A 57,671-nucleotide genomic window follows, 5' to 3' on the forward strand; every position below is an offset into this window, starting at 1 on the left:
TCTCCAGCAATTATTCCCATAAGAGCACTAGCTTTAATTCCTTTTAGGCTGCCCGTATTTGGAACTACAACTGACTTTGCATTCTTTATGATATTTCCGCTACATTTTACAATTAATTTATCAGGAAAATTACCTAAAACTTCACGAGCTTTAGCAGCAGCATATGCTATAGCTATAGGCTCAGTACAGCCAAGGGCTGGTACAAGTTCTTCTTGAAGGATTTTCATATATGCAGAGTATTTATCTTTACTAAAATTCATTAGAATTCCTCCTATCCAATTTGTATCTATAATTTAATCAATTGCTCCCATTGCCTCTTTATACTCATCTACCTTTGTAACAATGACCTCAATTGCATATTCTAAAGCTTTAGCCACCATTGTTACCGGCATACTTGGTGAATTACTTGCAAGGCCGACTACTTGTTCAGGTGAAAAAGGAACATGAATAAATCCACCTTTAATTTCTGGATATTTCTTATTAATCAAATAAAGTAAATCATACATTACATTGTTACATACAAATGTACCTGCAGTATAGGAGATATTCGCAGGTATTCCGTGTTTCCTAATGTTATTTACCATTGCCTTAACCGGAAGCGTTGTAAAATACGCATTCTCTCCATCTGCTTTTAATTGCTGATCATTTGGCTGATTTCCTTCATTATCTTTTATTATTGCTTCAGCTAGGTTAATAGCAACCTTCTCTACAGAAATTACAGATCTTCCTCCTGCTTGTCCGACACAAAGAACAACATCTGGCTTGTACTGTTTTATAGCATTTTCAACAGCCTCACTACCTTTAAAGTATACCGTAGGAATTTCGATTGCAACCAATTCTGCTCCAGCAATAGTATTTGGCAAAAGCTTTACTGCTTCAAATGACGGATTAACTTTTTCTCCTCCAAACGGATCAAAGCCAGTAACCAATATTTTCAAAGTATTCTCACCTTCCTAGAATATAGTTTTTCAGGTAATACAATGAGCTTTTTATATTAACGATAAGTTTCTTCCAATCGTTATATTCTATAATTAAGAAATATTTATTTAAAACCTTTCTCTCTTTATATTAGATATCTAACATTACATTAATAAAATATATATTAATATATTTTATTAATGTCTATATATGTTACAGCACTTAAAGCTGCAATCAAGCCTTCTCCAGCTGCCTTCATATATTGATAGGGCTTCCCTACACAATCACCAGCTGCAAAACAACCTTTAATATTAGTTTTCATACTTCTATCCACTTTTATATGTCCTTCCTCCATTAAAAGTCCTGGCACAAGTTGAGCAGGAGATATGCTGTCTTTAAGTACAAATACTCCATCTGTATAAATTTCCTTTGATTTTAATTTAAGTTTTCCGACTTTATTATCTCCTAATATTTCAAGTGGTTTGTCCTTTATAACCACTATATCTTTTCTTAAGTTATAATTTTCCTCATACATTGGTATATAGTACAATTTGCTTGCCAGTTCGCTTACATAATTTGCTTCTTCCTCAGCTTCCTTGTTATAGCCAATTACAGTAACTGTTTTATCTCTATACAAGGGAGCATCACATGTTGCACAGTATCCTACACCTCTTCCGAGAAACTCATCTTCTCCCTTTATAGGCTTTGTGTATTCTATTCCAGTTGCAATTATAATAGATCTGGCTTCATAGCATTTTTCATTTACCATAAGAGAAAAATAATCTCCCATAGAATAGATTTCATTTATTCTTTCGTTAATAATATTTATATTTAATTTTTCTATATGTTTTTGAAAATTATTTTTCAACTGTTCCCCAGTAATATCATAAAAGCCTAAATAATTATTTATCTTTGAGGCCTTTACTAATTTATTACTTAAATCCTTATAACCAAACAATATTATGTTTTTGTTTCTTATTCTAGCATTAATCGCTGCAGATAAACCTGCTGGCCCACTTCCTATAATCGCTATATCATATCTATTTTCCATTTTTGTCTCCTTATCTTAACAGCTTATTACATTAAAGAACTAGGCTTTAAGTTTGCAGGAACTCACAGCCTAGTCTTACAATTTAAATAATAAATGTATATATACTATACCATTATCCCTATCTTACATAACTTTATTATTTTAAATCCTTAAATATTTTTACAATTTTATCTTTGTCAGGATGCTTGCCATAGTCCATAATTACTAGGTTATTATTTATTATAGCATCCACTTCCACAGGACCACTCTGTAAATCTAACTTCATCTTCTCAGATTCCTTTGCCATTTTTATATTGTTTACTGCTACTGGCTGTTTGCTTTTTAAGTCCATAGTATATACTCCAATATCTGTACCATTTATCTTATATGCGAATCCATCTTTTTCTCCTATACAACCAGCCATAGCTTCTCCTTTTTCAACTTTAAGGCCCTCTTTTTTTAAAGCATCTACAAATGTATCAAAAGTAAAATTTTTAGCTTCAGATGAATCACCTGTCTTAGTAGTATCTGTTGCCTTAGTGGCATCTGTCTTCTTAGTATCTGTACTAGTTTTATTTGTACATCCCACCATAGAAATAATTAATACAGAAATAATAATCCCACTTAATATTTTTTTCATAAAAAACCCTCCAAATATTTTTATCAAATATAATAATTTAAGGTCTCCTGCACGGCCTTATCTTTTTCTTACGAAAAGAGATATTTAACAGTGTCAAATACATTCTTTTCAGATTCTATTTTTTCTTCATTTCCCATTGTACATATGTTTCTTTGTTTTAAAACAGCCTCCATAAGAGAAGACAGTGATATCAGCTCCTCTTTTGTAGTTCCAAGCACTTCGTCTCTTTCCTTTTGGATATCTTTTTCAATAATTCCCGACATATAACAGCTAAAAGAATGAGCACCCTTTAAATAAGGGGTCATGGGCATATCGAGCTCCTTAACTGCGCCTATTATATAACGTACAATATCTTTTTCATCAATATCTAGATTCCTTAAAAATTCAGGTATATGCTCATATACTTCATATGTCTTAGAGAGATTTGAATCTCTGTAGGAAACAATATAAGCATTTCCACTTTCCATAAAGTTGATAAAACAGCCATATGCACCGCCTTTTTCTCTAATGTTCAGCCACAAATAATCGTAGCTTAAAAGAACCTTTAGAACCTTTAGAGCGCCAGTATATAAAAATTCATTTTTATAATTTCCAGACTGAGCTACATATTGTACAGAGGATGCCATTTTAAATCCTTCATTAAGCCTTGCAGGTACAAATTTAAAAGTCTCTTCCTGTATTTCATCAGTGTAAAGTTTTGTTTTAAAGCTAATTACCTGCTCTTCCAAGTCCTTACAACCTTCTGCTTCAGAGGTATAGCTTATAGTCATATTCTCTTGTCTAAATATATATTTCATGAGCTCTTTCAGATTTTTAGCAATAATCTCCTTTTTATCTTCAAAGTTCTTTTCAATATCTTCTATAAAGTGATAGAAGTAAATTCCGCTTACCCTCTCCTCATAATAAGAACTAGCAGAATTATATGAAAGGCTTCTCAGTACAGCTGCCATATGACTGGAGTTTTGAAGCCAAGATTGAAACTGAGACTTTATATCAGAAATAATCTCATAAAGCCTTTTGCTATTGTCCATTTTGGAAGTACCAATTATCTCCGATATTATTTCAAAGGCAAAACCAAGCTTTTCATACAAAACTTTAGCATTTATTTCAAATGCAGCTTTAAAGCCATCCTTCTCTTTGGAATTGGAATAAAACTTAAGATATGCACTGATTCCACCAGTATTCATATTTATAATATTTGAAAGCTGTAAATAGTTATGTTTTTCAGTATCAACAGCACCCAAAACCTGTCTTAGTATTCCCATATAAGGGATAAGCACTGAAGGAATATTTTTAATATCAAAGGACAATTTTAGATATCCTATTCCATTTGTAAAAATATTATGATGTACTATAGTCGTTCCTTCTAATTTACGAATGTTTTGGTGCAGAGGCTGTGCCTTAGGGTTTATATCCTCTACAGAAAGCATAGGTATGGCTTCAATGTCTTCTTTTTTTGAAGATAAATTCTGATATTCTTTTAGCTTCTTGGTGTTATCTATAAGCTGTTCTATTTCTTTTTCTGAAAGGCTTTTTTTGTATAAATCAAGCTTTTCTTTCAGTTCTTTTTCTTTTTTTGCCATAAGTCCCTTTTGCGGAATAATCTGAACAAGGGAACTGTGAGGATTGTTTAGGATATACTTTTCAATCAAGCTCTCAAAATAACCTTCATTAACTCTCTTCTTAAGATTTATAAATACTTTATTGAATTTGAGATTCTCAAAAGGATGTTTGTCATCATACAACCAGCTATTATATACTTGATAGGCATATACAAGTCCTTTAGGCGTTCTTCCGAAATCTGCCTCTTTATATTGGAATTCAAACATATTTATAGCAGCATTAAGAGTGTCTTTATCAATCCCATTTTTCACAATTTTCTTAAGAGTCTCTCTTATTGTACTTAAAAAGCATACCTTACTTTCTTGGTTACTGTTTTTAGCTATAATGCTAAATATAGGCTGTTGTATGGAAGAACCATAATCTCCCTCAACCGACTTAGCGATTCCTTTATCCAATATAGCTTGTTTAAGTTCCGCACCGTTAGCACCTAAAATAGAGTAATTCAATATATCAAAAGCGATGGCAAGTTCATTATCCTTTGCCTCTCCTATTACTACATTGTAGGATAGATACGTATTATCTTTTTCTAACTCATCATCTCCAATAGGATAATAACTAATATCTTCAGCCATAGCATTAAAAGGAGCCTGCTTAGGTATTTCTGAGTCTATGCTTGCCTTTTCATATTTGCTCAAGTAGTTATCATCAAGCCATTTGAGTCTTTCTTCAATATCCATATCTCCATATAGATAAATATAGCTATTTGAAGGGTGGTAATATCTACTATGAAAATCTAAAAGCTCTTCATAGCTTAAATCGGTAATAAAGTCCGGGTCTCCACCTGAAACATGAGCATACGGTGTATTTGGAAGTAAAGACTTCAACTTTTCTCGATAAAGTGCTGAATCTGGAGATGAAAAAACACCTTTCATCTCATTGTATACTACTCCGTTATACATTAAATCAGCATCGCAGGAATTTAACTCATAGTTCCATCCCTCTTGAAGAAATATTTCTTTGCTTTCATAAATATTTGTTCTAAACACAGCATCTGTATATACACTCATCAAGTTTATAAAATCACTGTCATTGCAGCTTGCAATAGGATAAATTGTCTTATCCGGAAATGTCATTGCATTTAAAAAGGTATTCATAGAGCCTTTATTCAGTTCAACAAAATTACTTTTAGCAGGATATTTCTTAGAGCCGCACAGCACCGAGTGCTCCAAAATATGTGGAATACCCTTGCTGTTTTCTGGTGGAGTTCTAAATCCTATTGAAAATACTTTATTTTCATCATCACAGGAAATAACAACTATTCTGGCTCCTGTTTTTATATGTTCAATTAAATAGGCTTCCGCCTTCAACTCTTCAATTGTCTGTTTCTCATGTATTTTATAAGCTTCTAACTTATGTAATTCTTTCATAAAACACCTCTTTTTGAACTATTAATAATAATCAGCAATAATCTGTATTTAAAACGACAATCTATTATATAAATCAACTAATAATAGATTGTCCAAATATCACAAACCAAACCTATAAATACAGCCTATTTCCTTCTTTTATTAATATAAAAATTCTCCTATTTTGCTCTTTACTTCTTTCTCCGACAAAACCCCTGTATGCCTTTCAAGCATTTCTCCATTATTCATAAAAAACACTGTAGGTACACCAAATATTTTATTTTTCTTTGCTAATTCAGGATATTTTGTAGTATTCACCTTCACAATACTTACAAAAGGAAGATCATATTCTATTTCAACTAAAATCTCTGCAAACGCCTTGCAAGGCACACAAGTTTCGGAAAAAAAATCTACAATAACAAAACCTTCTTTGATAAGCTCTTCATAATTTTCAGCAGTTGCTAATTGAGTTGCCATAATTATACCTCCTGATATCTTTCCCTATAGTATTCTCTTATTATATTTCTGTAATGACCTGTAAAATTACCTGTTTCATAATACTCAAAAGGCATTGCCCTATAAGCATCTTCTAGTTTCAAATGATACATTTTACTAAAGTCCTCTGTGTCTTTATCATACTTCTCCTGTGATACTTTATAACCATCCTTTTCTGCATTTTTAAGTCCAAGAAGAAGCACAGGAAGTTGTTCTTTTGATAAACCATTTACCATCTTTAAGAACTCATCATAGCTTCTGACAGGTATCTTTCCATTAAAATCCTCAGCTGTCATTTTTTCAAGGGTCAAGCCTTCAAGCTCACAAAACACTCTTGCCTTATTAATTTCAAGTTCACTTAAATATTGTATGTCCTCTTCATTAATATCAAACTTACTCTTAGCAACAACCTGTTTTATAACATTTTCTATTAGAGGATAAGATTTTTCATCAATGGCTTTATTTTTTTCATCTTTATAACGTTGTTCAAGATATTCCATTAAAGATTTCACGTTAGTTACATTATCTATTCCCTCTTTCTGAGCCATCTCATCCGTAAGCTCAGGCATCACACTTCTTTTCGCATTTATTACATCAATACTGACACTTTCATTATCTGTATCAATAGTTTTGCTTTCACCCTTTTTCATTCCTATAAGCGCCATCTCTATTTCCCTTTTAAAAAGTCCTAGACCTGCACTTATACTTACATTTTCCTTGTTAAATTTAGGATTTATACTTTTTAAAGAACATACTACAATATCTCCTTTTTTTACTTCCTCCACCTCATGAATCACTTTGTTCTTTTTCCTTATACGAAGGATTTCCTTTTCAATAAACTCTTTGTCAATTTCGTAAGTAAAATCCTCTCCTGATACATCTGCTTCTCTAAAATCAAATTCTTTTATTAGTCTTGACTTTAAGTCTTTCATATAAATATCTCCTTATATATTAATTTTTGCCTTTATTACAATGTGCTAAAGAACAAGATGGTAATTTGAAATTCCATGCAGCTATTTTTCTCAATATAAAATAACTGCACAGATTTTCATTTATTTTATTTGTTGAAGGGCTATAAATTTTTGGAAGCTTGGACTTACTGCAAGAGCCTCCTCGTAGCTTCCTTCGGCTTCAACGGATCCATCTTTTACAACTACAATATGATCAGCATCCTTCACTAAAGCCATATCATGACTTATCATTATGGTAGTTCGTCCCTCCATAAGGTTTCTTAAGGCCTTGATTACATCTTGGCGGCATATTATGTCAAGACTGCTTGTAGTTTCATCCAATAACAAGTAATCTGGATCTTTCATTATTACTCTTGCAATGGCAATTCTTTGCTTCTCTCCCCCTGACATTTTACAATTAACTTGGCTGACATAGGTATCAAAACCGTCCTCAAGCTCCATTATAAAATCATAAGCGTTGGCAAGCTTTGCTGCCCTTATTATTTCTTTCTCAGAGTAGTCATGGTTTGTCCCATATGCTATATTATCCCTTATAGTTCCTGATATAAGATGACTGTTTTGTGATACATAGCCTATAGCAGCTCTCCATTCATCAAGCTTTATGTTGAAAATATTATCATTACCAAAGCTTACTTCTCCTTGCTGAGGATTATAAAATCTTTCAATAAGCTTGAATATGGTAGTCTTACCGCTTCCATTTGAGCCTAACACCACAGTCTTCTTACTCTTTGGTATAGTAAAATCAATGCCATGAAGAATAGCATTTTCGTTATCATAGGAAAATACAACTTCTTTAAAATTTATATCCTCATCGGGCCTATTCATAGAGATTTTTCCATCTGTAACTTCATTTTGAATCTCCATAAGAGCAGCTATTTTAGCCGTAGCGCCATGTGAACCCTTAATATTTTGCCACTGTGTAACTATTTCAAAAAAGGAAGGCATAAGTATTCCTGAGTAAGAATAGAAGTCTACTAGGCCACTTATGTCCATCTGTCCTCTTCTTACATAAAGGGCTCCTCCCGCAAAAACAATTATCATAATGGCATATTGAGCTATATAGCCAATAGGAACCTGCAGTGAACCAAGCACAGCACTTACTAAATCTGCCTTGTATTTTTCCTGACTAGCCTTAATTCCAGTTTCATACTCTTCATTTTCCATACTCGTTGATTTAATATAGTAAACATTGGATAATCTCTCTCCAAAATAACTTGTTATTAATGATATAGCATTTTGAACGATTAAATTAATCTTATAGGAGAATTTTCCTATTATAGCAATGACGATTAAGGCTACAGGAGCTACAAACAAAATCAATTTTGCTAAATCAGAATATATTTCATTCATCTTTGTATATGCAATAATGAGTCCATAACATGATGCAAAGAATGATATAACACTTGCAGGAGCTGATACGGCCTTTTCTGCATCAGAGGTTATACGGGAAACAAAACTCTGTGGATCTTCCTTATCATATTCAGCCACTGGCATTCTCAAAAGTTTTGCCCATACTTTTTTTCTAATATTTCTATTGGTAATCATGCTGCAAAAGCCCCAAACAAGATTGTACGTCAAGCTAACCAAGGCAGCTGCTACAGTCCAAAATAGGAAGCCCTTAAGGAAACCTGCCTTTGCTATAGCACCTTTATTTATAGCAGCTGTGTAGGGCACAATCATGAGGTTAACCTTTGTTATTCCGAAACCCATAATCGCTGTGGCTATAAAAAGATGCCATGGCATATTTACTTTTGTATAGAACTTCAAAAAAGCTTTCCATGAAGTTTTAGCCCTTTTAGTATTCTTATTTGCATTTTCTGTTTTTCTCATGCTGATATTTCGCCTCCCATCATGCTCCTATAAAAGCTATTGGTTGCAAGCAATTCCATATGTGTACCAGAAGAAATACTTCCATCCAAGTTAAATACTATAATGTGATCCGCATCAAGGATAGCCTGCTCATCATGAGCAACCACTATGGCTGTACGATTTATTTTAAGATTGTTTATGCCTTTCATAACCTCAGCTGTTGCCTCAGCATCAAGGTTTGATGTAGGTTCATCAAGTATAAGAATAGATGGCTTTGATAATAAAGCCCTTGCAATGGTGATCCTCTGCCTCTGACCTCCAGAAAGTCTTGAACCAAACTGTCCAACCTGAGTATCATAACCCTCAGGCTGCTTCATTATAAATTCATGCGCATTGGCAACCTCTGCAGCTTGTTTCAATTCTTCATCTGTTACCTCTCTTTTAACACCATAAAGTATATTTTCCTTAATAGTACCTGACATCATAGGGATATCCTGAGTAACATAAGAAACCTGGCTTCGCCAGTTCTTCAAATTAAATTCTTGAATATCAACTTCACCTTTTGTAATTCTGCCTTTAGAGGGTGCATAAAACCTCTCAATAAGCTTAAGTGCAGTAGTTTTTCCTACACCGCTTGGACCTACTATTGCCGTAGTCTTATTATAAGGTATTCTAAAGGATACATTCTCCAATATAGAATTATCTTCATAAGCAAATGTCACATTTTCAAATACAATATCCCCTGTTTCAACTATCTCTTCCTTATATGGCAGAAAGCCCTCTTCAGGCTCTTCAAGCACCTTAGCTACTCTGAATAAAGACCCTTGAGTGGCCTTAATTTGCTCCCATACTCCCTGCTTTGCGTTTACATCGTTAAGAATTCTTGTTGCAAACTGATAAAAAGCATACCAAGTTGCAGCATTAAGTATTCCTTTATTAATAAATTGTATACCAACAAGTATTAAAGTTACTTGCTTTCCGATTTCCACTATAGTGCCAATAGGATTTTTAGCAAGGTTTAAGTATAATTGCAATTTATTTGCCTTGTATAGCCCTTCTATAGCATCATTTCCTCTTTGACTCTCATAGTTCTCTTTGTTAAATGATTTTATAACAGGAACAGACATAATAAGTTCGCTTAAAAAACGCGTTAAATTGGATATTTCATCACGGACTCTAATCTGTATCTTTAAGGTAATACGCCCAAGAACTATAGCTAGTATAACCACCACTGGTATAAGTCCAAGCAAAATATATACAAGTGCTTTATTATATAAAGATATCTGCTTAAGGGTAATATACATTGTGTACAGTCCGACAAATTCCGATATTACTACTTTCATAATAAAGGTTCTGAGATTTTCAGTATCTGATGTTATACGGCTTATCATACTGTTAGCTGGAATCTTATCAAAAAAACTCATGGGAAGCTGTAATGTCTTTTTCCATAAAACGTTTCTAAAATTACGGTCTATTTTGGCATTAACTACCTGTTCTACAAAACCGGTTATTTGTCCAAGAGTACTGGTGAGAATACTATACAAAATAATCATAGTCACCAGTTGAGCACTTACATTACCTGCAAAAAGCTCTCCTGTTTTACTTGGAACAAGTAAGTATATCTTTGAGGAAACCATACTGATTGTACAAAATACAACAATTCCAAGTACCGGAAGATTTGCTTTTAAGCAAAGATTCAAGAATGTTTTCCAGATCCCTCTATTCACATTTTTTTTAGGAATTTTTTTTGTTGTTTTATTAATACCTATTTCAGTTTCCAAATTTTCACCCTCCTTGATTTGTATCAAAACCAAAATGCTATTTCCCTAACATTAATCATGAAATATTGTCTTTTTCATGGCTTGTTCAACTTTCGCCTAACTTTACTAATTATTAAATTAATATTCTAATTTATAACTTTGGATTGTTTAAATTGTATCATTTCCTAATAAAAATACTGCCCTATTTTCTCTTTTACTTGCTCCAAACTCATAAATCCAAGATGTCTTTCCAATACCTCTCCATCTTTCATAAACAGTATAGTTGGTACTGCTGAAACATTATTTTTTGCTGCAATATCCCGATTTTGTGTTGTATTTACCTTTACAACGTTTACAAAGTCAAGTTCATAATTTAGTTCATCTATTACTTTAGAAAACATTTTGCATGGATTGCAGTTTTCTCCATACAAATCTACAATTACAAATCCCTCCTTTACCATATTGTCATAATTATCTACGTTAGCTTCTTTTATTGACATGTCTACTTCTCCTTTAAAATTAATTTACTAATACATAGTTGATTTTTGTTTTCAAACATTAATCTGTTATCTAATATAAATTTATAATTTTGTGATAATTTTTACAATATATTTTGCTTATTCCGGCAGTTATTGTGTCTATTCTGTACATTTTCAAGATAGTACTACTAAGACAATAGCGGAAGTTGATTATTTTTATTTATATAGTTTCTTAATCATTATTTAAATAGCAAATTATGCCCAAATTGACATCACAAATGCCTGAATAGTACAAAAATATTGAAAACTTAAAAAGAATTTAATATCGTTAAAGAAATTATCTATCATAAAAACAAATGTTAAGCATTGTTTAATCTAATTGTGATAGAGTGAAAGGAGTATATTAAAATGGCAGAATTAAACACGAAACCTACTAAAAAAAGAGAGATTTTTTCTACGGGTCTCGCAGTATTTTTTGCAACTTTAGGGTCAGCAGTAGGATTAGGCAATATATGGAAATTCCCATATGTTGTAGGTTCAAATGGCGGGGGGGCCTTTCTTCTTATTTATTTTATCTGCGTGATTTTTGTAGGTATTCCCGTAATGGTATGCGAATTATATATAGGCAGAAAAACAAGAAATAACGCGGTAGGCACATTTAAAAAATTAAAACCTGGGTCAGCCTGGAAAGGTATAGGAGGAATGGGTGTTGTAACAGCTTTTCTTATAATGTTTTTTTATAGTGATGTTTCAGGCTGGGTATATTCTTATGTTTTCAAGTCCATCACTGGTCAACTAAATGGAGTTACTCCAGATATAGCTAAAGCTGTTTTTGAAAAAACATCCTCAGGACTTACACTTCCTATTTTATGGCAAGGTATTGTATTTATAGTTGTTGCTGCTATTTTAATTGCAGGAGTTAAAAATGGAATCGAACGAATTACAAAAACTTTACTTCCAATTTTATTCATTCTTATTATTATTTGTAACATTCGTGCATTTACGCTTTCAGGTGCTGGAGATGGTTTAAAGTTCTTATATAGTGTTGATTTTACAAAAGTAAATGGTGGAGTAATATTAGCTGCTCTTGGTCTCGCATTTTTTAAATTATCATTAGGAATGGGTACAATGATTACTTATGGAAGTTATTTTACAGAAGACAATAATCTTCTTCATACCCCACTAAAAGTAGCGTTATCAGATATTGCAGTTTCACTTTTGGCAGGTATGGCAATTTTTCCTGTAGTCTTCACTTTCAAGATGGAGCCTAGCTCTGGCCCTGGGCTTTTATTCACAACAATACCTCTAGTATTTTCAAAACTTCCCTTAGGGAATCTACTTCTTGTTTTCTTTTTTATTCTTACTGCAATTGCGGCTACCACTGCAATGATTTCTTTGGTTGAAGTACCAGTCGCTTACTTTTCTGAAGAAAAGGGCATGAAAAGAACGAATGCAGTAATTTTTACAGTTATAATTATGTTTGTAATTGGCACTTTGGCCACACTTTCTGTTAATCCATCAAGTTTTGTTGGAAATATACAAATACTTGGATATGGATTCTTTGATTTATTTGATAAAGTGTCATCTAACATTTTAATGCCAATTGGAGGACTTTTAACTGCTATATTTATAGGATACTTTATAAGAAAAGATGATTTGAAAAATGAACTTATGAACAATGGTACTTTAAGCAATACAGTTAAATTTGATTTGTTTTATTTTATTATGAGATATATCTCACCTATTCTTCTTATAATTGTATTTCTAAGTGGACTGGGTATTATAAAACTTTAGAACTCATAGTTAATAATTAAAAAAACCACTAAGCTTATCTAAGTATTAGATAATGCGCTAGTGGTTTTTGCTCATATTTATTCTAATAAAACTTCATTCCTTTTTCCAACAACAATTCCTTCACTTCATTATATTTGTCCCTACTTAAGGGTAATTTTTCCTTTACATTATCTAATTTTAAAGTATAAGACCTTTTAAATTCATCTACTTGTATACTCTTTATTTTTTCAATGGGAACCAAAAATGACTGATGAGAACGATAAAAGCCATAATTCCCAAAAATATCTTCTAGCTTTTGAAGTGAATCTCTAGAATTATATTTTTCTCCATTTTCGCATACAATATATACTTTTCTGCCACTCTTTTCGATATAACATATATCATTTACATTAATAATTTCAAAGCCACCTTCTATATGGATTCCTATTTTGGTTTCCTTCTTTTCTTTTATATTATACTTAAGATTTTTCGCCCTTGTTAGTGCTTGTTCAAGTCTTAATATGTTCACAGGTTTTATCAAAAAATCTACTGGCTGATATTCGTAGCCTGTTAATGCAAAGCTTGTATGACCAGTCAAAAATATAATCATCGTATTAGGATATATAGAATTAATATGCTTTGCCAATTCAAACCCGTTAATATCATTCATCTCAATATCCAAAAATACAAGATCTATTTCATGTTTCTGCAAAATATTTATTGCCTCTTCAGCACTACTAGCCTCTCCTATAATGCTAACATTGCTAAACTTGCTCAAAGATGCTTTTGTTGAATTTAAGCATGATGATTCATCATCTACCAGTAAAATATTTATTTCCAAATTCATCTCCCCCATCACCCTAACTATATTCAATAGTTAACAACAAATTATTTACAAAATCAATATCTATTAGGTATTTGAGCAATAAAATGTATCATATCTCCTTCGATTTCAGGATATACAATTCCATTATACTTCGATGCGATTTTTTGTACAGTATTAAGTCCTATACCTTCATGAGAAAATTTTGTAGAATATCCGGAAACAAATACTTTCTTTAAGCTATCAATATTGTTATTAACCCTATTACTTACTTTGATAACACTATTTCCACTTCGTTTTAATATAGTAACTTGTATACATGAACAATCATTTAAATTTTGTTCCACTTCATCAATTGCATTTTGAATTAAATTTCCTATAATTTTATTTATCTCATAAACAGTACATGGGATTTTCTCCATATTATAATATATAATAACTTGAAATTGAATTTTTTTTCGTGCTGTTATTTCTCTAAATGTATTTAATAACGCACTTACTTCTGGATGGTATAATGGTAACACTTCATTCATTTTGGTTGTATCCCCTACCATTTGCGTTATATATTTTTTACATTCCAAATAATTCTCATTATCTATCATTCCAGAAATAGCCTGAAGATGAAAGTTAAAATCATGTCGCTGAGCTCTAATTATTTCCATAAAATTAACCAGCTCTTTCTGATATTGCTTATCAATAATTACCTCTATTCTTTCTATTGCATAAGATATAAGTATTTTTATAAAATAAATAAATAAAATTAAAAATGCTATAGTAAATGAGATAATAAAATATTGCTGTCCACTTGAGTATAAATTTATACTATTTGTAATATAAGCGCTCCAAAAGGACATTAATACTAGTACAAAAAGCATCAGTATTAAATAGTAATTGAACTTTTTTCTTTGATTTTCATCTACAATGCAATATTTTCCCCAGTCTTTTGGAAATATATTTATGCCTTTATAATATATTACAAGTCCAAGTATGACATATACTAAAATTTCTATTAAGCTTATGTATATATTATTAAAACTTGATACAGCCTTTCTTAGCATAAGTTGTATAATGAGTTCAAAATTTAAGGACATTAAAACAGCTACACTAATAGATTGATATGTTAGCTTTAAAACTAACTTTAATATTGGAATTAATATTACGAAAAGCAAACAATCAAATATAGCATTAACAGTAAAACTATGGAAGGCATAAAAAATAATGCCCATAAACAATGCAATATAGCTTAATTTTTTAATAATTTTATGAGAGTTTTCACCTACTAATGAAAAACCTAATAAAAGCATTGTACCTATTGAAAATCCTAATTTTATAGAATTAAAAGCCTCAAAATAAAGGTACTCCATATTCATCCACCTTCAAGTTAAAGAGTTGATTTTCTGTTATTAATATTTATAATTCAAATCTATTAATAAATCTTTGTAATTATTATACTATTTATGAATATTGCTTACAAGAAAACTTCAAACAATCGTTTTTTCCCTTTCCTATCTTTTTACAAATTTCCTATGATAACTTATACAAAAAATATATACTTTTAATAATCCAGAAAAGTGTCATGTTAGAATAAAATAGTAAGAATTCGTGAAGGCAAATTTACTGCAAACTAGCATAATTACAGTAAATATTTATATATTTATATATTTATATATTTATATATTTATATACTTAAATATTTTTATAGGTTTATATTTAAATATGTGAATAATGGGAAGATCATTACTTTGTTTTAATAAAGATCTGTTCAAGTAGAGGTATGATACAAACATATTTTTTGCATTTTAGAAAACATTAGCGCTGATATTAATAAAACTTTGAAGAACATCAACAGGTTTCTTTAACAAAGACTTAAATAAAAGACTTATTAAACCTAGTAAAGTTCATAAAATAGCAAGTGATTTTTTATGATATTTTTCGCAATATCTTTTTTCTAAATCTCTTCTCTTGTGTTCCCACACTTCATAACCACGCAAAGCACACTTATCATAATGACAAGCATACTTGACATAATTTTAGATCATTGGTATAATTTACTAAAGGGAGGTGTTACTTTGGATGATAAAATTAGGCTAAAAAATCGCTTAAAGGTTGCTAGAGCTGAATTAAATATTTCTCAAGAGCAACTTGCTAATTTAGCAGGCGTTTCTCGTCAAACAATAGGTTCAATTGAAACAGGTCAATATTGTCCCACTGCCAAGTTAGCTTTAATACTTTCAAAGTGTCTACACAAAACTTGTGAAGAATTATTTTATCTTGAGGAGGAAGATAATGATGTTTAAAAAAGCAAATTCTAAAAACGAAGAGGTTTCCATCTATGGTATTGTCGATGAACGAACTAAAGCTGTTGTTTATCAAGGAGATGCCTATACTGGACGATTTATGCTGTTCGCAGTTCTTATTGATGTTGTCCTTCGTGGATTTAAATTCAATATTTCCTTTATAGATTCAAATTGGGACTTAATGTTGATTGTTATAATCGGAGGCTTTATTTCTACAGCATATCAGATAAAAAATAAAGTTATTTTTAATCGTCCACTTTCAAAAAGTTTCTATTTTGTCATTTTACTTATGGGCTTCAGTGCACTAGCTGCGTTTATTCTTGCTTATCTTTTCTCAAGACAGTAGATAGGAACAGCTGTGTTGTTTACTAAAGCTTCACAGCCTTTTTCCCTGTAAGCTCCTCTCATCCTTTAACTTCCAAATTACAGTAGATATCGGCTAGCTCAATTTCCAAACAGCATCTTTCTGTCTGCGTATAGACAATAATAGTTATACCACTACCGTTAAAGTGCTTCAGCACAATGTCAATCTGTTGAAATCCTCTACTGTATCATGGTTATTGGCATCTAGCTTTTGCACAAAAGGTCTAGTCCGCCTACCTAACAGTCGCTATTTATGTGTATTTATGTACCCCTGGGCCGTAAAGACATATAACTCTTAGTACATGGAAACATAAAACATACATTAAAAAAAGGCTAGATTTCTCTAACCCTTTGATATCAGCCTATTTCCTCGCTATCCTAACAATTGTCTCCACATGCCTTGTACAGTCAAAAAAGATGCCACTTGAACCTGGTAGGGCCTTGGCGGCAGAATTTATAGTTAAAATTATAAACACAATATCAACTTTCTCGACGAGAATATTGAAATAAGTCTTCTTCATCTGTATAAAAAGACTTCCTTTCAGATTGAATTTTTCATTCTTTTCTAAAAGAAAGCCCTTTAATTGGTTTTTACATTATAAAGTCGCTTTATTCGGGATGATAATTAAAACAACAGAACCATCTCTTCAAAAAAGCTTTCGATAAATTAAATTGCATTATACATCTGACTTACCCTTATTTACTCTGCGGTGCATCAGGGTGAAGAACAGAATCTTTCAAAGGCACAGTTCTGTCATGTCCAAGGTACATCTGATAATACGGCGGAATGCCATTGATCTTGTTCACAATTTTTTTCTTGAATTGTGCCATCATCGCTAAATCGATATTTGGCAGGTCTTCTTCCTTAACAGGGCCCTTTATTCCACTAAACTTCTTCATACGCTCAATCATGTAACGGGCATCGAAACGGGAAGGATTAACTTCAATGATATCCTTCTCCAAACCAAGAAGTTTATAAACTCCTTCGAGTCCGGTACGGACGGAGGTCTCAACTGTGAATACAACATCATCATCAACCTCGACAAACTGGCCCAGAAAAGCTAAATTGGTACATCCATCCGGAACGTTTTTCGGACGGTCTTCCACTTTACGTGGCATAAACTGGCTTGTGCAGTAAGGCATCATAGCGGTAGACATATAAGTATGAGCCAATACTTCGTCCTTAATATCAAGCATTCCCAGATGATAGAGAAGCTCGGTCAGTATCTCGTCACCGGTGCAATCCCACATAGGCTTTTTAATATAATTGCCGACGTTCTCGCCATACAGGCCATAACCCCAGCCAACCTCTTCGTCGTCAGCCTGCAACGGGAAGAAAGGCTTGTGATGTAACTCAAAGGATATATCCCAATTGGAATCTTTGAATGTCATCATGCCGCCGGTGCCCGCTTTGCTTCCAGTCATCTTTTCTATTCTTTCAAAAAACTCAGGAAATCCCTTGACGGTCGGGAAAAAAGAAATCCATTTTGTCTTATCAATGTCACTGAGGAATTTTTCCGGATGACCGAATTTTTCATCCTTTTTAGCGAGATTCTGCCATATGGTAAATGTGCCCATATCTTTTGTGTCGCGATTTGTGTGAGCAACCGTCTTATTATCACCAAAGCAGCTGTTTTCGCTTATTGAACCGTTCGTTACAAACACTAAATCTCCGTTGCCGACACGAACGGTCTTGTCTTCGCCATTCTGGTACATATGGATACCATGAACTGTATTGTAATGGTCATCCATCTCTAAATCATATACTGAGCTGTCAAAAACAAAGTTTACACCTTTATCAATAAGCCATCTTTCAATCGGGAGGATTATAGCATCATACTCATTGTATTTCGTATGGACAAAGCCATCCAGATATTCATGGCGGTTAGCGAATGTAAACCTCTGCCAATAGCGTCTGCACTCAATAGCACTGTGATAGTGCTTAAAAGCCAGTTGGCTGTGGAAGCAAGTCCAGAAACTGGATTCAAAGAAAGATTCGCCAAAGAAATCCTCGATCGCAAGATCAGCGAGTTCTTCTTCCGTTGAAGCCAAAATCTTGTTCATAGCTGCAAAATCCTTGGGATCAAGCTTATAATCATGTACGTGGCTGTATATCTCGCCTTGATTTACCCACAAACGTGCCTCGGAATGGATTGGTTCATCCCTGTTGAAGTCTACGACATCATCAAGCACGGTACGTCCTTCATTTTCAAGAGAAGGTATTTTGCTGCACAGATACCAGAGGCATTCCATGTATGGCTCGAGTTCGCGCTCACCACGGCAAAGATAGCCGGATTCGTTTTTGATTCCATCCATGGAACCACCCATGACCTGTTTCTTTTCATAAATAGTGATGTTCTGTCCTGGCATCTTAGCGTCGTCAATCAAAAACACTGCTGTGGCAAGTCCGGCAATTCCTCCCCCGACAATATAGGCTTTTCGTCCGTCAATTCCTGCTGGTTTGTGAGGATGGTACATGGTTTTGTAAATATTCATAATAATCTATCCTTTCTGATTTGTTTGTAAGACATTGTCTTGCATATAATATAAATCATTAGGATAGCCAAAACAATTTACAATCAAATTGAAGTGTAAAAAGTATTTACATTTCCCCTTATCTGTAAATTATGATTAGTTTGCGTATTTTTTCAGTGCTTTTTCAAAATCACCTTTTATTAATACAGCAGTTTGCTCTACTATATCTTCTGGTTTTTCTTTCATCCCATTCTTTATCCACTCACAAATGAGTGCTATGAAAGCTAGACTGTAAAAATGTGCAATAAAATTTTTGTGTTTCTGGTCAACAGACATTTCAATGGCTTGCCGTTCCACTACTGCAAGAACCTGATCATAGATTACCGTATACATATATCTTTCTAAGGAATCCCGGTTGGTAGACCGATAGGTATTTTGAACCAGGACTTTACTGTTGCTAATGGAAATCAACAGCTGGTAAAAGCCCTGCTGCCAAGTATCATAATCCTTATTTTCTGCAAGTGATTTTTCAGTAGCCTGTAAATAAATCCATTCAACAAGTTCATATATATCATAAAAATAATTATAGAAAGTCTGTCGTGTCAGTCCACATTCCTCGACAATATCCTTAACGGTTATTTTATCAATGGGTCTTTTTTGTAGTATATCTATTAAAGCATTCGCAAGTACTTCTTTTGTCTCATTATGCAAAGAAAAAACCTCCCTTAAATGTCAATCTATATAAGTTATTATACCATTAGCCGATATACAGTTTACAGTTCTATAAAATTAACCTTAGAGTATTAAATAAATAAGAAACCTGCCTTTGTTTTGCGAAGATTTATTCAAAAAAATTGGATGAAATCGAAAAGAGCTCTATTAATCTTGCAGAAAGTACAGGATTCATCCGGCAATCTCCCGATGTCCACCCGAAATGTAATTACTGCGAGTGGGAAAATCTCTGCTAGGGCGGTTGGAGGAGGAATAGGGAGCCGATAATCAACTTTATTTCAGCTTCTCAATCTTCACACAGGTCTCTGTATACCTTGAATAGACAAAAATGATGTAGTGAAGACTCACTGTTTCCTTAGTGGAAGGTTTTTTTCAGGTGGTATTATGAACAGATTATCTAGTACCACTTTATTTAAATTCTTTTTTCTATTTTGGCTAATATTAATACCATTAATTGCATCCCATATATATTCTTCCAATCTGGGTTCTTCACTACTTAATGTTTTCTTTGGATCTTCAGTTTTATAGGTAAATGGATTTGGTACTATAAAATTTCCAAGTCCACCAGTACTGAGGGTATATTCAATATTCGTTTTACAAAACGTAATAATTTTGTTATTAAAAATATTCTTCAAGAATATCTATAGATAATAGATTTGCCATTTTACTTACGGTTATTTTAGGATTACCAATTTGTAAAAATAATCCATCATAACTTATAACACTCTCTATTAATTTTCTTGGATCAAGTCTATAATCATTTTGCATGAAATCATAGGTATCAATATGAATTAAAGTCTTATTATCCAACTTGAAATTACTCCTTCAAAACATAAATATAATTCAAATTTGATCTGTCTTCTAATAACTATATTTTGCCAGTATTTATTTTTCTACCTCCGCACTAAGTTCACCTATTTACATGGATAACTTTCTTTTGCTCTACTCATACCAACGTAAATTATTCGGTGCTCTTCATTTTTTTCCAAATGCGGAGTAATCAGAAATGTCTTTAAACTCTTATTTTCAACAAGCATTACGTTGTCGAATATTGTATATCAATTGTACCTCTATGAGAAGTTTTTCACAATAAGATCCGATAAATATTTGGTAATTATCCCATTTGTAACATCCTAAATTCAGGCTACCTCACTTCTTCTTCAGTAAATATATAAAATATAGTTATGTATTTACCAAGTTTCCTATATCTAAGCACATTTGATTAACACAGGTTCTCTGCTTCTCCTTTCGAAACAAATTGTATCAAATTCATTATCAGAATCAGCACAAGTTTAATAACTTGAATGTTATCTGTAACAAATCGTCTTTATATAAAAATATAAAAGACATTAACGCATCTTTACCTTATGGTATAAATCACGCTAATGTCCCTTATATTTTCTTTTATATTTTTATTTTTTGTTTACTTATCTGCTTTTATATGCCGCTTCAACATCCCTTGCCTAATCTTCCCGTCTCAGACTTTCTGCAACAAGGTTATTACCTCCACATGGTAGGTATGAGGGAACATATCCACCGGCTGTATTTCTTCTACCTTATAACCATTTTTCACCAAATACTGCAAATCCCTTTCTTGAGTTGTTGGATTGCAGGATATATATATAACTTGTTTAGTCTTTAGCTTTACAAGTGAAGATAAAAATTTTTCATCACTTCCACTGCGAGGTGGATCCATAAATACAGTATCTATAGTCTGTTTTTCCTTAGAAAGCTCAACCATAAAGTCTCCGGCATCGGCATTATAAAACTTAGCATTACTTATCTTGTTTCTCTTACTATTTTTTATAGCATCACTCACTGCGTCCTTATTTAACTCTACTCCTATAACCTCTTTAGCTTTCCTGCTGGCAATAAGTGCAATGGTACCTATTCCACAATAAGCATCAAGCACCGTCTCCTTGCCTGTTAATTTTGCCATGTCTATAGCTTTACCATATAAAATTTCTGTTTGAATAGGATTTATTTGATAAAAAGACTTAGGAGAAATTTGAAATATACAGCCACATAAAATATCCTCAATATAGCCTTTTCCATAAAGTACTTTTTCTGTCTCTCCCAAAACTAAGCTAGTTTTACGATTATTTATATTCATAATAATAGTAGTTATTTCAGGATGTTTTTTAAGTAAAGCTTTTATAAAATCATTTTTGCCGGGAAATACTTGTGAAGCTGTTATAAGCACCACCATAACCTCGTTGCTTACAAAGCCGGTTTTAACTAAAACGTGGCGAAGAAATCCCTGCCCCCTATCTTCATCATAGGCCCTCAGTTTGAAAGATTTCATTAGTTCCTTTACACTTGCTATTATCATATCGGCTCTTTTATCTTGAATCATACACTTTTCAATAGGAATAACACGATGGGTGTTTTCTTCATAAATTCCAGATACTATTTTCCCCTTTTGATCTTGTGAAAGAGTGGAATGAATCTTATTTCTATAATAAAAAGGCTCTGCCATAGTTAAAATCTTATTTATCTTGCCAAAAGGCTTCATAAGCTTTTCTATTTTTTGCTGCTTGAATTCAGCTTGACTTTCATAAGACATGTGCTGAAGCTGACAGCCACCGCAATTATTAAAATAAGGACACTTTGGTGTTATCCTGCTCTTTGCTTTCTCATCAATTTTAATAACTTTTGCCTTTACAAAATCTTTTTTTTGTATTATCTCCACTATAGCTGTTTCACCCTCAAGCAAGTTAGGCACATGAACAATTTTGTTTTTTATCTTTACAATTCCTTTTCCTTCTTCATCCATTCCAATACATTTTACTTTTATTTGTTCCATACTATTTTTCACCTTTTCGTAATTATTTGCTCTTTATAGATAATGCGCGCTGAAATTTAACTTACTACAGTAAAAATAGTTAAAGTAATTGTCTTCTTCACTGTTTATAAGCTTATATTTGATGCTGTTTATCTATAATATCATCTGTACATTACTTAATTATGTATCAATTATATATAATTGTGTATGCTTTCTCAAGTTATCATTAGCTAAATATAATGCAATAAAGTTCTTACATTAATGATGTCACAAAATATCCAATCTTCAAGGATTTTTGGGACATCATTAATGTGTTAGAACTTTTGCATTGTATATATAAAAAAATTTCAGAACATATGTTTGCAATTCGAAAATTTGGAAATACTTTAAGAAAAAGGAGATGAATATAATGAATAATGTATTATTAACCGGTAATTTAACAAAAGATGCTGAGCTATTGGAATTTAATGATAGCAAAAGAAAAGCAATAAAATTTATCTTAGCAGTAAGCAAAAATCGTAAAAATTCTGATGGTTCAAAAGATGTAGATTTTATTCCTGTGATTTACTTTACAAATTATTCTGAAAAACTCATTACCTATTTAACTAAAGGTAGAACTATATCTGTTTCGGGAAAACTAAGCATTAGATCAGCTGTAGGAACTGATGGTACAAAAAGATATTTTACAAATGTAGTAGCAAATAATATTGATTTTCTAGGCAGTAATAAGACAAAAGCACAATAGAAAAGCAGAGGTTTATGCCTCTGCTTAAATTTCTAACTTTATAATTTTTTACTTAATTTAACTACAGTTTCGATGTGAGGGGTATGAGGAAATAAATCCATTAAAACTACTTTTTCAACTACATATCCTTCAGAAGTTAAAGTAGTTAAATCATTAACCAAACTCTTTGGGTTGCAGGATACATAAATTATATCCTTAGCATTAAAATCTATTACATACTTTAATGCGGTCGGATGAACTCCTGGTCTTGGAGGATCAAGAATTATAATATCCGGCTTATCTTTAACCTGTGTAATTACCTTAGCTACATCACCTGCAATAAAGGTGCAGTTGTTAAGTCCATTCAATTTTGCATTTTCATTTGCTGCTTCAACTGCTTCCTCAATAAGTTCAATCCCAATAACCTTTTTTGCATTAGGGGCAACAATCTGGCCTATTGTTCCTGTACCGCAGTATAAGTCGAAAACCACTTTTGAATCGGAGTCCTCCATAAAGTCTCTTACTAAACTATAAAGCTTTTCTGCTCCCTTTGAATTTGTCTGAAAGAAGGAAAATGGAGTTATTATAAACTTCAAACCTAAAAGCTTCTCAATAATATAGTCTCTGCCGAAAAGTATATTTACTTTGTCTGCAGCAACTACATCAGATAATGAATCATTTACTGAATGGATTATTCCTGTAAGCAGCCCTTCATAAGGCATACTTCTTAAAATTTCTGTTATTTCGCTAAAATCAAAATCTATTTGCGAGGTTGTAACTATATTTATTAATATTTCGCCTGTATTTTTAGCTTTTCTAATAACTAAATTTCTTAAAAATCCTTCATGTTTCATAACTTTATACTGAGGCAGATTTTTTTCTCTAAAGTACTTTAATACAGAAGATAATATCTTTCTATAGTCCTCATCAATAATTTGACAGCTATCAACTGTAACAATTCCAAAACTCTTTCCTTTTATGTGCATACCAAGTGACAATTCTCCGCCTTTTTCATAATCACCAAAGGTAAACTCCATTTTATTTCTATATTCAAACTCTTCAGGGCTTTTTTCAATACCTAGAAATTCAAAACCTTTTATATCTCCTTGTTCTAATAACTCAAGCACTTGCTGCTTTTTAAATTCAAGCTGTTTTTCATAAGATATAAATTGGTGAGTACAGCCTCCACATTCATTAAAATGAGGACATTTGTTTTCAATCTTATAGTTTACATCTTCCAATACTTCAAGAGTCTTAGCCTCAGCATAGCTATCTTTTTTCTTTGATATTCTTCCTAAAATCTTTTGTCCTGGAAGAGCATTCTTTACATATACCTTCTTATCTTCAACATTTCCAACCCCAAAGCCTGGAAACTCAGTTTTTTCTATTAGAATTTCATATTCTTTTCCTTTTCTCATATATTTCCTCCTGTTGTGCGGCATAATCCTTTATTTAATTTACCTACATTTGCGCAACATAATCTATTATGCTATAGCATTTATATTATGTAAATATATATTAATGAATGAATTGTGTAATTTAAAAATAAAATGCACATTCTATATTTAGATAAATATAAAAATTTCCAAAAATGACTTAATACTTTTTAATAAATTCGTTACAATTTATTCATTATTCTGTTGATGTTTAGACATAAAACAAGCTTATACTTGAGTAATTGAAATTTTTCCTGGGGGTTTTTATAAAAATGAAAAAATTTAATTCTTTTATATTACATAATGTTGACATATATTTATTCTTTATTTCATTAGTTATAAAAATACTTATATTCAGCAGACAAATACAATCCAATTATTTTTCTTATAAATCTATATTAAGTCCTATAATTGCTTCAACTTTGATTTTATGCAGTTTTTTATTTTTAATTAACAAAAGAAAAAGAATAAGATTTATAATGTTCTTAGATTTATTTTTAAGCTTTATAATTATCTGTGATATAAATTATTATAGGTATTTTAAAGATATTCCTTCAATTTCCGTTGTTCGAAACGGGCTATTGCTTGGTGATGTTAAGTCCAGTGTTGGCAGCCTGTTTAAGTTTAGTGATTTACTGTTTTTAGCAGACTTAGCCATATTTTTTATAATTAAAGAATTTTATAATCACATATCTTCTAAAAATCAATTTCTAAGCATGAAATTTGCATCATTTGCCTTGGTACTATCTTTAGGATGTGTACTAAATGGCTACTATATAAATAAACTTTCTATTGAACAGCCAAGACTCTTAAGCACAATGTTTAATAGAGTATATATTGCAAACGAGCTTGGTATCGTAAATGCTCATGGTGTTGATATCTATAATGAAATAAAAAATGATATTTCAAAGCATACCCTACTTTCAAAAGAAAAAGAAGCTGATATAAAAACCTTCTTAGAAACAAACACAGAACAAGAAAGTACAGAGCTTAAAGGAGAAGGAAAAGGAAAAAACCTCATAATGATACAAGTAGAAGCTCTTCAGCAGTTTGCAATAAATAAAACAGTTAACGGTCAGGAGATTACTCCTAATTTGAATAGATGGATAAAAAAGAGTGCTTATTTTAATAACTTTTTTTATCAAGTATCAGGAGGGGGCACCTCAGATGCTGAATTTATGACTAACAACTCTATATACCCTGCCCCTTCTGGTGCTGCCTATTATTTATATTCTGACAATGAATATAATTCTCTAGGAACTGCACTTAAGAAAGAAGGCTATAATACCGCTGCTTTTCATGGTTATAAAAGCACATTTTGGAATAGAGATGTTATGTATAAAAATGAGGGAATTGATAATTTTTACAACGAAAGAGATTTTAATATTGATTCACAGGTTGGTTTGGGGCTTAGTGATAAATCCTTTTTGGATCAATCACTTGAAAAAATAAAAACTATGCAAAAGCCATATTACTCTTTCCTTATCACCTTAAGCAGCCATTTTCCTTACGATGATCAAAAGGGCTATGGAAACTTTTATAATGGTGAATTAAGCGGAACATTAGTTGGAGATTATATTAATGCTATACATTATACTGACGAAGCTTTAGGAAGCTTTTTAGATAATCTTGATAAAGAAGGTATCTTAAAAGACTCGATTGTAGTTTTATACGGTGACCACAACGCTATACCAGATGATAAAAAAGAGGTTTTAGCAAAATTTGAGGGAGTGTCATCTATTAATGATTTGCAGTGGGCAATGCTTCAAAAAGTTCCTATGTTTATCCATTTTCCAGATGACAAGCACAGCGGTATATATGATACCTTTGGAGGAGAGATGGACATTTATCCCACTCTGGCTAATATCTTTTCTATAGAATCTAAAAATATGCTTGGTAAGGATTTATTTAATGCCACAAAAGGAAATGTATTGTTTAGAAATGGATCTTTTACTGACGGCAATATATATTACCACGCCCCAAGCAATACTTATTATAACATCGCCAGTGGAGAAAAACTTGCTGAAGACGAAAGCTTAAAAAGCAAAAAGGAAGATACTTTAACTCAGCTTGAGTATTCAGATGATATTTTAAAGCATAATCTTTTAAAGAAATATATAGATGACTCTAATTAATTTATAAAGGTGTCAGAACTATATGCTGTCACCTTTATATTATCCTCATACTATTTTTATTGGACTTGTTATACAGATTTATGATAAACTTTATATTGTTTGATAATATTTAATAAGCTTAGGACGGTGTTAATATGCCTCTCAATTCAAATTTAAGTCATGATTTTTTAATGAAGCTTCTTATACTTTGCCCGGCAGGTTTTTTAGCTGCATTAGTTGATTCTATAGCTGGAGGAGGCGGGCTCATAAGCGTACCTGCCTATCTATTAGCTGGCATCCCACCTCATGTTACCTTAGGAACAAATAAATTTTCCTCAACTGCTGCTTCTTTTACAAGTTCTCTTAAGTTTGCTCGGTCAGGCAAAATTAACTTCAATATTATGAAATATTTAGCACCACTCACCCTTGTAGGTGCAGTCCTAGGTGTAACTTCTGTACTAAAAGTTGATCAAAGCTTTTTATATAGTTTAGTACTTATATTAATTCTTTGCGTTGGAGTTTATAGCTTTTTTTCAAAATCTATAGGCATGGAGGATAAGTTTAAAGGCACTTCAAGAAAAACAATTTTACTTGGAATGATACTTGCGCTTGCCTTAGGTTTTTACGATGGATTTTTCGGACCTGGTACAGGCTCCTTTTTAATCTTTGGGCTCATAAGTATTTATGGTTTTGACTTTGTTAAGGCAAGTGGAAATGCAAAGTTTTTGAACTTTATCAGCAATATAACTTCTTTATTACTTTTTGCTGCACATGGACAAATAAACTATATTCTTGGAATACCTGTAGCTATATTTATGATATTTGGAGCTCGCTTAGGTACCGTAATGGCAATTAATAAAGGTTCAAAGCTTATAAAACCAATTTTTATTACTATGTCTTTAGGTGTCGCTGTAAAAATGTTATATCAAATGATTTTCTAAAAAGCAAATTTAAAAGCCTAGGTTTAATTAATTTTTTTAAACCTAGGCTTTTATTATAATATCTTTCTCAACTTTTCCCCATTATATTCTCTAATAAATTTACTGTTACTCTCATCCCTTATCAAAAGTCTTGCTGTATTATCTTTTATTTTTAATACTTTACCCTTTAATTTTGTACCTATAACATTAACGGGAGCTCCTACTGCCAGCTCATCAATATAGCTGCTGCTGCAGTAACTGCAGCTTTCTCCATTACTTATTACCCTTTTACATTCGTTACAATAGTAAAGCTTATCCATGTGTTCCCATCCTCCTAAAAATTAGTTGTTAAGTTTAAAACCTCTCATAAATTCTAAACTTCTTAACTCTATAATTATATTCTATATTTTCTAAATATTTCCTTCCATATTTTAGAAATTTTTGATAATATTTAATTAAAAAAGAAAACTTCAGGTTTAAATTTACCTGAAGTTTTCTTCACTAACTATATTAAGAATATCTTTTATATTGTCTATAGAATAATCTGGTGAATAAGCCATAATCTTATCTAAAGGAAGCACCGTATATTTTACTACACAAGATTTCGCTCCTGCATTCTTTCCACAAAGTATATCAAAATGGCTGTCTCCAACCATTAGAGATTCATATGGCTTAACACCTAATATACTGCAGGCCTTTTCAATAGGCTCCGCTTCTGGCTTATGTTTTACTGTATCCTCAGGAGTAATAACAACATCCATAATGTCTAGCATATTAAAAAGCTTTAGCCCTCTTTCAGCTATACCTCTTCTCTTCGATGTTACTATACCAACCTTTATACCTAAAGCTTTAAGCTCCTCTATTGTCTCTTTAGCTCCAACAATTTCTTTTGTTAATTCATCATGTATTGCCTCATTATGTGCCCTATAGGTTTGAATTAGAATATGTGCATTTTCCTTATCATATCTTGCTAGAGTATCTATAAGTGGTTCCCCAAAATATAAAACTATTTCACTTTCCGAAACCTCTTTATTAAGATGCTTTTTAAATGTATGCTTAAAAGATTGTATAATGAGATTGTTTGTATCAATTAATGTACCGTCTAAATCAAATAAAACTGCTTTTATCAAATTACGTTCTCCTTATGCAATTAATTTTATTAGTATCTATTATATAATTAAAATATTATTTGTGCAAATAAAGAAGGTACAGAATAATCTGTACCAAAGCTTTAGTGAGGAAGAAGTATAAATCTTAGAATAAACAAAGCTGCCAATATATATATAATAGGGTGTACTTCCTTACGTTTTCCTGTCGCTAATTTTACTATTGGATAGAATATTATACCTGATGCTATTCCATTTGCTATACTGTAGCTAAAAGGCATAATTGCTATTGTAAAGAAAACTGGCAGTGCTTCAGTAAAATCGCTAAAGTCTATTTCTTTAATTGCTCCAAGCATTAATGCTCCAACAATAACTAATGCTGGTGCTGTTGCCTCTGGTGGAACAATCCCTACAATTCCACTGAAGAATAAGGAAAGAACAAATAAAATTCCAACAGTAAAGGAAGTCAGTCCAGTTCTTCCTCCTTCAGTAATACCTGCTGTAGATTCAACACAAGTTACTAAGGTGCTGGTTCCGAGCAATGAACCAAAAGTAGTTGCAACTGCATCGGAAAGCATTGCTTTGTGCATGTTTTTAACCTTACCATCAGGTTCTAGCATATTTGCCTTTTGTGCTGTTCCAACTAGTGCCCCTATAGTGTCAAATAAATCTACCAAGCTAAAAGTTATAATAACCATTAGGACACTGCTCAGCGCCCCCACAACTCCAACACCTCCATGACCTAACAATCCTTTGAAATCTAAGTGAAATAAGGTTGGAGCTATAGATGGTGGAGCACTTAAAATCTTTACGCCTGAGAGATTTGTGATTCCCATAGGTATTCCTATTATCGTAGTTAACAGTATTCCTAAAAGCATAGCTCCTTTAATTCCTCTAGCCATTAAAATTGCTGTTATTGTTATTCCTATTATAGTTAAAAGAACTCTTACATTAGTAAAGTTACCAAAAGACACAAGTGTATCTGGATTTGCAACAATAATACCACCGCTTTTAAGCCCTATAAGAGCTATAAATAATCCTATTCCTCCTGAAATTGCAAGCTTCAAATTATGCGGCAGTGCATTTACTATTTTCTCTCTTATTGATGTTACTGTTATTATAATAAATAGAATTCCAGATATAAATACCGCCGCAAGTGCCTGCTGCCAGCTGTACTTTAATGTTATACAAACACTAAAAGTAAAGAAAGCATTAAGTCCCATTCCTGGTGCTAGTACAAAAGGAAGATTTGCATATAAAGCCATTATAAAAGTACCAATTGCTGCTGATATGCATGTAGCTGTAAACACAGAAGCAACTATTGGATCATTAAGGGCATTAAAGGCTGCTGCAGCATCTCCTTTAACTCCATTAAGATTCATACCCGCAAATCTTAATATATTGGGGTTAACAAAAATAATATAAGCTACAGTTATGAAAGTAGTTATACCAGCTAATATTTCAGTTTTTAAATTAGTATTATTCTCTGAGAGTTTAAAAATTCTCTCAAATAATGACTTTTTTGTATCCTTAGTGTTATCACGATTCATTGGTTGTCCTCCATTTTTTGTATTTTAAAAACAAAAATCCCCTACTGGACTATGTGTAAATCCAATAGCGGAAATGAAATTCTAAAATAAAAATAATGAGGCTACTAAGGATTCACCCATAGTCCAAAGATTTACGGCCTTTGTGTAGAAACTCTCGAACCCTATTATCGAGAATATATGGATGGGATATTCAATTTTCTATGGGTAAATATTATCATCTCATTCTACAAAAGTCAACAATATTTTCAATTTGCATATCTGCTTTCTACGCTAATTTTGATTAAATTATACATTCAAATCATAAAACTTTAATTTTAACTTTAAAAACTAAATAATAACAGCTATACTCTATATGTATTTATAAAAATATAAGGGGGATTTTACTTTGCTTAATATAGTTGTAATTGATGGTCAAGGCGGCGGACTTGGAAAATCAATAATTAGTAAATTAAGAACTGAGTTCTCTAATGAAATAAATATTACTTCTCTCGGAACAAATTCCCATGCCGCAAAAGCTATGCTAAAAGCTGGTGCTAACTCATCATATTTTGGTGATGAGTATATAACTAATTACATAGATAAGAATGATATAAGCTGCTTGATTGCACCTATAGGTATTTTATGTACTGGTGGTTTAAATAATGAAGTTACACCTAACCTTTCAGAAGCTGTTTTTAAAAAGGAATGCACAAAATATATAATACCTTTAAGAAAACATGGCTTTTACATACCTGGAACCACAAGCTTAGAAATAAAAGATATACTTAATGAGATTATTTACGATATAAAAAATGCCAAGAATTAATTTCTTGACATTTTTTTCACCAGCTTCAATAATAAAAATATTATTAGAATCCCTGCTGCTGCAGAGACTACATATCCTAAAATTTCATTTACTCCTCGCAAATTGTAATCTGGCATAATTGCATTAAAATTAAAGCCATTTTGCATTCCTTTCGGTATAAATCCTAATATGTCTTTTATTTCATCAGTGCCCCATTCTCCCCAAGCAGTTCCTGAAGCTAAAAGTCCTATGGGTGATAATAATACAAGTCCGATTATTAAATTATATATTGGTTTTAATTTTATTTTTTCACCTTCGTATATGCTGTCTGGAGAAACCTTCTTAATATAGCTGTATATTCCCAATGTTATAATTCCTTCTAATACTCCTACTACTAATAAATGAGGTATCATCATAGCAGGTATAGATACTTTTAATCCATAAGGACAATATAATGGCAATCCAGCTGAGTCTTTAAAAAGCAAAGGTTGAATCCCAAACTCAATTGCAGCCGCTAAAGCCGCTAAATTAACACCTATATAGCTTGCTGCAAAAACTGCTGCAAGTTTACCTTTCTTACTATTAAATCTATCACTTACATATTTATAAATCAAATATCCTGAAAACGGCATAATAAACGCCATATTGAAACAATTGGCTCCAAAAGCTAATATTCCCCCATCTCCAAAAAATAAGGCTTGTATAAGCAATGCTGTAGTAATTGATATAGATGCTGCATAAGGACCTATCAGTATTGCCGCAAGTACGGCACCTACAGCATGTCCCGTAGTTCCTCCTGGCAGAGGTATATTAAACATCATAATTAAAAATGAAAATGCAGCACATACCCCAAGAAGAGGCAGCTTTTTTTTCTTAAAGTTTTTATTTACTTTAATTATTGATTTTTTCCAAGCTGGAATCATTGCGGCTCCTAAGACAGCGCAAGTTGATGGACTTAAAAAATTATCTGGTATATGCATTTGTCTTCCCCCATTTTTAAAATAAAAAAGGTAGAGCTATTAAACTCTACCTTCGTGGTAAACAGTATAAAACACTTAATAAAACTATCACATCTTAATAAAACCTTCGTGGTTTAATAAAATTATAACAATTTATATAAATATATTCAATATATATTAGTTATATCCTATTAAATATAAAAGCAATTACAAATATTTGATATTTCTATTTTCTATTAATAGTTTTCTAAGGAAAACGCCCCAAATAAATATGTTATTCTTTCAATAATGCATTTACTTATTAAGCTTACTATGTCATTATAGTTTTTTATTTTCACTAAATATTCTTCAAAGTTAGAACATATATTAACCTTATAAACCTTTGGCATACATTGGCTGGCTTTGAACTCCATAATTGGCAGTTGTTCCTTAATGTGTCTATATATTTGTATTTCTGGTGCATAATTAAGCACTAAAGCACTTAATTTTTCTATCTCTTGTTTTATAGAATCTGTCAAGAATACATCACAACACTCTATATCAATAGAATATCCATATTCTTTATCTTCAAAGTTTTTGGTTCTGCTCTTAACAAATATTTTCACGATAGAAACTTCATCCGCTTCGGTATTATAAAGGTGTCCCATGTATAAAACCTTCTTTCTAAAAACTTATACATAGATATTGTTTACAAATTATCGCTTTATATACCAATTAAGAAAAAATTTCTAAATTATAGTAGATTTTTTATAAATCATTTGGCTATTATTTTTCCATGAAAATTTGCAGTGTGTTCATCTTTTATTTTTTGATAATTATCAGCTTCCATAGTATTTGGATTAATCTGCGTAAAATCTGTCACAGTATCAACTCCCATAGCAAATGTTCCTATATTTGCCGCTTGAGCTATGCCATTTTGAACAACAGCTTCAAAATTATTTAAATCATCTATTCTTGCATTTCTATCTTTATTCATTTTGCACCTCTTATTAATCATTGTCCGGTTTGTAATTATAATTAGTAACTATTTGAGTCCCTATTCCCTCATCATTTCCATAATATATAGAATTAATTTCAACCTCATCTTTAGGATTCAAGCTTTTAAATTGACCTCTTTCAGCTGTTTTTCTGTTTTTATCATTATTTTTCACGATAACACTCCTTTCAACCATAGCTTATCCTTGAAATTCTGTATTATTCTCTTTTTTAGCTAAAAAAAAAGAGCTTATATGCTCTCCTAAATTCTTAATAATTTACTATATAAAATATGTACCTATGATGCTATTTTGTGATTATATGCGTCGATGTATATGTTTGTTGTACATAGCTCCTTTACGGTTGGGGAAATTCCCTGAACTTTAAAAAACATTACTAATTTCCTTAATTCCTTTGTATTCATTGCTATTCCTTTTAAGCTGCTGCTTATCATATAAATACATCTCCTTCTCATAGGTTATATAAGATAATATTCCATATACAAAAAATCTATTACTAAAATATTATATAGAACTTTAAAGCAGTTCTGAACATTAGTTCGTATAACTTATTATATAATTATATTTTGAAAAAGTAAACATCTGTTCGTGTATTTTTTTGAATTTGTCGAACGAAAAAACACTCCTAGGATTTTATAAACATCCTAAGAGTGTTTTAGCGTATATTTTATTCTTTTCTAGTTACATGGTTATTAATTATGTTACAAGTTTTTTCTGTAGGCATCAACTGCCTGCTTTTCTTTCTCATTCTGCTTTGAAACATTTTTATTGGATTTAACTGCATATTCATAGTCCTTAGCTAAGTCATCCTTTGACTCTCCAGACATTTTTTCAGTCATCCTGTCTAAGGATGCCCTCATCTCAGGAACTAAATTATCATTATCTGGCATTGTATTTCCTCCTTCTGCTTCTTAATTTTATCCTTATATGCCGCAATAGTTTTATTCAAGTCTATCTTAACCACATTACTTCAACTTATTCTTTACGTTCCCAGCAGCAGCTTTTAAAAAATTTTGCTTCTAAATAGAAAAACACTTCGGCATGTAACCTACTGTACATGCCAAAGTGTAGTGAATTTTATATTATTCTTCAAAGCCCTCTGGGAACTCTGCATTGTGGTAAACATCCTGAACATCGTCATCTTCCTCAAGAGCATCAAGCATCTTTTGGATTTTAACAGCTGTTTCTTCATCTACAGCAGTGTACATATCAGGTATAAGTTTTATATCAGCTTCAAGGAATTCAATTCCGTTAGACTCTAATGCTTCTCTTACAGTGCCAAAGTCTTCTGGAGTTGTTGTAACAACAAATACTTCATCTTCTGAAGCAAAATCCTCTGCTCCAGCATCTAAAGCCATCATCATTACTTCATCTTCATCAAGTTCATCAGTTTTTTCTATAACTAATTCACCCTTCTTCTGGAACATGAAAGATACGCAGCCAGAAGATCCCATATTTCCGCCGTATTTAGTATAAGCATGTCTTACGTTTCCAGCAGAACGGTTTTTGTTATCTGTTACAACATTTACTATAACTGCAACCCCTCCTGGAGCATAACCTTCATAAACTATTTCTTCATAATTTACTCCAGCTAATTCTCCTGCCCCTTTCTTTATAGCTCTTGTTATAGTATCTTGAGGCATGTTGTTTGCTTTAGCTTTGGCTATAACATCACGAAGTTTAGCGTTTGTATCCGGGCTAGAACCATTCCTTGCTGCCATGATGAGCTCTTTACCTATCTTTGTAAAGATTTTACCTCTTTTAGCATCAGCCTTACCTTTTTTAGCTTGTATGTTATGCCATTTTGAATGTCCTGACATAAAATCTCCTCCTAATTTAACCGTATATATGTATTTATGGTTTTTATATTGTTTATTTATAAACAAATGCACACAACATTATACCATATAAATCAATAATGCCACAACTATGAAAAACAATGTAAATTTCCTAACATTCCGCAAATAATCTGTTATTAAGCTTAAAGTAATATTCTTTTTCACTTTCAGTAAATATTGCTTTGCCTGAAGTGCTTTCAACTATGCTATTTTTAATTTTTTCAACATTTGAAATCTCACAGTAAAGCTTTACTACTACTTTATCAGTATAAGCAGTATCTTCAATATGCCAATAGTTTTGTCCACAAATATACTGAATTTTTCCCAGCTGATCATAATCAATAGTTATATATAAAGCACATCCTTTAACCTTCTCAACTATTCCTCCTTTTTTTATAGCTTCAGAAGCTCCTTTTGAATAAGCCCTGACAAGTCCCCCCGCTCCAAGCAGAGTTCCTCCAAAATATCTTGTTACAACTACAACTATATCTGTGATTGAATTCTTTTTAACAACATCAAGTACAGGCACCCCTGCTGTGCCTTGTGGCTCTCCATCATCGCTGTATCTTTGAATGCCCATATTCTCTCCTATAATGTAAGCATATACATTATGAGTGGCTTCTCGATGTTTACTTCTAATTTCATTTATAAATTTCTTAGCTTCATCCTCATTATATATTCTCCTTACATTTCCAATAAAAATAGACTTTTTCTCTTCAAATTCACTGCTTGCTTCGTCTTTTATTGTAAGGTAAGCCATTTTTCGTTCCCCCTTTATGCTTCAAAGGTTTTTATAAATTCTTCTGCGGCATTTCTTAAATAATCTTTTTCACTGGATTTATAAATTTGTTTTATTTTTTCAAGTGCTCTTTCACTTTTTAATTTCAAAAGAGCCTTAACCGCATACATAACAACTTGAGGATTTTCATCTTCTAATGCTCTTATAAGAGGTACTTCACAGGCTTTTTCTGAAAGTTTTCCCATAGCCGATACCGACATTCTTCTTATATTTACATGTTTGTGAACAAGGGCTTTATTTAGTATATCTATAAAATTTGAAGCCTTTAACTCCCCAATTATCCATATAGCAGTTTCTTTATGTTTTGAATTCATTTCTGAATACTTTTTTCTTATAAACTCCAAAAGTTTTGTTCTATTTTCATCATCAATGCCATAAAGCAAAGAAAGCTTATCCTGTTTACCTGCATTACATAAAGTCATAAATAATTCCTGTTCATTTTTACTTTTAGCCAAAAAACGATATTTAACTTTCCCTTCAATAATCTGCCTTTGAACTTCTTCCCTATCCATTTTTCTTATTCTGCATATAGCCTCTACAGTTTTTCCTTCTAATGATAAAAAATAAGTTATATCCTCTTCAGTAAGATTATCTAGTTCGTTCCAATTTATTTTTACTAAACCTCTATCCAATATATCACTACCTTTTTAGCAGGTTGTTTATTATATTTAAACCTTTATATATTTCATTATTATCAACCTTTGAAAAACCTAATCTAAAAAATCTTTCTCCATCTTTAATATTTTTATAAAACAAAACTCCTGGTGTAAGAAGTACTTTATTTTCTCTGCATTCATAAAAAAGCTTAATGCTGTCTAAGTCAATTGAGTCAGAGAGCTTAATGTAAAAATTAAGACCTCCTCCTGGCAAATTAAATTCTACCTTTTGCTGAAAAATATTTTTAAGCTGCTCTTTCATAAAATTATATCTATCTTTATAAATTATATTTAAATGATTTATATATTCTTTCCAAAAACCCTTCTCTATATATAAATGAAGAGCTCGCTGCATAAGACTTGAGGTAGATATATCTGTATCAATTTTAGAATTTTGTATACTTTCTTTAAATCTTTCAGGGCAAATTAAATATCCTATTCTTATCCCAGGCAAAAATATTTTTGAAAAACTCTTTATATAAATTACTCTGTCATTAACATCTAATGTTTTAAAACTCTTATATTCTATATTTGTATCATAAATAAGTTCAGATAAATAGTCATCTTCAATTATATAAAAATCATACTCTTCAGCAATCCGTAATATTTCATTTTTTTTATCTATGCTGTAGGTTGCTCCAGTAGGGTTTTGAAAATAACTCATCAAATAAAAGCACTTTATTTTATTTTTCTTTAGAATTTTTTTAAAAACTTCAATATCAATACCATTCTCTTCTACTGGAACTTCAAAAATATTAGCTCTTCTGCCCTTAAAAACTGAAAGTGCTCCACTGTAGGTAGGTTTTTCTACTATAACATTATCATTTACATTTATCATTGCTTTTGAAACAATATCAATACCCTGTTGAGCTCCAGATACTATTAAGATATTATCGTTATTCAAACTGCTTTCCCAAAAATACTTATTAATACTGTCTCTTAGTCCAATGTATCCAAGCATTTCCTGATACGCAAGCGCTTCTGCCCCATCCCTGTCTAATACTTCATTTAAGACTCCTTTAAAACTTGAAACAGGAAAAAAATCACTGCAGGCATTTTCTCCAGTAAAATCTATATAATTTTTTGCTTCATCAGCAGACATCTTTTTAAAAATTTCCGAGTATTGCTTTTTAAAGTTCTTATTTATTTCCTTTTTTTTGGCGTACGTTCCACTTCCTATCTTTTGCACGGCACAACCTTCAGTCTGAAGCTTCTTATATGCATTAATAATTGTATCATTGTTCACATTTAAAAGCTTGGAAAGCATTCTTATGGAAGGCAGCCTCTCTCCGTCATTAACTTCATTTATATCAATAAGCCTCTTTATATGCTTTGCAATTTGAACATATTTAGGGATATCGCTTTCATATAGCTCTATTCTATATTTATCCATGGTTCACCTTCAAAATAATAATTAAGCTACTGGAATAACCTTTTAGATTATCCAGTAGCCCTGATATTTTATATAAAATAAACATTTTCCTTAAAAAGAACTTTACCATCCTCAGTTTTATAATCTCTGCTGTCTTTTTTTATTATATTTTTCTCCCAAAGTTTGTTTAATACGTCTTCCAAGGCAATATCATAGTTTACAAATAATTTATCATTTTTTATATCCTCAGTGCTTAGAAAACAATCTTTTTCTCTCATATAATTTACTAATATTGAAGCTGTATTTCTTATATTGTCATCTATAGAACTTTCTATATATTCTACTGCTGCACTAATTGCTTTTGCAGTATCCTGCTTGTTAAAAAACAATTCATCCACACATCGTTTAAAATTATCATTTAAATTCATAGCCATTGTCATAGCATCTTTACTAATCATATATCCAGAATAGTTAACATGCAGCCTTGCGTAATTCTCAACACATTTTACAGCAGCTCCATAGGCAGTATATACACCATCATTTGAAAGATATTTTTTACAAATATCTATGCTTTTTAAAACCTTGCCTAGGTACACCATATTCCATCTCTCTCTATCTAAGTCCGGGTAATATCTTCCGCTATCATACTTTATGGTAATTTCCATATCCTTTGAAAAAACCAATCTAGAGGAAGAAAACATTCTATGCATGAAGCCTCCTCTTAAGTCCTCTTCATAGAGCTGTATAAACTTGTTCTTGCTCATAAGCTTTATATGTACAGGTACCTGCTTTTCCTCTGTATATATATTTTTTATATTTGCTATTTTTTTATCTAGTATTACAAACAAATCAATGTCAGATTCATCCCACAAATCTCCGGTAACCATACTTCCAAATACCATAACAGCTAAAACAGCTTCATTTGACTTAAGCCTATCTATTATACTGTTAAACGCTCTTTGGTATTGTATAATAGTTCTTTCCACAAACACCCCTCCTTATGAAAATTAAAATATAAAACTTATATTAATTATAATATAAATTGACATAAAAACAATACATTTCCTAGTTACATGAATAAAAGCTTTCAATATTATATAGATATTTTTTTTATTTGAACCTTTTCTTTATTATGACATGAATTGCACTTAAAAACATGGATACAATAATCAGATGAATCATTTATAGGCATATTTGCAGTATAATCATCTTGATAAACTTCTTGTGCTCTTCCTAGATCGGTCATCTCTACTCTACAGCTACTGCATATATATTTTTCAATACCAAGTTTATTACAATTAGGACAAACTACTTCCATATTAAAGCCTCCTGTTATTGACTAATCGTTAGCTAAATATTTCTCACATTTATTAAAAACTTCATCATCAACTTGTGCTAAAATATAAGTTCCTTCTTCTTTAAACTCTTCCTCTAGAACCTTTGAGTTTCTATGTAAAAATGCTGCAGCTGACTGATCACTATATGGAATTAAATATTGAGCCTTCCTTAAACTATATGGGAGAGCTTTTGAAACTTCATCAAGCAGAACATCAAGATTTATATTTTCTCTTGCTGATATTTCTATTATCTTCATATTCTTTAGGTTTTCTTTTAATTTATTAATATCCTCTTCACTCGCTTTGTCAACCTTGTTTAAAAGAATCAGAATAGGTTTGTCTATAGCTCCTAATTCTTTTAATACCATATTTACAGCCTCTATTTGTTCAAGGCTGCTTTCAGAGGATGCGTCTACAACGTGCAGAAGCAAATCGGAATAAACAACTTCTTCTAAAGTAGATTTAAAGGCTTCTACGAGATCATGAGGGAGTTTTCTTACAAATCCAACAGTATCACTAAGTGTTATAGGTCTGTTATCAAGCAAGACTATGGCTCTTGTAGTTATATCAAGTGTAGCAAAAAGCATATCTGCCTCAAATACTTTTTCCTTAACTACCGCATCCTTTGGCATAGCTATATCGCAAAGTTTATTCCTGAGTGTAGACTTTCCTGCGTTAGTATACCCAACCAGTGAAACCTTAGGAATCTCGTTTCGTCTTTCTCTTTGCGTCTCTCTGTGCTTTCTTATCTTTAGAAGTTCGCTATTGAGGTCGTATAGTCTTTCCTTTATATGCCTTCTGTCAACTTCAAGCTTCTTCTCTCCAGGACCTCTTGTTCCAATTCCTCCTCCAGTTCTAGAAAGTACGCTCCCAAGCCCCATAAGTCTTGGAAGTCTATATTTTAACTGTGCAAGTTCAACTTGAATTTTAGCTTCTCTGCTTTTTGCTCTCTTGGCAAAAATATCTAATATTAAAGTTGTTCTGTCTATTACTTTTGCTCCAGTAAGCTCTTCAAGATTTCTTACCTGAGAACCAGTAAGCTCATCGTCAAAAATTATTAAATTAGCCTTTAAAGCCTGCCTTAGCATAGCAATTTCTTCAAGCTTTCCTTTTCCAACGTAAAAAGTAGTATCCATTTTGCTTTTTTTCTGAAGAACCTTATAAATTACATTAACTTCACAAGCTCTTGCAAGCTCCGAAAGTTCTTCTAAGCTTTCATCACTTTCTATTCCAACTATTATAGCTCTCTCGCTGTTATCTTCTTCTATATTGCTTAATTTAAGCTGACTTTCCAAATAGTTTACTTTATCTAAAAAGTCTACTTTTATAGCTTCTTCAATTGCCATAGGCCCGATACTTTCCGAAACTAGAATATCATTTTCTATGGTACAAAATCCTACTGTTGCTTCGTTACATTTTCCGTTTTCTTCAGCTATTGCCACTATACAATCCAGCTTCAATTTTAATAAGGCTGAAAGATCCAATGCTGAAAGCTGAGATATTCCGTTAGGATGAGTATGTATTATCCTAATTCCTGAAAGCTTTTTCTCTTTTATATCAACAAGCGGTACATCCACAGTTGTACTATCTCCTACTGCAATACTTGTAACTCTTCCCTTTCTATCTATTGCAGCACTGATTTCTCTACCTATTTGATTAGTAACATCACACAATACGGAAGACAGATCTATAGGAAAAATAGTTTGTTTATCGACTTTTAAATCATAGAGACTTTCGAGTTTATCTAATACAGAATTTCTTATCCCCTCAATATTTCCAAATATCATTATATCAACTCCATTTATTTTTTGTTTCTATATATATACTTGACAACTTTCATATAATTTTATACTATTAAAACAATATTGTAAATATCTACGATTTGGAGGCTTACAATGGATAATAAAAAAAGAAATATTATCATAACTAAGGAACAAATAGAAAATAGAATTAGTGAATTGGGTGCTGAAATTTCAAATGATTATGAAGGTAAAAACCTTTATGTTTTATCACTTCTAAGAGGAAGCTTTATTTTTGCTGCTGATTTGGTTAGACATATTACTGTACCTACAAAGATCGGTTTTATGACAACATCAAGTTATGGTCACAGCGAGCAAAGCTCAGGCAGTGTTAAGGTTATTAATGATATTCCTGATAATATCGAGGGTTATGATGTCTTAATAGTTGACGATATTGTAGATACTGGCATAACAATGCAGTTCGTTGCTGAGCATGTAAAGTCTTTAGGTGCAAGAAGTGTTAATTGCTGTGTTCTTTTAGATAAGCCTGATAGAAGAAAAGTTGATATCACACCTGATTACTGCTGTTTTCAAATTGCTGATGTATTCGTTGTTGGTTACGGATTAAATTATGGCGACTACTATAGAAATGTTCCTTATGTATTTAATTGGGAAGATTAATCACATTTTAAATAAAAATCTGCCGCTTTTATGGCAGATTTTTATTTTGCTCATTAATCTTATATCCCGCTCCATTTAAGTCTAAGTTTATGGATGTATCTGGTGTCTTTCCCACAATTATAGTTTCTGATATAGGGACTTCACTTTTTACTTCTATGTCATCTTTTTTTGTAGGAATTATAATTCTTACTTTAGCATATACTTGTACATATATTTTATGTCTGGTTTGGTTTATTCCTGCACTTTCAAATTCAGATTGATATTTTGTTTCTATGTACCCTATAGGCTCCATTTTTACAGATACATCTGGTCCTATATTTGCCAAGATATTATTATTAAAAATATATCCTATTGGCACTTTTATACCTATATGTCCTAAAGCTTTAAGTTCCTTTTGAGAATTCAAAGCTACATCACTTGCTATTTTGCTCATCTTAAGCGTATCTGCCTTAAGCATAGATATATTTCCATGTTCATCTTTTTCTACTTTTATAATATCATCATAATTAAACTGTTTTGAGTACTCCTTTAATATTGATGTATTTATGATTTCCATAGACTTTGCTCTCATTTCTGCATCTGCCACCGCCATAACCGTTGGTGTTACAACTTTATCTAATATATAAATAAAAATATTAAAGAAAGCTACTACCAATAGTAATCCTAAAACTATTTTTATTTTGGTATTTCTTCTAATATTAACACCTCATTTCAATTTTATATTCCCTTTTCAATTAATCATTAGTATAATCTATTATATACTCGTAGCTTTAATCACAACTTCCGAATATATTTTTGATTTTTGGGAATATTTGTAATATAATAATATTTATATAAAATATTGCTATATTTATGATAAAATTATATTTGGACGAGCGTTCTTTATTAGAAAGTACTCAAGGAGGCTTCACATATGGAAGAAGAGAAAAATACGAAACGAAAAAATATAAAGAAAAAAAGAAAGGGGTTTAAAATATTTAAAATCATAATATTTACATTTTTAAGTATTATAATTTTAGCAGGTGTAGCAGGTGCAGGTGTAGTTTTAGCTATAGTTAAAACCGCTCCGCCTTTAGACGTAGATCAAATACTAACCTTAAATGAACCTTCAACTATATATGATAATAAAAATCAATATATAGATGCGGTTGCAACAAGGGAAAAAAGAGATGTAATCTCTATTAATGATGTCCCTAAAAATTTATCCAATGCCTTTATAAGTATTGAAGATGAGAGATTCGAAAAACATAATGGTATTGACTATCAAAGAATTGCAGGAGTTATCTACATAGACATACTTAATAAGCTTAAAGGAAAAAGTTCACTTCAAGGTGCTTCTACTATAACTCAACAGGTTGTTAGAAATACAATGCTTACTAACATCGAAAATGAAAAAAGCTTTAAGGAATCTGCTACTAGAAAAATCCGAGAAATGTACTTATCTCTTGAATTAGAGAAGAAATTATCAAAGCCGCAAATACTTGAGGCCTATATGAACACAATACCTTTTGCAGGAACAGTATATGGTGTAGAGGCTGCTTCTAATTACTATTTTAATAAGCCTGCTAAAGATCTAACCTTGCTTCAGTGTGCTTATATAGCTGGTCTTCCTCAGAGTCCGACTAGATATAATGCTTTTTCTGATAGCGCTAAAAAAGATCCTTCTGTATACTTAACTAGAACAAAGTCAGTACTAACAATGATGTATAAAAATAATTATATTTCAAAAGCTGACTATGATAAGGCAGTAAGCGAACTAAATCCGAAAAACTTAGCCTTTAATCAAGCATCAACTGCTAGTAAAAACAGGTTAAATTATGAATGGTTTGCACTTCCAGCCATTGAACAGATAAAAAAAGATATGCAAAGCCAATATCATTACAGTGAAACAGAAATAGATAATCTATTAATGTATGGCGGACTTAAAATTTATACAACAATGGATAGATCTCTTCAAGATTCAGTGCAGCAAATTATAAATGATAGCAAAAATATAGGTTCTGATACTCCACAAGCTGCAGCAGTTTTAATGGACTACCATACAGGTGAGGTTAAAGCGATTGTAGGCGGAAGGGGTGAGCAGCCTGCTCGTTCTTTTAATAGAGCAGCTTATAATGGCTCCAAGAGCTTTTTAAAACCAGTTGGTTCTTCAATTAAACCTCTCACTGTATACTCTGCAGCGATAGATTCTAAACAAGCTACTGCGGCAACTGCAGTAGAAGATTCTCCAATAGGTTCAGATATTAGAAAGGCATGGCCTTATTGGGATCCTAAAAATGATGAGCCGACTCATTTTAGAGGATATATTACTCTAAGAGAAGCAATGAAGTATTCTGTAAACTTAGTTGCGATTAAAGAGGAATTTAATATAGGTATTAAAACTGGAATATCTTATGGTGAGAAATACGGATTAACTTTTAATAATAATGATAAAACAAGTTTAGCTGCACTTTCATTAGGAGAATTAAATAATGGTGCAAATCCACTTATTATGGCAGCTGCTTTCGGAACCTTTGGCAATAACGGAATGTATACTGATCCGAGGCTTTATACAAAGGTTGTAGATAGAAGAGGAGTAACTATTCTTGAAAGCAAAACTTCAAATCGTAAAGTTATATCTCCTCAAAGTGCGTATATAACCTATGATATGTTAAAAGGACCTGTTAACGGAGGTACTGGAACACGTGCTAAATTTGGCTCTATGCCTGCTGCAGGTAAAACTGGTACAACTGCTGATAGAAAAGAAGTCTGGTTTAATGGTTTAACTCCTTATTTTTCTGCATCTGTTTGGATTGGTAATGATACTCCTGCTGTACTTCCAAAGGGTATAAGCAGTGGTACGTCTGCATATGTTTGGGGAAAAATAATGGCAATTGCAAATAAGGATTTACCAGTAACTGATGTAGAGAGACCTTCCGGAATAGTGGCTGTACCTGTGTGCAGAGATTCCGGGAAAATACCAACTGATCTATGCTCAAAGGATCCAAGAGGAAGTCGAGTGTATACTGAGTTATTTATTGATGGTACTCAACCGACTACTTTATGTGATGTGCATGTAGAAGCTTCTATAAATAAATCTAATGGCAAAATAGCTAATGAAAATACACCAAAAGATTTATTAGAAAAAAGAATATTTATAAAGAGAGATTATAAACCATCTGTTCATTTAGATGATGAAGCTTATGTGCTTCCAACAGAAGTTGATGATACAAAACCAGCTCCACCTGTTCAAACTCCTGTTGATCAAGGTAATACAAATACTAACACTCAAACTAATAATGGCAATAATACTGGTAATAATACTGGTGGTAACACTCAAACTAATACTAATCAAACTCCTACCTCAAATGGTAACCCAGCAGACCAGCCTGGAAAAAATACAAATAATTAAGTCCCTCATTAGTTTATAACTATATTCAAAAAGGAAGTGATGCAAAGTCACTTCCTTTTTTATGAAAAATTAGTAAGCTCCTTATTATAGTTTTTTATTATTTCATCCATAGCTTTAGAAATGATAGGTGCTCCGATTGTTATATTATCTTTTCCATCCATTTTGCCAGGGTCGCCAATCCCAACTATATATTTAACTTTCATTGAAGAAAGCATATTAACAGTGTCACCTTTAAGTAACCTATTAAGCAAAGCATTTCCATACTTATCTACTGCTTTATTTATTATGTTGCCATACTTATCTATTGAACAATCTACCATAACTCCTTTAGCTTTAGCGGTGTTAGAAGCAACTGCTACAATGCCTATAACTTCAATACCTTCATCCTTCATAATTTTATACATTACTTTCTCACCATAGCCCATACCTATGTCTCCCCTATCATCAACCATCACTACTACAGGATCATACTTTGCTATTTTGATTAACTCTATTATTTTTTCTCCGCTTAGTATAGTAGGATTGCCTGCTGATAAAGATATGCATCGTCCTCCAATGTTTCTTGCAGCTTCTTCAACTGCATTTTTCGCTATATCATCTCCATCGGTAACAATAATAACTCTTCGCTTCAAAACCGTCACTCCTTCGTCTTAGGATTAAAAAGAAGTGCCATTAGATATCCAAATATGATAGCCCCTGTTATTCCTCCTGCGGTACCTTTTATTCCTCCAGTAAATGCTCCTAGTAATCCACTCTTATCAACCTCTTTGATAACTCCTTTTGCTAATGCATAACCAAAACCCGGCAATGGTACAGTAGCTCCTGCTTTCCCTAATTTCACTATAGGTTCATACACATTTAATGCTCCTAATATTACTCCTAAAGTAACAAAGGTAACCAAAATTCTAGCAGGTGTCAGTTTAGTTTTATCAATAAGTATTTGAGCTATTACACAAAATATTCCTCCTACAATAAAGGCATTAACATAGTCCATTATTTAGCTCTCCTTTCTGTAATAATATTTTAAATACAAATTACCTGAGTTCTCATTTAATTATTTATGTTTATATTTCAACTGCAACAGCATGAGCGATTCCAGGTATATTAAGACCTTGAAAACAGGAGGTAGAACTTAATAATGCTCCAGTTGATACAAGAAGAACCCTCTTAAATTTTCCATTTAACATATTTTTGTAAATATATCCGCAATCTACTACAGCCGAACATCCACAGCCGCTTCCACCTGAATTCGTTTTTTGCCTTTCATGCTCAAAAATTTCATCACCGCAGTCTATATAGTTGTCTTTTAATTCAAATCCATGCTCTAGAAGGAGTTCTTTTGTAATTCTTTTACCTACCTTACCAAGATCTCCTGTGGCAATAATATCATAGTAATCCGGAGTTCTTCCTGTGTCTCTTAAATGCTGTGCTATAGTATCTACCGCTGCAGGTGCCATAGCTTCTCCCATATTATTGACATCGTTCACTCCATAATCTTTTACCTTTCCCATTGTTACATAGCTTATATATGGAAAGTTTCCTTCTCTTCCAAGAAGCATAGCACCAGAACCAGTTACAGTCCACTGAGCAGTGGGAGGTCTTTGACTTCCATATTCTAATGGAAATCTAAATTGCCTCTCTGCAGAAGAAAAATGTGAAGATGTAGCTGCAATAACATGATTTGCATAACCTCCATCTATCATTAATGATCCCATAGCCAATGATTCTGTCATTGTTGAACAGGCCCCAAAGAGTCCAATAAATGGAATATCCATATCCTTAGCTGCAAAACAAGCTGAAGTTAATTGGTTTAACAAGTCTCCTGCCAGTAGATAATCTATATTTTCTTCTTTGAAATTAGCTTTTTTTATAACTTCATTTACAGCGGTATACATCATGCTGCTTTCAGCTTTTTCATAAGTATCCTTTCCATTCAAATCATCTTCTAATATAATGTCAAAATAATCTTTTAATGGTCCTTCACCTTCCTTAGGACCAACAATACTTGCTGTTGCAATTATCCTTGGCTTGCTTGGGGTTTCTATAGTCTGCTTTCCTACCCTTTTATTCAATATTATCACCTACTTTGAAATATAGTATATAATTCCTACGATTACAGAAGATCCAATTCCATAAACTAGAACCGGCCCCGCAATTGTAAACATTTTTGCAGCTACACCAAATATAAATCCCTCTCTTTTAAATTCCATAGCTGGGGATACGATTGAATTCGCAAAACCAGTTATTGGTACCAAGCTTCCTGCACCTGCAAAAGCTGCTAATTTATCATAAATCCCTATACCGGTTAATAAGGCTCCTATAAATACCATAATAATAGATACCCATCCTGAAACATCATCCTTAGGTAATCCAAGTTTCATAAAATAATTGTTAAAAAACTGACCTACATCGCATATTAATCCACCTATTATAAAAGCACGAATACAATTTCTAAGCAAATGTGATGTTGGCCTTACTTCAGAAGATATCTCTTTAAATTTCTGCTTCATTTTTTCGTCTTTTTTATTCATCAAAGCCACTTCCTTAAATTTTAGTTATTACTTCAAGTTTTATTTTATGCAAAATAAAATCCGTTATTCAAAACGGATTATCTTAAAATAATTGATTGCTTGCAAAAAATAGCTTGACACGCGAATCACAAATTTTTATTCAAATATTTCTTCATAAAATGGAAATAAATAATAGGATGCAATAAATGCATCCTATCCACTCAGTCTTTCTTTCATAAGCTTTAAAACTTTTTTTTCTATCCTTGATACTTGAACTTGACTTATACCAAGCATTTTTGCTACTTGAACCTGAGTTTTGTCCTTAAAGTATCTAAGCATAATAATTTGTCTAGACTTATTATCTAAGTTAGTCAACGCTTCCTTCAATGCAAGCTTATCAACAATTTCATTGTCTTCTTCAAAGTTTTCACTAAGTTTATCGATAAGGAGAACTGGTGAACCATCGTCTTGATGAATAGTATCATAGAGATATTGCATACCATTAGCTGATTCTAAAGCAAAAATAATGTCTTCTGTATTAACTCCAGAATATTGTGCTAGTTCTTCAATTGTTGGATCTCTATTCAACTTTTTGCATAAAGCTTCCTTATCATAATGAAGCTTTCTTGCTACATTTTTTACGCTTCTGCTAACTTTAATTATTCCATCATCTCTTAAAAATCTCTTTATCTCACCCATTATCATAGGCACGGCATATGTTGAAAACTTAACATTAAAGCTCGGATCAAAATTATTAACTGCTTTTACAAGCCCCATTGAGCCAATTTGGAAAATATCTTCATACTCATAGCCTCTGTTTAGAAATTTTTTGCTTACTGCGGAAACAAGAGGTAAATTTAATTGTATTAATTTATTTAAGCAATCCTTATCCCCTGTTCTTGCCCTTTGGATTAGTTCTAAATTGTCATCATAATTAAACTCTTGCTTTTTCAGAATCTCTTCATCCATAATTTTCACCTAACTTAAAGATTTAAAAACTTTTTTCATTATTACCTTTGTTCCCTTTTCATCTTCTGACTTTACTTCCAAACTATCCATAAAGGTTTCCATAACAGTAAACCCCATTCCTGACCTTTCTAAGTCCGGTCTTGAGGTATATAAAGGCTGCATAGCAAGTTCGATATTTTCTATTCCAATTCCCTCATCACTAATTTCTATTGTCAATTCATTTTTTTCAATCATTGCTTCTATTCTAACTACTCCATCTTTCCCTCCGTAGCCATGAATTATAGCATTGGTAACCGCTTCAGATACAGCAGTTTTTACATCTGTTATTTCTTCTATGGTTGGATCTAATTGTGATGCAAAAGCCGCTACTGCCACTCTTGCAAAACCTTCATTCTGAGATTTACTTGAGAATTCTATTTTTATCTTGTTATCGTACATTTTTATCCCCCCACATTAAATGCTCTTCAATGCTTGTTCTACATTGTCATAAAGTTTTATAATTTTAAACATACCCGACAGATCGAACACTCTTTTTACAGAGTTATTTACATTTGTAATACAAACATCTCCCTTTTTTAGGGATATTTTTTTGAAGCGCCCAATAACAACTCCAATACCTGAACTATCCATAAAGGTTACATTAGTAAAATCCATAACAAGCTTGTTTATATTTTCTCTATCAAGCCTGTCATCAATTTTACTTCTAACCTCTTCAGCGCTATGATGATCCAATTCTCCCATCATATATACCACAAGTTTCTCATCTTCTTTTTGAAACTTTAAATACATGCTTATTCCCCCTAAAGTTTTAAATTACGCATAAAAGTAAAATTTTGCCTAATATCTATATTCTAGATATTACATTATTTTCCTTCTATATTTTTAAAAAAATTACATAGATTTTTATATTTTTCCCTAATTCATAATAAAATATTCAGTAATATCAACTTTTCTAATATTTTATACTAATTATGCCTATAAAAATAAATACTTTTATATATAATGCAAAAGTTCTAATACATTCCTGATGTCCCAAAAATTCTTGGCAATTGAATATTTTTTGACACCATGAATGTAAGAACTTTATTGCATTATATATATCCCACACTATTGCTCATAAAAAAAAACATTGTTATAATTATCATTGTTTACTATAAGATTTAAATTGATAATATGGTTATAAGGAGGTCTACATATGGATATGTGGCTGAAAGAAGGACAAATAAGCGATGCTGCCATGACATATAAAATTAAGGAGACTTTAGTTAGAAAGCAAACTGAATATCAAGATTTAGCTATACTAGATACATATGCTTTCGGCAGAATGCTTGTACTTGACGGAATTGTGCAAACTACTATAAAAGATGAATTCGTTTATCATGAAATGATATCACATATTCCTCTATTTACTCATCCTAACCCTAAAAAGGTTTTGGTTGTAGGCGGAGGAGACGGAGGTGCAATCAGAGAGATATTAAAGCATCCATCTATAGAAAAGGCTGTGCTCTGCGAAATAGATGGTTCAGTAATTGAAGAATGTAAAAAATATCTTCCTGAGATAAGCTCTGAGCTAAATAACCCAAGATGTGAAATATTTGTTGGTGACGGCATAAAATATGTACATGAACATAAAAATGAATTTGATGTTATTATTGTAGATTCTACAGATCCCTTTGGAGCAGCTGAAGGATTATTTGGAGGAAGTTTTTATAAAGAAATCTATGAATGCTTAACTGAAGATGGAATTTTCATTGCTCAAACTGAAACTCCATTTTATCTTCCCGAAGTAGTTAAGAAGGTATTTAATGATGCTAAGGCAGTATTCCCTGTAACTAAGCTCTTTATGGCTGGAATACCTACATATCCAGGAGGATATTGGAGTTTTACAGTAGGTTCAAAAAAGTATGATCCTGAAACTGTAGATTTATCAAATAAAATTGATTTTGAAACTAAGTATTATACTAAAAAGCTTCATAAAGCCTGTTTTACACTTCCAAAGTACATAGAAAACTTAATAAAGTAGAAGCAAAAGGTTTCCTTTTTACAGGAGACCTTTTTTCTTGAATAAAGCTTTTTATTAGTAAAATAATAAGATTGAATAATTTTACTTAAGTCAAATAAAGAAGACAGGCAAAATACATATATAAGGAGGACTTTTAATGATTAAATTAATAAAAAACGGCTTAGTTTATACCCCCGATTACATTGGCAAAAAAGATATCTTAATTTGTAATGATAAAATTGCTAAAGTTGAAGATTTTATACCCTTGCCTCCAAAAGAATTTTATGAAGTTGAGGTAATAGATGCTTCAAATCAGATTATTACTCCAGGCTTTATTGACCTTCATGTTCATCTTATTGGTGGCGGCGGTGAGGGAGGCTATACTACAAGAACTCCTGAAATTCAGTTATCTCATATTACAACTTATGGAGTGACAACTGTTGTAGGATGCTTAGGTACAGATGGTACTACTCGTTCTTTAAATTCTCTTCTTGCAAAAGCCAGAGCCTTAGAAGAAGAAGGTATTAATACTCTTATATGGACTGGATGTTATCAATTTCCTACAAGAACGATTACTGATAACTCCCGTGATGACATAGTTTTAATAGATAAAATAATCGGTGTAGGGGAAATTGCAATTTCCGATCATAGAAGCAGCAAACCAATAAAGCAGGAAATAGAACGATTAGCTTTAGATTGCAGAGTGGGAGGCTTATTATCTGGCAAGTGCGGTGTTTTACATATTCACGTTGGTGATGATAAAGAAGGAATATATCCTCTTTTAAAAATAATAAGTGAAGAAGCTGTACTATCTCAAAATATGCTCCCAACACATATTAATAGAAATAAGACCCTTCTTTACCAAGGAATCAAATACATAAAGAAAGGCGGGACCTTAGACTTAACTTCTGGTATAGTGAGGACCGAATTCGATACCGCTCCTGTGGATGCTTCTTATGCCTTTAAATATTTACTCGATAATGGCTGCTATATAGAAAATATAACTCTGAGTTCAGACAGCAACGGTAGCATGCCTGTATTTGATGAAAACGGGAAACTAACAAGCATAGGTATTGGTTCAATTGAAAGTAATATTGTTGAGTTTAAAAAGATGGTAGAGCTATATAATATACCTGTTGAAAAAGCTCTCTACCCATTAACTAAAAATCCCTCAAAAATATTAAAATTAGACTATACCGGTACAGTTGAAATAGGAAAGCAAGCTGATATTTTAATAATGAACAAGGATCTCTCACTTGATTATGTTTTATGTAAAGGAAAAACCTTAGTGCAGCATGGCACTGCAGTAAGGTTCGGTACATTTGAAAAAGCAATAAAAAGCTAATTATATATAATACAATAAAGTTCTTACATTAATGATGTCCAAAAATCCTTGAAGATTGGATATTTTGGACATCATTAATGTACTAGAACTTTTGCATTATATATTAATGTTTTCTTCTATAATTTTTATTTCAAAATCTTCAAGTTCAAAATAACTATATAAAAAGTTATCTATATCTTCACTTATGTCAATCATTGTAGGAATACAAAGTTTCATTAGGTTATTAGGATAATACTCGTATAAGTCTTCGCCAAGCTTTTTTGCAAAGCTCTTAAAATAATACTCATAGATACTGCTGTTTAAAATTTTTAGAAGATATTCATAATTAAAAGGCATATTATCCTTTATTAATAGGCAGTATACATCCGCACTAAAATAGCTGCCTTTATCTAAAGAAAATCTATTTGAACTTGCCTTGAAGGGGAATACTATTTTTTCTCCTTCAAATATTCCTTGATTTCTACCCCATTGCAGCTCATACCATAGTCTAACTTTATTCTTACATTCTCTTCTTTCCATAAGCTTGCTTTTATGCTGTTGCATATGGTTTATACAGTTAATATAATTATTTTCTTCATCTATTAAATTTGAGTAAATCAGATACTTATCTGATCTAATTATTTGATTTTTATTTATGTAACTGCTTTTTATCCAAGGTTTAATAATTACTTTTTCTAAGGCTTCTTCATTTATAGTACACTCATTTACTACAAAAGCCTTATCACAACCTGTTATTATACCTTGATAACTGTCACATATATTTCCTAAGGTTGTGAAACATTTCTTCTCGATTTTATTTACTATATTTCTTTCTTTTTCTTCTCTAAGTACCCAGCCCTTATCATTCAATATATTTTTATTTATCTGAAAGCTTAAATAACTTGTACTCTTATTATGAAATACTGCATTAATAAATTCTTTTTCTTTTTTTATAACTGGCTTAATTATCTCAATATCTTTATTGTTATCACCCAATGTCATAAAAAGTATAACAGGATCTATTCCAATATTTTTAAAGGGTCTAATTCCATAAAAATCCACTATCTTTTCTATTGAGCAAAACTCCTTTAAAGTTTTTCTAAGATTTTCGCCGCTTGGTGATTCAAGAAAATACCTAGATGTAATAAAGCTAAGTTTTCCGCCTTTTTTCAGCTTATTTAACGCTGCTCCAAAAAAACAGTAAGATAAATCTCCTTTATCCCTATATAAATCCTTATAAATTTTTTTGAGATTAATTGAGTATTCTCTGCTTATAGTTTTATGTCCTATATATGGAGGATTTCCAATAAAAACATCATATTTATATTCATTAGAATATACTAAAAAGTCGCTGCATTTAAAATTGTCTATCTCAATTAATTGACTTACTTGATACAAGTCAATAATTAAAAGCTTTAAAGCAAAATCATCTATGTCAAAGCCAAACAAATTATTCTTAACTATATGTTCATTAATATCTTTTTCTTCTAAATTAATATTATTTACTTCATTAATAGCTTTTAAATTATGCTTATAAATAATTTGCAAATAAAAAAAACATGGAATTATCAAATTGCCGGAACCGCAGCTTGGATCAACAATTTTCAAATATGGATTTTTAATTATATCCTCAGCTTTTATAGTGTTTTTAAGCATATAGTCTGCAATTTCTATAGGTGTGTAGACCATTCCTTTTAACTTTTTATCAAAACTTATTTTATAATAATATTCTCCAAAGTTTTCATTTTTACCAATATTTAAATCAGTTTTGCATTTATTAATAGCAGTAATTTTGAACATAATATCTATAGGTTGTAAAAGTATATTATAAATTTCATATATTTTTTCTCTAAAGTATTCAATCATTTTAAAAATCACCATCATATTAGTATTATAAATTAATAACTAAGCCTAACTCTTATAATATAAAGAGTATATCACAGTTTGAGGAGGCCATAAATATGAATAAAAAAATAATATCTGCAATTTTAGTTATTCCTATTTTATTTGGTGGATGTACTAAAGCTAGCAATCTATATATAGAGACAATAAAACCCTCTGTAGATGGCACAAGTAATAATAAGCAGCCTACTTTTGAAGAAAATATAGTAGTTCCGCAAGACAATGAAGAGGAAACAAGTGAAAAGAAAGAAGTAAAAGATGAATCAAACGAAAAATTTAAAATTTCAAAAACTGATGGTTCAAAAATAAGCATAACTGAAAAAAGTTGGTTTTATCAACCTAAAAAAGATGGAACTCCATCTGGAGAACCTCCTGAAATATTAGAACTTATAAAGAAATACTCTGCCTATTATTTAGGGGATACTTCAAAAAAAGTATTGTATCTAACTTTTGACGAGGGCTACGAAAATGGATATACTTCAAAGATATTAGATACTCTAAAAGCAAATAATGTTAAAGCAGCTTTTTTTGTTACTACACCTTATATAAATGCTAACAAAGACTTAATTAAAAGAATGGTAGCTGAAGGACATTTAGTATGCAACCACTCTAACAATCACCCATCTATGGCTCAGGTAGCGTTAAAAGACAAAACTAAATTTGAGCAGGAATTTACGGTTACAGAAGAAGCTTTTGAAGAAGTTACTGGACAAAAAATGCCTAAATTTTTTAGACCTCCTATGGGAAAATACAGCGAATTATCTTTAAGTTATACTAAGGATCTTGGATACAAAACAATTTTCTGGAGCTTTGCATACAAAGATTGGATTCCTACTGAGCAGCCCTCTATAGAAAAAGCTAAAAAAGTTATTATGGAGCGTACGCATAATGGTGGAATTGTTCTTCTTCATGCTGTATCTAAGACAAATACTGAAATAATGGATTCTATTTTAAAGGAATGGAAAAGCAAAGGGTTTGAATTTAAAACTTTAAATGAACTTCCCTAAGAAGTAAAAAAATTCTAAGGATATTGGAGTATCCTTAGAATTTTTACCTATAATTTTGAATTAACTATATCGATGATAGAATTCTTCTTAGCCGTTCCTTCTTCAACAATAAGTTTACATTGTTTTTCAATTTCTATTTTATATTCTTCATTTTTAATACTGGACAAGTTAATCTTAACATTTAACACTGCACTTTCAACAGCTGTTTGTATTAATAGAGCCGCTACCCCAGCATCTGATATGGCATTTTTATTTCCATATTTAGCTGCAATCTCTATGTATTTATACAATTCGAAAGCTTTATTTGCAACTTTGTAAGGAATTTCTAAAGCTTTTTGATATCCGTCCTGTATTTTTATTTCTCTAAGGTTCTTTTCTTCTTCACTATTTTTAGGAAGTTTAAATGCAGACATCAACTCTAAAAATTCTTCTGCATCCTTATCCATAAGATTTAAAAATTCGTTTTTATTTGAATTTGTATTTTCTAGAGATTTTAATATATTATTTTTTATATCTTCTTCATATTCATTATAAGCCTTTTTATTTATAGTCAAATTGAATACCATTGATCCTAGTGCGCTTGCCAGTGCTGCTGATAAAGCTGCTGCACTCCCGCCTCCAGGTGCTGGTGAATTAGAAGATAGTTCATCTATAAATTCTTTAACATTTAGATTTTGAAGCATACTAATCAATTCCTTTCACGATATTTCCGTTTTCCACTACTAATTTACCATTTTTAATTACACTCTGTACAGCATTAATTCCAAAATGATAAACTAAGTAATTTAAATTCTTGCTGTTAAAAATAGTAATATCTGCTTTCTTACCTGTTTCTATGCTTCCTATTTGCTTTTCTCTATTAATTGCACAAGCAGCATTTATAGTCATAGCATTTATAATTTCTTCAGGTAAAAGTTTCATTCCAAAACATGCAAATGTCATAATAGTTTGAAGTGATTCTGTTGGTGAAGTGCCGGGATTACAGTCAGTAGCCAGCGCAATTGGAACTCCTGCTTCAATCATAGCTCTAGCATTTGCAAATTTATTAAGCATTAAATAAAAGGAGGTTGCCGGAAGCAGCGCTGCCACAACTTTTTTCTTAGCCATAGCTTTTATACCTTCGGTAGATGCGCCTACAAGATGCTCTGCTGAAACAGCATTTAACTCAGCAGCAAGCTCTGCTCCCCCTATTGCCTCAATTTCGTCTGCATGAAGCTTCACCTGTAAATTATTATTAAGTGCTGCTTGTAAAATCTTTTTACTTTCCTCTACTGTAAATACTCCTTCCTCACAGAAACAATCAACAAATTCAGCTAAAGAATTTTTAGATATATAAGGAATGATTTGATTTATTATTAAATTTATATAATCATCTCGTTTATTCTTATACTCCTCTGGAACAGCATGAGCTCCAAGGTAAGTTGAAACAACATCAATAGGATGCAGCTCATTTAGACTCTTGTTAACTTGAAGCATTTTAATTTCATCATCAAAATTTAAACCATACCCTGATTTGCTTTCTATAGTTGTTGTTCCATGCATAAGCATTAAGTCAACCCTTTTCCTGCTTTTATCAATTAACTCCTCGATAGAAGCTTCTCTAGTTTTCCTAACGGTGCTTAATATACCTCCGCCGCTTTTTAATATATCAATATAGCTAACGTTGTTTAGCTTTAAAGGAAGCTCATTTTCCCTTGAGCCTGCGTATACTACATGAGTATGACAATCTATAAGCCCAGGAGTGACTGTCTTTCCTTTACCGTCTATTATGACATCCTGTGAACTCATATAACTTCTGTAGCCATCGCCGCATCCTACAGCCTTAATCTTATCCTCTTCCAGCGCAACATATCCATTTTCAATTATTCCTGCATCTTTCAAGTCATCTTTTGTTTTCTTATAACTGCCCTTACAGGTCACCAAACAGTCAATGTTTTTTATAATTATAGCCAATTTATCACTCCTTAATAAAATTGCGAATTAAATGTTTGCAGGCTTTGTTAAAAGCAAGTAATGGCCTTTTTATCATTCTTATGTTTATATATAAACCTATAAAAATATTTAAATATTTAAATATTTACTGTAATCATGCTGGTTTGCAGTAGATTTGCTTTCTACACAAGGCTCTAAGGACTTTACGCCATAGCCTGCGGCAATTTAATTCGCAATCTATTTATACTATTCCCATATTCTCTTCTCTAAAACTTGTTCCATGGAAAAGTTTTCAACCTGAAGATAATACTCTGCACTCTGTATTAAAGCAGCCATCGGTACAAGTCCTATTATTTCGCTTCCAACAACAGGTACTCCGTAACGCTTTGCTTCCATCTTCACCATTTCGAATGCTCTATATACCGCAGTTTTTTCATAATTTACAAGGTTCATGGATACTTGAGCTATATCTCTATCCTCAAGCTTTACTCCCATTGCTTTAACAAATCTTAGACCTCCGCCTATATGTCTTACAGACTTTGCTATATTATTTGCTATTTCAATATTATTTGTTCCAAGATTAACGTTAAAAGCAACTAATGGTACTCTTGCACCTACAGCAGTGCATCCGCTCTTAACATTCATTTCACATGGGCCATAATCCGGCTTCCAATCTTCCTTTTTTATTTTTTCAAAAAAGCCTTCATACTGTCCTTTTCTTACGTTGGCAAGGTTTTGCCTGTCAGAACTTTTAGCTGCATCCTCATATAAATAAACAGACACATTAAATCTTTCTCCAATTGTTTTTCCAACTCTATTAGCAAGCTCAATGCATTCTTCCATAGTTACTCCGCTTACAGGTACAAATGGAACTACATCTAATGCACCCATTCTAGGATGCCCGCCATCATGTTTTGTCATATCTATATTCTCATAAACAGTTTCGGCAAAATCAATGATAGCTTTTTCAACACCTTCAGGACTTCCAATAAAAGTTACTACAGTTCTATTATGATCAGAGTCAGAGGAATAGTCTAATAACTTTACCCCTTCTTTTCCTCTTAATTTATCCATTATTTTTTCTATTACTTCCTTATTCCTTCCTTCACTGAAGTTAGGAATACATTCTATAATTCTACCCATTTATATCACCCTTCTGCTATAAAATTTTATTTCATCATAGGTATTTTTATATCGCTGTGCGTTTTTGCAAACTCAATTGCTTCTTCATAGCCGGCATCAGCATGTCTTAATACTCCCATGCCTGGATCTGTTGTAAGTACTCTCTTTATTCTTTCATCTGCT

58 protein-coding genes and 1 riboswitch (2 of these 59 cut by a window edge) are annotated in these 57,671 nt (G+C 31.8%); of the genes, 12 read left to right on the plus strand and 46 right to left on the minus strand.

The window, feature by feature from the left end:
• The 10 genes from JK636_RS20210 to JK636_RS20255 all read right to left on the minus strand — a co-directional run.
• On the minus strand, positions 1-260 hold the beginning of the coding sequence (locus tag JK636_RS20210) for an L-cysteine desulfidase family protein (protein WP_202750791.1). Its footprint begins 1,021 nt before the window's first position; only the first 260 of its 1,281 coding nucleotides appear in the window; its start codon is at positions 258-260; its stop codon lies beyond the left edge, outside the window.
• Positions 261-293: 33 nt separating this feature from the next.
• Positions 294-938 carry a pyroglutamyl-peptidase I gene (pcp, locus tag JK636_RS20215; RefSeq protein WP_202750792.1) on the minus strand — a complete coding sequence of 215 codons (645 nt, stop codon included), beginning with the start codon at positions 936-938 and terminating at the stop codon, positions 294-296.
• A gap of 164 nt (positions 939-1,102) precedes the next feature.
• Positions 1,103-1,969 carry an NAD(P)/FAD-dependent oxidoreductase gene (locus tag JK636_RS20220; RefSeq protein ID WP_202750793.1) on the minus strand — a complete coding sequence of 289 codons (867 nt, stop codon included), beginning with the start codon at positions 1,967-1,969 and terminating at the stop codon, positions 1,103-1,105.
• Between the two features lie 136 nt (positions 1,970-2,105).
• Positions 2,106-2,588 (minus strand): hypothetical protein, encoded by a 483-nt coding sequence (locus tag JK636_RS20225; protein ID WP_202750794.1) that lies wholly within the window; start codon positions 2,586-2,588, stop codon positions 2,106-2,108.
• 68 nt (positions 2,589-2,656) lie between these two features.
• Positions 2,657-5,578, minus strand: coding sequence for an insulinase family protein (locus tag JK636_RS20230; protein ID WP_202750795.1), 2,922 nt, complete (start codon positions 5,576-5,578; stop codon positions 2,657-2,659).
• Positions 5,579-5,719: 141 nt separating this feature from the next.
• A complete protein-coding gene (locus tag JK636_RS20235; RefSeq protein ID WP_202750796.1) occupies positions 5,720-6,034 on the minus strand; it encodes a thioredoxin family protein in 315 nt (104 codons plus the stop codon).
• 2 nt (positions 6,035-6,036) lie between these two features.
• A complete protein-coding gene (locus JK636_RS20240; RefSeq protein WP_202750797.1) occupies positions 6,037-6,984 on the minus strand; it encodes a trigger factor in 948 nt (315 codons plus the stop codon).
• Between the two features lie 120 nt (positions 6,985-7,104).
• Entirely contained in the window at positions 7,105-8,853 is a 1,749-nt protein-coding gene (locus JK636_RS20245; RefSeq protein ID WP_202750798.1) for an ABC transporter ATP-binding protein, read from the minus strand.
• Positions 8,850-10,613 carry an ABC transporter ATP-binding protein gene (locus tag JK636_RS20250; RefSeq protein ID WP_202750799.1) on the minus strand — a complete coding sequence of 588 codons (1,764 nt, stop codon included), beginning with the start codon at positions 10,611-10,613 and terminating at the stop codon, positions 8,850-8,852. The genes JK636_RS20245 and JK636_RS20250 overlap by 4 nt, the downstream gene beginning before the upstream one ends.
• Positions 10,614-10,777: 164 nt before the next feature.
• On the minus strand, positions 10,778-11,092 hold the full coding sequence (locus JK636_RS20255; protein WP_202750800.1) for a thioredoxin family protein: 315 nt from the start codon (positions 11,090-11,092) through the stop codon (positions 10,778-10,780).
• Positions 11,093-11,479: 387 nt separating this feature from the next.
• Here JK636_RS20255 and JK636_RS20260 point away from each other — a divergent pair, with 387 nt between their 5' ends.
• A complete protein-coding gene (locus JK636_RS20260) occupies positions 11,480-12,865 on the plus strand; it encodes a sodium-dependent transporter (protein ID WP_202750801.1) in 1,386 nt (461 codons plus the stop codon).
• Positions 12,866-12,947: 82 nt separating this feature from the next.
• Here the strand turns inward: JK636_RS20260 and JK636_RS20265 are convergent, their stop codons facing one another.
• Both JK636_RS20265 and JK636_RS20270 read right to left on the minus strand, forming a co-directional pair.
• On the minus strand, positions 12,948-13,685 hold the full coding sequence (locus JK636_RS20265) for a LytR/AlgR family response regulator transcription factor (protein WP_202750802.1): 738 nt from the start codon (positions 13,683-13,685) through the stop codon (positions 12,948-12,950).
• Positions 13,686-13,744: 59 nt separating this feature from the next.
• Positions 13,745-15,031 carry a sensor histidine kinase gene (locus tag JK636_RS20270; RefSeq protein ID WP_202750803.1) on the minus strand — a complete coding sequence of 429 codons (1,287 nt, stop codon included), beginning with the start codon at positions 15,029-15,031 and terminating at the stop codon, positions 13,745-13,747.
• 705 nt (positions 15,032-15,736) lie between these two features.
• Here JK636_RS20270 and JK636_RS20275 point away from each other — a divergent pair.
• Together JK636_RS20275 and JK636_RS20280 are read left to right on the plus strand one after the other, a co-directional pair.
• Complete coding sequence (locus JK636_RS20275) at positions 15,737-15,964, plus strand: helix-turn-helix transcriptional regulator (RefSeq protein ID WP_202750804.1); 228 nt, start codon at positions 15,737-15,739, stop codon at positions 15,962-15,964.
• Complete coding sequence (locus JK636_RS20280) at positions 15,954-16,310, plus strand: hypothetical protein (protein WP_243428277.1); 357 nt, start codon at positions 15,954-15,956, stop codon at positions 16,308-16,310. The genes JK636_RS20275 and JK636_RS20280 overlap by 11 nt, the downstream gene beginning before the upstream one ends.
• 713 nt (positions 16,311-17,023) lie before the next feature.
• Here JK636_RS20280 and JK636_RS20285 read toward each other — a convergent pair.
• The 4 genes from JK636_RS20285 to rlmD (JK636_RS20300) form a co-directional block, all read right to left on the minus strand.
• Positions 17,024-18,823, minus strand: coding sequence for an oleate hydratase (locus JK636_RS20285; protein WP_202750805.1), 1,800 nt, complete (start codon positions 18,821-18,823; stop codon positions 17,024-17,026).
• Between the two features lie 135 nt (positions 18,824-18,958).
• Positions 18,959-19,513 carry a TetR/AcrR family transcriptional regulator gene (locus tag JK636_RS20290; protein ID WP_202750806.1) on the minus strand — a complete coding sequence of 185 codons (555 nt, stop codon included), beginning with the start codon at positions 19,511-19,513 and terminating at the stop codon, positions 18,959-18,961.
• 639 nt (positions 19,514-20,152) lie between these two features.
• Positions 20,153-20,344 carry a hypothetical protein gene (locus JK636_RS20295; RefSeq protein WP_202750807.1) on the minus strand — a complete coding sequence of 64 codons (192 nt, stop codon included), beginning with the start codon at positions 20,342-20,344 and terminating at the stop codon, positions 20,153-20,155.
• A gap of 667 nt (positions 20,345-21,011) precedes the next feature.
• The gene (gene rlmD / locus JK636_RS20300; RefSeq protein ID WP_243428278.1) at positions 21,012-22,340 is read right to left on the minus strand and encodes a 23S rRNA (uracil(1939)-C(5))-methyltransferase RlmD; all 1,329 of its coding nucleotides are present in this window, start codon (positions 22,338-22,340) and stop codon (positions 21,012-21,014) included.
• Between the two features lie 388 nt (positions 22,341-22,728).
• On the opposite strand from rlmD (JK636_RS20300), the gene JK636_RS20305 reads away from it, so the two are divergent.
• Complete coding sequence (locus JK636_RS20305) at positions 22,729-23,064, plus strand: single-stranded DNA-binding protein (RefSeq protein ID WP_202750808.1); 336 nt, start codon at positions 22,729-22,731, stop codon at positions 23,062-23,064.
• 38 nt (positions 23,065-23,102) lie between these two features.
• Here the strand turns inward: JK636_RS20305 and rlmD (JK636_RS20310) are convergent, their stop codons facing one another.
• Complete coding sequence (gene rlmD / locus JK636_RS20310) at positions 23,103-24,461, minus strand: 23S rRNA (uracil(1939)-C(5))-methyltransferase RlmD (protein ID WP_202750809.1); 1,359 nt, start codon at positions 24,459-24,461, stop codon at positions 23,103-23,105.
• A gap of 290 nt (positions 24,462-24,751) precedes the next feature.
• Here rlmD (JK636_RS20310) and JK636_RS20315 point away from each other — a divergent pair, with 290 nt between their 5' ends.
• Both JK636_RS20315 and JK636_RS20320 read left to right on the plus strand, forming a co-directional pair.
• Positions 24,752-26,614 (plus strand): LTA synthase family protein, encoded by a 1,863-nt coding sequence (locus JK636_RS20315; protein ID WP_202750810.1) that lies wholly within the window; start codon positions 24,752-24,754, stop codon positions 26,612-26,614.
• 134 nt (positions 26,615-26,748) lie between these two features.
• Complete coding sequence (locus tag JK636_RS20320) at positions 26,749-27,534, plus strand: TSUP family transporter (RefSeq protein WP_243428279.1); 786 nt, start codon at positions 26,749-26,751, stop codon at positions 27,532-27,534.
• 53 nt (positions 27,535-27,587) lie between these two features.
• Here JK636_RS20320 and JK636_RS20325 read toward each other — a convergent pair whose 3' ends face one another.
• The 3 genes from JK636_RS20325 to JK636_RS20335 form a co-directional block, all read right to left on the minus strand.
• Positions 27,588-27,833 (minus strand): hypothetical protein, encoded by a 246-nt coding sequence (locus JK636_RS20325; RefSeq protein WP_202750811.1) that lies wholly within the window; start codon positions 27,831-27,833, stop codon positions 27,588-27,590.
• Positions 27,834-27,995: 162 nt separating this feature from the next.
• On the minus strand, positions 27,996-28,643 hold the full coding sequence (gene ppaX / locus JK636_RS20330; protein WP_202750812.1) for a pyrophosphatase PpaX: 648 nt from the start codon (positions 28,641-28,643) through the stop codon (positions 27,996-27,998).
• Between the two features lie 101 nt (positions 28,644-28,744).
• Positions 28,745-30,169, minus strand: a complete 1,425-nt coding sequence (locus JK636_RS20335; protein ID WP_202750813.1) for an NCS2 family permease — start codon at positions 30,167-30,169, stop codon at positions 28,745-28,747.
• Between the two features lie 99 nt (positions 30,170-30,268).
• Positions 30,269-30,370, minus strand: a riboswitch (purine riboswitch).
• A gap of 184 nt (positions 30,371-30,554) precedes the next feature.
• On the opposite strand from JK636_RS20335, the gene JK636_RS20340 reads away from it, so the two are divergent.
• Complete coding sequence (locus JK636_RS20340) at positions 30,555-30,974, plus strand: DUF3842 family protein (RefSeq protein WP_202750814.1); 420 nt, start codon at positions 30,555-30,557, stop codon at positions 30,972-30,974.
• Here the strand turns inward: JK636_RS20340 and cbiM are convergent.
• From cbiM to hflX, 13 genes are all read right to left on the minus strand, one after another.
• Entirely contained in the window at positions 30,971-31,933 is a 963-nt protein-coding gene (gene cbiM, locus JK636_RS20345) for a cobalt transporter CbiM (RefSeq protein WP_202750815.1), read from the minus strand. The genes JK636_RS20340 and cbiM overlap by 4 nt on opposite strands.
• Positions 31,934-32,148: 215 nt before the next feature.
• Positions 32,149-32,559: a hypothetical protein gene (locus JK636_RS20350; protein ID WP_202750816.1), complete on the minus strand. Its 411-nt coding sequence runs from the start codon at positions 32,557-32,559 to the stop codon at positions 32,149-32,151.
• A gap of 107 nt (positions 32,560-32,666) precedes the next feature.
• On the minus strand, positions 32,667-32,888 hold the full coding sequence (locus JK636_RS20355) for a hypothetical protein (protein WP_202750817.1): 222 nt from the start codon (positions 32,886-32,888) through the stop codon (positions 32,667-32,669).
• Between the two features lie 13 nt (positions 32,889-32,901).
• Positions 32,902-33,063, minus strand: a complete 162-nt coding sequence (locus tag JK636_RS20360) for a hypothetical protein (protein WP_202750818.1) — start codon at positions 33,061-33,063, stop codon at positions 32,902-32,904.
• A gap of 122 nt (positions 33,064-33,185) precedes the next feature.
• Complete coding sequence (locus JK636_RS20365; protein WP_202750819.1) at positions 33,186-33,341, minus strand: hypothetical protein; 156 nt, start codon at positions 33,339-33,341, stop codon at positions 33,186-33,188.
• A gap of 267 nt (positions 33,342-33,608) precedes the next feature.
• Positions 33,609-33,797, minus strand: a complete 189-nt coding sequence (locus tag JK636_RS20370; RefSeq protein WP_202750820.1) for a hypothetical protein — start codon at positions 33,795-33,797, stop codon at positions 33,609-33,611.
• A gap of 192 nt (positions 33,798-33,989) precedes the next feature.
• Positions 33,990-34,727 carry a YebC/PmpR family DNA-binding transcriptional regulator gene (locus JK636_RS20375; protein WP_202750821.1) on the minus strand — a complete coding sequence of 246 codons (738 nt, stop codon included), beginning with the start codon at positions 34,725-34,727 and terminating at the stop codon, positions 33,990-33,992.
• Positions 34,728-34,857: 130 nt separating this feature from the next.
• Positions 34,858-35,505 (minus strand): YigZ family protein, encoded by a 648-nt coding sequence (locus tag JK636_RS20380; RefSeq protein ID WP_202750822.1) that lies wholly within the window; start codon positions 35,503-35,505, stop codon positions 34,858-34,860.
• A gap of 14 nt (positions 35,506-35,519) precedes the next feature.
• Positions 35,520-36,176 (minus strand): HEAT repeat domain-containing protein, encoded by a 657-nt coding sequence (locus tag JK636_RS20385; RefSeq protein WP_202750823.1) that lies wholly within the window; start codon positions 36,174-36,176, stop codon positions 35,520-35,522.
• A 7-nt stretch (positions 36,177-36,183) separates the two neighbouring features.
• Positions 36,184-37,593: a MocR-like pyridoxine biosynthesis transcription factor PdxR gene (gene pdxR / locus JK636_RS20390; RefSeq protein ID WP_202750824.1), complete on the minus strand. Its 1,410-nt coding sequence runs from the start codon at positions 37,591-37,593 to the stop codon at positions 36,184-36,186.
• A 68-nt stretch (positions 37,594-37,661) separates the two neighbouring features.
• Positions 37,662-38,558, minus strand: a complete 897-nt coding sequence (locus tag JK636_RS20395) for a nucleotidyltransferase domain-containing protein (RefSeq protein ID WP_202750825.1) — start codon at positions 38,556-38,558, stop codon at positions 37,662-37,664.
• Between the two features lie 107 nt (positions 38,559-38,665).
• Positions 38,666-38,890 (minus strand): hypothetical protein, encoded by a 225-nt coding sequence (locus tag JK636_RS20400; protein WP_202750826.1) that lies wholly within the window; start codon positions 38,888-38,890, stop codon positions 38,666-38,668.
• Between the two features lie 21 nt (positions 38,891-38,911).
• Positions 38,912-40,696, minus strand: coding sequence for a GTPase HflX (hflX, locus tag JK636_RS20405; protein ID WP_202750827.1), 1,785 nt, complete (start codon positions 40,694-40,696; stop codon positions 38,912-38,914).
• Between the two features lie 108 nt (positions 40,697-40,804).
• Here hflX and hpt point away from each other — a divergent pair, with 108 nt between their 5' ends.
• Positions 40,805-41,329: a hypoxanthine phosphoribosyltransferase gene (gene hpt / locus JK636_RS20410; RefSeq protein WP_202750828.1), complete on the plus strand. Its 525-nt coding sequence runs from the start codon at positions 40,805-40,807 to the stop codon at positions 41,327-41,329.
• Positions 41,330-41,357: 28 nt separating this feature from the next.
• Here hpt and yunB read toward each other — a convergent pair whose 3' ends face one another.
• Positions 41,358-42,026 carry a sporulation protein YunB gene (yunB, locus tag JK636_RS20415; RefSeq protein ID WP_202751125.1) on the minus strand — a complete coding sequence of 223 codons (669 nt, stop codon included), beginning with the start codon at positions 42,024-42,026 and terminating at the stop codon, positions 41,358-41,360.
• Between the two features lie 216 nt (positions 42,027-42,242).
• On the opposite strand from yunB, the gene JK636_RS20420 reads away from it, so the two are divergent.
• Positions 42,243-44,720: a transglycosylase domain-containing protein gene (locus tag JK636_RS20420; protein ID WP_202750829.1), complete on the plus strand. Its 2,478-nt coding sequence runs from the start codon at positions 42,243-42,245 to the stop codon at positions 44,718-44,720.
• A gap of 59 nt (positions 44,721-44,779) precedes the next feature.
• On the opposite strand, the gene JK636_RS20425 is transcribed toward JK636_RS20420, so the two are convergent.
• From JK636_RS20425 to spoIIAA, 7 genes are all read right to left on the minus strand, one after another.
• Positions 44,780-45,361, minus strand: a complete 582-nt coding sequence (locus JK636_RS20425) for a stage V sporulation protein AE (RefSeq protein WP_202750830.1) — start codon at positions 45,359-45,361, stop codon at positions 44,780-44,782.
• Positions 45,358-45,714, minus strand: a complete 357-nt coding sequence (gene spoVAE / locus JK636_RS20430; RefSeq protein ID WP_202750831.1) for a stage V sporulation protein AE — start codon at positions 45,712-45,714, stop codon at positions 45,358-45,360. Before spoVAE ends, JK636_RS20425 begins: the two co-directional genes overlap by 4 nt.
• Before the next feature lie 70 nt (positions 45,715-45,784).
• Positions 45,785-46,792 (minus strand): stage V sporulation protein AD, encoded by a 1,008-nt coding sequence (gene spoVAD / locus JK636_RS20435; RefSeq protein WP_202750832.1) that lies wholly within the window; start codon positions 46,790-46,792, stop codon positions 45,785-45,787.
• A 9-nt stretch (positions 46,793-46,801) separates the two neighbouring features.
• Entirely contained in the window at positions 46,802-47,251 is a 450-nt protein-coding gene (gene spoVAC, locus JK636_RS20440; RefSeq protein ID WP_202750833.1) for a stage V sporulation protein AC, read from the minus strand.
• 192 nt (positions 47,252-47,443) lie between these two features.
• Positions 47,444-48,199: an RNA polymerase sporulation sigma factor SigF gene (sigF, locus tag JK636_RS20445; protein WP_202750834.1), complete on the minus strand. Its 756-nt coding sequence runs from the start codon at positions 48,197-48,199 to the stop codon at positions 47,444-47,446.
• A 9-nt stretch (positions 48,200-48,208) separates the two neighbouring features.
• Positions 48,209-48,637, minus strand: a complete 429-nt coding sequence (spoIIAB, locus tag JK636_RS20450) for an anti-sigma F factor (protein WP_202750835.1) — start codon at positions 48,635-48,637, stop codon at positions 48,209-48,211.
• Between the two features lie 15 nt (positions 48,638-48,652).
• Complete coding sequence (gene spoIIAA / locus JK636_RS20455; RefSeq protein WP_202750836.1) at positions 48,653-48,988, minus strand: anti-sigma F factor antagonist; 336 nt, start codon at positions 48,986-48,988, stop codon at positions 48,653-48,655.
• A 406-nt stretch (positions 48,989-49,394) separates the two neighbouring features.
• Here spoIIAA and speE point away from each other — a divergent pair, with 406 nt between their 5' ends.
• Both speE and iadA read left to right on the plus strand, forming a co-directional pair.
• The gene (gene speE, locus JK636_RS20460; RefSeq protein ID WP_202750837.1) at positions 49,395-50,222 is read left to right on the plus strand and encodes a polyamine aminopropyltransferase; all 828 of its coding nucleotides are present in this window, start codon (positions 49,395-49,397) and stop codon (positions 50,220-50,222) included.
• A gap of 136 nt (positions 50,223-50,358) precedes the next feature.
• Positions 50,359-51,546 (plus strand): beta-aspartyl-peptidase, encoded by a 1,188-nt coding sequence (gene iadA, locus JK636_RS20465; RefSeq protein ID WP_202750838.1) that lies wholly within the window; start codon positions 50,359-50,361, stop codon positions 51,544-51,546.
• A gap of 96 nt (positions 51,547-51,642) precedes the next feature.
• On the opposite strand, the gene JK636_RS20470 is transcribed toward iadA, so the two are convergent.
• A complete protein-coding gene (locus JK636_RS20470) occupies positions 51,643-53,391 on the minus strand; it encodes an Eco57I restriction-modification methylase domain-containing protein (RefSeq protein ID WP_202750839.1) in 1,749 nt (582 codons plus the stop codon).
• Between the two features lie 95 nt (positions 53,392-53,486).
• Between JK636_RS20470 and pdaA the strand changes: the two genes are divergently transcribed.
• Complete coding sequence (gene pdaA / locus JK636_RS20475) at positions 53,487-54,434, plus strand: delta-lactam-biosynthetic de-N-acetylase (protein ID WP_202750840.1); 948 nt, start codon at positions 53,487-53,489, stop codon at positions 54,432-54,434.
• Positions 54,435-54,481: 47 nt separating this feature from the next.
• On the opposite strand, the gene JK636_RS20480 is transcribed toward pdaA, so the two are convergent.
• The 4 genes from JK636_RS20480 to hutU all read right to left on the minus strand — a co-directional run.
• On the minus strand, positions 54,482-55,117 hold the full coding sequence (locus JK636_RS20480) for a cyclodeaminase/cyclohydrolase family protein (protein WP_202750841.1): 636 nt from the start codon (positions 55,115-55,117) through the stop codon (positions 54,482-54,484).
• A 1-nt stretch (position 55,118) separates the two neighbouring features.
• Complete coding sequence (gene hutI / locus JK636_RS20485; protein ID WP_202751126.1) at positions 55,119-56,381, minus strand: imidazolonepropionase; 1,263 nt, start codon at positions 56,379-56,381, stop codon at positions 55,119-55,121.
• Positions 56,382-56,612: 231 nt separating this feature from the next.
• Positions 56,613-57,509, minus strand: coding sequence for a glutamate formimidoyltransferase (gene ftcD, locus JK636_RS20490; RefSeq protein ID WP_202750842.1), 897 nt, complete (start codon positions 57,507-57,509; stop codon positions 56,613-56,615).
• Positions 57,510-57,535: 26 nt separating this feature from the next.
• A protein-coding gene (gene hutU / locus JK636_RS20495) for a urocanate hydratase (RefSeq protein WP_202750843.1) crosses the window boundary here: on the minus strand, positions 57,536-57,671 show its 3' end. 1,517 nt of this gene lie beyond the right edge of the window; only the last 136 of its 1,653 coding nucleotides appear in the window; its start codon lies beyond the right edge, outside the window; it ends in the stop codon at positions 57,536-57,538.

The sequence above is a fragment of the Clostridium rhizosphaerae genome (genome assembly GCF_016765585.1).
Lineage (GTDB): Bacteria > Bacillota > Clostridia > Clostridiales > Clostridiaceae > Clostridium_AT > Clostridium_AT rhizosphaerae.

What these genes read in the sequence shown, in the direction of transcription:
- ftcD (WP_202750842.1), bottom strand. Translation starts at nt 57,509, where the DNA reads ATGGGTAGAATTATAGAATGTATTCCTAACTTCAGTGAAGGAAGGAAT.
- JK636_RS20355 (WP_202750817.1), bottom strand. Translation starts at nt 32,888, where the DNA reads ATGAATAAAGATAGAAATGCAAGAATAGATGATTTAAATAATTTTGAA.
- JK636_RS20240 (WP_202750797.1), bottom strand. Translation starts at nt 6,984, where the DNA reads ATGAAAGACTTAAAGTCAAGACTAATAAAAGAATTTGATTTTAGAGAA.
- JK636_RS20270 (WP_202750803.1), bottom strand. Translation starts at nt 15,031, where the DNA reads ATGGAGTACCTTTATTTTGAGGCTTTTAATTCTATAAAATTAGGATTT.
- JK636_RS20400 (WP_202750826.1), bottom strand. Translation starts at nt 38,890, where the DNA reads ATGGAAGTAGTTTGTCCTAATTGTAATAAACTTGGTATTGAAAAATAT.
- JK636_RS20420 (WP_202750829.1), top strand. Translation starts at nt 42,243, where the DNA reads ATGGAAGAAGAGAAAAATACGAAACGAAAAAATATAAAGAAAAAAAGA.
- hpt (WP_202750828.1), top strand. Translation starts at nt 40,805, where the DNA reads ATGGATAATAAAAAAAGAAATATTATCATAACTAAGGAACAAATAGAA.
- spoIIAB (WP_202750835.1), bottom strand. Translation starts at nt 48,637, where the DNA reads ATGTACGATAACAAGATAAAAATAGAATTCTCAAGTAAATCTCAGAAT.
- sigF (WP_202750834.1), bottom strand. Translation starts at nt 48,199, where the DNA reads ATGGATGAAGAGATTCTGAAAAAGCAAGAGTTTAATTATGATGACAAT.
- speE (WP_202750837.1), top strand. Translation starts at nt 49,395, where the DNA reads ATGGATATGTGGCTGAAAGAAGGACAAATAAGCGATGCTGCCATGACA.
- JK636_RS20285 (WP_202750805.1), bottom strand. Translation starts at nt 18,823, where the DNA reads ATGAATATTTACAAAACCATGTACCATCCTCACAAACCAGCAGGAATT.
- JK636_RS20470 (WP_202750839.1), bottom strand. Translation starts at nt 53,391, where the DNA reads ATGATTGAATACTTTAGAGAAAAAATATATGAAATTTATAATATACTT.
- JK636_RS20245 (WP_202750798.1), bottom strand. Translation starts at nt 8,853, where the DNA reads ATGAGAAAAACAGAAAATGCAAATAAGAATACTAAAAGGGCTAAAACT.
- JK636_RS20375 (WP_202750821.1), bottom strand. Translation starts at nt 34,727, where the DNA reads ATGTCAGGACATTCAAAATGGCATAACATACAAGCTAAAAAAGGTAAG.
- JK636_RS20320 (WP_243428279.1), top strand. Translation starts at nt 26,749, where the DNA reads ATGCCTCTCAATTCAAATTTAAGTCATGATTTTTTAATGAAGCTTCTT.
- spoVAC (WP_202750833.1), bottom strand. Translation starts at nt 47,251, where the DNA reads ATGAATAAAAAAGACGAAAAAATGAAGCAGAAATTTAAAGAGATATCT.
- spoVAE (WP_202750831.1), bottom strand. Translation starts at nt 45,714, where the DNA reads ATGGACTATGTTAATGCCTTTATTGTAGGAGGAATATTTTGTGTAATA.
- JK636_RS20325 (WP_202750811.1), bottom strand. Translation starts at nt 27,833, where the DNA reads ATGGATAAGCTTTACTATTGTAACGAATGTAAAAGGGTAATAAGTAAT.
- JK636_RS20235 (WP_202750796.1), bottom strand. Translation starts at nt 6,034, where the DNA reads ATGGCAACTCAATTAGCAACTGCTGAAAATTATGAAGAGCTTATCAAA.
- cbiM (WP_202750815.1), bottom strand. Translation starts at nt 31,933, where the DNA reads ATGCATATACCAGATAATTTTTTAAGTCCATCAACTTGCGCTGTCTTA.
- JK636_RS20225 (WP_202750794.1), bottom strand. Translation starts at nt 2,588, where the DNA reads ATGAAAAAAATATTAAGTGGGATTATTATTTCTGTATTAATTATTTCT.
- JK636_RS20220 (WP_202750793.1), bottom strand. Translation starts at nt 1,969, where the DNA reads ATGGAAAATAGATATGATATAGCGATTATAGGAAGTGGGCCAGCAGGT.
- JK636_RS20280 (WP_243428277.1), top strand. Translation starts at nt 15,954, where the DNA reads ATGATGTTTAAAAAAGCAAATTCTAAAAACGAAGAGGTTTCCATCTAT.
- spoIIAA (WP_202750836.1), bottom strand. Translation starts at nt 48,988, where the DNA reads ATGTATTTAAAGTTTCAAAAAGAAGATGAGAAACTTGTGGTATATATG.
- rlmD (WP_202750809.1), bottom strand. Translation starts at nt 24,461, where the DNA reads ATGAGAAAAGGAAAAGAATATGAAATTCTAATAGAAAAAACTGAGTTT.
- JK636_RS20315 (WP_202750810.1), top strand. Translation starts at nt 24,752, where the DNA reads ATGAAAAAATTTAATTCTTTTATATTACATAATGTTGACATATATTTA.
- JK636_RS20335 (WP_202750813.1), bottom strand. Translation starts at nt 30,169, where the DNA reads ATGAATCGTGATAACACTAAGGATACAAAAAAGTCATTATTTGAGAGA.
- JK636_RS20380 (WP_202750822.1), bottom strand. Translation starts at nt 35,505, where the DNA reads ATGGCTTACCTTACAATAAAAGACGAAGCAAGCAGTGAATTTGAAGAG.
- JK636_RS20350 (WP_202750816.1), bottom strand. Translation starts at nt 32,559, where the DNA reads ATGGGACACCTTTATAATACCGAAGCGGATGAAGTTTCTATCGTGAAA.
- JK636_RS20365 (WP_202750819.1), bottom strand. Translation starts at nt 33,341, where the DNA reads ATGATAAGCAGCAGCTTAAAAGGAATAGCAATGAATACAAAGGAATTA.
- JK636_RS20260 (WP_202750801.1), top strand. Translation starts at nt 11,480, where the DNA reads ATGGCAGAATTAAACACGAAACCTACTAAAAAAAGAGAGATTTTTTCT.
- JK636_RS20305 (WP_202750808.1), top strand. Translation starts at nt 22,729, where the DNA reads ATGAATAATGTATTATTAACCGGTAATTTAACAAAAGATGCTGAGCTA.
- hflX (WP_202750827.1), bottom strand. Translation starts at nt 40,696, where the DNA reads ATGATATTTGGAAATATTGAGGGGATAAGAAATTCTGTATTAGATAAA.
- iadA (WP_202750838.1), top strand. Translation starts at nt 50,359, where the DNA reads ATGATTAAATTAATAAAAAACGGCTTAGTTTATACCCCCGATTACATT.
- JK636_RS20255 (WP_202750800.1), bottom strand. Translation starts at nt 11,092, where the DNA reads ATGTCAATAAAAGAAGCTAACGTAGATAATTATGACAATATGGTAAAG.
- pdaA (WP_202750840.1), top strand. Translation starts at nt 53,487, where the DNA reads ATGAATAAAAAAATAATATCTGCAATTTTAGTTATTCCTATTTTATTT.
- JK636_RS20480 (WP_202750841.1), bottom strand. Translation starts at nt 55,117, where the DNA reads ATGCTTCAAAATCTAAATGTTAAAGAATTTATAGATGAACTATCTTCT.
- pdxR (WP_202750824.1), bottom strand. Translation starts at nt 37,593, where the DNA reads ATGGATAAATATAGAATAGAGCTATATGAAAGCGATATCCCTAAATAT.
- JK636_RS20230 (WP_202750795.1), bottom strand. Translation starts at nt 5,578, where the DNA reads ATGAAAGAATTACATAAGTTAGAAGCTTATAAAATACATGAGAAACAG.
- JK636_RS20370 (WP_202750820.1), bottom strand. Translation starts at nt 33,797, where the DNA reads ATGCCAGATAATGATAATTTAGTTCCTGAGATGAGGGCATCCTTAGAC.
- rlmD (WP_243428278.1), bottom strand. Translation starts at nt 22,340, where the DNA reads ATGGAACAAATAAAAGTAAAATGTATTGGAATGGATGAAGAAGGAAAA.